Here is a 43819-nt window from a genome sequence, read left to right on the forward strand (position 1 = left end):
CCACGTTTTGCCTTCATTGGTACATTTATGTGGTTTTCCTCTTATATCATCTGGATGGTGAGTACCTCCGCGAAAGTTTGGGTACCGTTCTCAACATTCCTCTATGGTAGCGACATGACCCAGCACTGGCGTATTACCGGACTGGAGCCTACGCAGGTGGTTGGTCTGCTGGCAGTGGCATGGATGATTCTGGTCACCGTCGTTGCTTCAAAGGGGATTAATAAAATTGCCCGCATTACTGCGGTGGGCGGTATTGCAGTAATGTGTCTGAATTTAGTATTGCTGTTAGTAAGCATTACTATTTTGTTATTAAATGGTGGGCATTTCGCGCAGGATATTAATTTCCTTGCATCACCGAACCCAGGTTATCAGTCCGGTCTGGCAATGCTATCGTTTGTGGTATTTGCTATTTTTGCCTATGGCGGAATTGAAGCGGTTGGTGGTCTGGTCGATAAAACGGAAAATCCAGAAAAGAACTTTGCCAAAGGTATTGTTTTTGCCGCTATTGTTATTTCAATCGGTTATTCGCTGGCAATATTTTTATGGGGCGTCAGCACAAACTGGCAGCAGGTATTAAGTAATGGTTCCGTTAACCTCGGCAATATTACCTATGTGCTGATGAAGAGCCTCGGGGTGACGCTGGGTAACGCACTGCATTTGTCACCAGAAGCGTCATTGTCGCTGGGCGTATGGTTTGCGCGTATTACCGGACTTTCGATGTTCCTCGCTTATACCGGTGCGTTCTTTACGCTTTGCTATTCACCGCTGAAAGCCATCATCCAGGGGACGCCGAAAGCGTTGTGGCCGGAACCGATGACGCGCCTGAATGCGATGGGGATGCCGTCTATCGCCATGTGGATGCAGTGCGGGTTGGTTACTGTCTTCATCCTGCTGGTTTCGTTTGGTGGCGGTACCGCATCGGCGTTCTTTAACAAGCTGACGCTGATGGCGAACGTGTCTATGACGCTTCCTTACCTGTTCCTCGCGCTGGCTTTCCCATTCTTTAAAGCACGTCAGGATCTCGACAGACCATTTGTGATTTTCAAAACGCGTATGTCGGCAATGATTGCGACGGTGATTGTCGTTCTGGTGGTGACATTTGCGAACGTCTTCACCATCATTCAACCTGTGGTTGAAGCCGGAGACTGGGACAGCACATTGTGGATGATTGGCGGCCCTGTCTTCTTCTCGCTGTTAGCGATGGCGATTTACCAGAACTATTGCAGCAGAGTGGCAAAAAATCCGCAGTGGGTGGTGGAATAACCCGATGCCCTATCGTCTGTCTGACGATAGGGCGCAATGACAGGGAATTAGTGGGATTTCGTATGTGCTATAGCGAAATTAAACTACGGGTTATCTCATGAGTGCGCGCATGTTTGTCTTGTGCTGCATCTGGTTCATTGTGGCGTTCCTCTGGATAACCATTACCTCCGCGCTGGACAAAGAGTGGATGATTGATGGACGCGGGATTAACAACGTCTGTGATGTTTTGATGTATCTCGAAGATGACGATACTCGCGATGTCGGTGTGATAATGACGTTACCGCTCTTTTTCCCTTTTCTCTGGTTCGCTTTGTGGCGAAAAAAACGCGGCTGGTTTATGTACGCCACCGCGCTGGCTATTTTCGGCTACTGGCTGTGGCAGTTTTTTCTGCGCTATCAGTTTTGTTTGTGAGCCGGATGGGTTCATCCGGCACAAAACCTTACAAACTTCCCGCCTGACGACCTTTGCCCGCAGAAGTTAATGTTCTCCCCGTTTGTTTACCATTCAGGCTTTCCAGACGCATCTGGAAGGGCGGGAATGGCATATCGATACCGTGGGCGTGGAAGCCCGCCAGAATCAGTTGATGGATTTCATGGCGTAGCGGCATACGGTGACCCATCTCAGCGGCGTAAATACGCAGCTCGAAAATCTGAATTCCCTGTTGCAGATCCACCAGGAAGACTTCTGGTGCCGGATTGTCGATCACCAGCGAGCAGCGACGCGCTGCGGTGAGCAGGATTTCCGTCACTTCTTCACTGTTGGCATCGGCAGGGGCCGGAATCGTCAACACCACGCGTGTGACCGAGTCAGAGAGCGACCAGTTGATAAACTGCTCGGTAATAAACGCCTTGTTCGGCACGATTATCTCTTTACGGTCCCAGTCGCTGATGGTGGTTGCGCGGGTGTTAATTTTCGTCACGCTGCCGGTAAGATCGCGGATCGTTACCGTATCGCCAATGCGAATCGGTTTTTCGAACAGGATAATCAGGCCAGAGATAAAGTTGGCGAAAATTTCCTGCAAACCAAAACCGAGACCAACACCGAGCGCGGCAACCAGCCACTGCAATTTCGACCACTCAATACCAATCATTGAGAAGCCGACCAGCCCGCCAATCAGCATCAGCAGATATTTGGTGATGGTGGTGATGGCGTAGCCCGTACCCGGCGTTAAATCCAGGTGCTGCAAAATCGCCAGTTCCAGCAGCGCGGGCAGGTTGCGCACCAGCTGCGTGGTGATGATAAACACCAGAATGGCAATCAGCACCGCACCGAGGGTAATTGGCTCCAGGCTTTCTACGCCCTGTACCGTGGAAGTGACATCCCACAGCGAAATATTTTCGAGGAAGCCGAAAGCGGAATGGATTTCTGACCACAGCACAATGACCGAAAGCAGGGCGATCAACATCAAAATTGAGCGCACCAGCCGCAAGGACTGCGCACTGATGGCATCGAGATCGACTTCGCTTTCATCGACTTCAATTGCCCCTTCCGGGCTACTGTGATGATGCGCTTCCTCTTCGCCACGCGCACGTTGCGCTAACATCTCTGCCCGGCGATGCTTCGCCCGGTCAAACGCCAGCCTGCGGCGCTGGATCAGCATCCAGCGGCGGATAACGTGATAAACCACCAGTAGCAAAAACCAGATGGCAACCGAGGTTTCAAGCCTCGCTAACAGCGCCTGTGCCGTTGCCAGATAACCCACCGCCGACGCCAGAATGGCAACCAACGGTGCGCCAATCATCATGTTCCACAGCATATGGTTGGTAATGTTGTCACCGCTGCCCTCTTTGTTGAGATACAGCGGGATCCCGGCCTTTTTCAGACTGAGAGTGACCACCGCCAGCGCACCGCAAATGAGGATAAAGCAAAGCCGTCCCAGCGAACCGGAGAATTCACGGTCGTCGAGGTTATCGAACATCATCAGCGCCATAATCAGCGGCACAATAAGCCCGATGCTCATCAGGTAGTAGCGCATCCCACGGGAAACCCGTTCGCGCGGCCAGCCAAAATGAGCGATAAACAAGCCGTTCGGGCGAGCAAAGGTGGCGCAAATCATCACTACCCACAGCAGCGGCACGGTGGCTGTTACGCCATCACCAATCGCGACCGCCAGCGGATAAGGCCACGCCTCGCGCAAGCCGTAACCCAGCGTCATCCACAGCACCGGGAGCGGTGACGCGACGAGAATCGACCAGAAAAGAGTGCGTAACGTCAGCCAGAAGTGATCCTGAGTCACTTTGCCGACTTTCGCCGCCGAACGTTCAAGAAAACGGGTGAAATAGCGGCGCGAGTAAATACTGCAACCGACCAGAATCAACGCGCCAAACAGCGGCAAAATCGTCTCTTTACTGGTCAGCATCATCACACTGGCTTTGCCCAACTGACTGAAGGTGTCCAGCGAAATGAGACGACGCAGATCCTGGGCGATTTCCAGCGGCCAGGCGATGGTCATCGGGCGCACGTCAGAGGTCCAGAACAGATAGCGGTGCGTCGCTTCATTCACCTCTTTCAGCGCATCCTCCAGTTGCCCGTTGGAGACTTTCAGCTTGGTCAGCTCCAGCAGTAGCGTGTCGCCACCCTGCAACAATGAGTTCAGCAACTCACGCTGAGTGCGTAGCTGTGCTTCCAGAATACGGTTTTGCTCAGCGGTCAGCGGCTGACCGTCGGCCTGATGGATTTGCCGTAGCAGCGGCTGTTTATTAAGCAGATCCTCATAACGTAACCGTTGCACACGTAACTGCGCCATTTCGGTATCAAGCTGTTGTGGTTTTGGCATTTCCGGTAGCCGTGCCACCTGCGCCCGCAACGCTTCGCCGAGCAGGTTGGACGAGCCCAGCCATTGCGACTGTTCACGCAGCGTATTCAACGCCTGCCGGACCTGTAACGTCTGGCTGGCAGCCTGACGCTGTTGCGAGGCAACGAGATCCATCCGCTGCGCCTGTTGATTCAGCGCTGCCGATAGTTCGCGGTTAATTTTGAATTGCGCGACGATATCTTTCGGCAAATCGGCACTGTTTTCTGCCAGTAATTCGGTACTTTCCAGCGCCCGCTCCGCCTCAAGCTGACGTTGGCTGTTCAACTGATTACGTAAGGCCTGCAAATACGCATCCAGTTGCTGGCTCTCTTTTTCCGCCAGCTCTGAGCGTAAGCGCGCTAATTCCTGGCGGTTATTGGCGGACAGCTGCGCGAGTTCCAGTTCATCGACGAGCGCTTTCAGGCGTGCGGAGTCAGACTGCAACGCGAAATTTTGTGCCTGATTGAGCGGGGAATTGCCGGTAAGCGTCCCCAGGCGGCGCTCGATTTCATTTAACTGACGGCGGGCATCGGTTTGCTGTTGCGGCAGTTGATTCAGCGAATCGGCAATCTCGCGGGCGCGTTCCTGCTCTTGCTGGGCCTGACGGCTTTTATCCAGCAACTGGCTACTGACCTGGAGAATTTCCTGATTCAGCGCGTCGGTAGACATTCCCGGTGACACGCTGCGCGGCTCGTCACGCATGTTGTTTAATTGCGCGCGCAGAGTAGCGGAGAGTTTCGGATAATTATCAATGACTTCTTGATATTGCTTGATGCGCTCAAGGGAACCTTTCCGTTCCTCAAGCGCATTTAAGGCAGACTGGAGCGCCTCTACGACTTCCGGTTGCGCGGGTTTCGCCGCTTTTGCCTGCTCCAGTTCTTGTGAGATTTGTTTGCTATCGGGGGCCGTCGCGGCGTACGCCCCCCAACTGAGGCACCAGGCCATCAGAAAAGTGATAATCAGGCGCACGTCAGCGTTTCCTTTGATGGATTAGACCTGGTCTTTTTTATCGTCAACCAATGGGCTGGCGTCGTGTTCTGCTTCGATCTCTTCAGCAGGAAGCGGGGCGGGTTCAGCGTCTGGCGTAACAAAGGTTTCGGTAGATACTGCCAGCGGCTGGCCAATTTTCGTGACAGACAGGCTTTCCAGTTGCTCAACCAGATTCACTTTACCCGGTGCAAACAGGTTGATAACGGTGGAACCGAGTTTAAAGCGACCCATTTCCTGGCCTTTCAGCAGTGCCACAGAACCGTCGTTTTCCCCGGCAGGCCAGGTCCAGCGCTTGATGATGCCTTCGCGCGGCGGCGTAATGGTGCCCGCCCAGACCGTCTCAATGCTGCCTACAATCGTCGCCCCGACCAGAATCTGCGCCATTGGGCCAAATTCGGTATCGAACAGGCAGATCACGCGTTCGTTACGGGCAAACAGATTCGGCACGTTCTGAGCGGTGAGATGGTTAACGGAGAAGAGATCGCCTGGCACGTAGATCATCTCACGCAGAATACCGTTGCACGGCATGTGTACGCGGTGGTAGTCACGCGGGGAGAGGTAAGTGGTCACAAACGTACCGTTGCGGAACAGGTCCGCCATCAGATAGTTGCCTGCCAGCAGGGCTTCGAGGCTGTAGTTGTGGCCTTTGGCTTGCAGGATTTTATCTTCTTCGATTTTACCCAACTGGCTGATAACGCCATCGGCAGGCATAACCAGTACATTCGGATCGGTATCGATTGGGCGTACTTCGTCACGCAGCGGACGGACAAAGAATTCGTTAAAGGTGCGGTAGCTGGCGGTATCCGGCTTTTGCGCCTCTTTCATGTCGACCTTGTAGTATTTAACGAACAGATCGATAACCAGTTTTGTCAGCCATCCTGCCCGCTTGCTTGCGCCCCAACCCGCCAGGCGAGTAAGCCATAGTTTCGGCAGAATGTACTGTAGCGAAAGTTTAAATGAATTTAACAAGGTAGCCTCCAGGCCATTGTTTTGTCGTTCCTGATCCGGCCTACATGCCGGATCCTGAAAAAAAGGGGACGATTCTAACGACGGTTAGCTTAATTGTCAGTCATCCGTATCAGAAAAGTTTTTACGCGTTTTTACCTGCGCCATGCTTTCCAGAATACGGTGATAGTTTTCGAAACGGGTTTCCGCGATTTTCCCTTCCTCAACCGCTTCCCGGATAGCGCAGCCCGGATCGGTATCGTGTTTGCAATCGCGATATTTACACAGACCTAAGTAGTCATGGAATTCGACAAAGCCCTGAGTGATTTGTTCCGGCTCCAGGTGCCAGAGGCCGAACTCACGCACACCAGGGGAATCAATCACATCACCGCCGTGCGGGAAGTGATACAGTCGTGCGGCGGTCGTGGTGTGCTGACCAAGCCCCGAGTTGTCAGAGACATCGTTGGTCAGGATCTCTTTTTGCAGCCCCAGCAGCGCGTTCAGCAGGCTGGATTTGCCGACGCCAGACTGCCCGGCAAAAATGCTGATGCGCCCGGTCAACGCCTCTTCCAGCGGTTTCAGCCCATCCTGAGTATGGCTGGAAACCATCAATACGCGATAACCGATATTGCGGTAGATATCCATCTGCTCGTTGACGAACGCCATGCCTTCGTCGTCCAGCAGGTCTATCTTGTTGAGCACAATAATCGGCTCAATCTGCAAGGTTTCGCAGGCCACCAGGTAACGGTCGATAATATTGAGCGACAGCTCCGGCAAAATGGCGGAGACAATGACAATCTGGTCGATGTTGGCGGCAATCGGTTTCACGCCGTCGTAGAAGTCCGGGCGCGTTAACACTGAAGTGCGCTCATGCACCGCTTCCACGATCCCTTTGACATTTACGCCTTCCGCCGCCGGTTTACCCGGACGCCAGACTACGCGGTCGCCGGTCACCAGCGAACGGATGGTACGGCGAATATTGCAGCGGTGAACGTCGCCATCGGCGGATTCCACATCAGCGTGCATACCAAAGCGGCTGATGACGATACCTTCATCAGGCTCGCCAAACAGATTGTCGTCGTAGTCGGGCTTCTCCTTAGACGTTTTAAGACGACGCTGGTGATTGGCGTTCACGCGGCGCTGCTGGCCTTTGGAGAGTTTATTTTTACTCAATCGTACAGACTCCTGGTCGCCCCTGATGGGCAAAACATCTATGATACACGCAATTGTGGATCAATATAGTCACTGTGAATGGGTGGAAAATAGCATGAGTGCCAATGAAAACAACCTGATTTGGATCGATCTTGAGATGACCGGTCTGGATCCCGAGCGCGATCGCATTATTGAGATTGCCACGCTGGTGACCGATGCCAACCTGAATATTCTGGCAGAAGGGCCGACCATTGCAGTACACCAGTCTGATGAACAGCTGGCGCTGATGGATGACTGGAACGTGCGCACCCATACCGCCAGCGGGCTGGTGGAGCGCGTGAAAGCGAGCACGATGGGCGATCGTGAAGCTGAACTGGCAACGCTCGAATTTTTAAAACAGTGGGTGCCTGCGGGAAAATCGCCGATTTGCGGTAACAGCATCGGCCAGGATCGTCGCTTCCTGTTTAAATACATGCCGGAGCTGGAAGCCTACTTCCACTACCGTTATCTCGATGTCAGCACCCTGAAAGAGCTGGCGCGCCGCTGGAAGCCGGAAATTCTTGATGGTTTTACCAAGCAGGGGACGCATCAGGCGATGGATGATATCCGTGAGTCGGTGGCAGAACTGGCTTACTACCGCGAGCATTTTATCAAGCTGTAAATTTTTACCTGGTCACGTAAGCGCCGTAATCCACTTGCGGCGGCGTGATTTTGACGCTAAATTGAACGTCTTGCTGATAATTTCAGCATTTGAGATAAAAACTCAAAAAAAATTTTTTAGGGGGGTTGCAGAGGGAAAGATTTCTCGTATAATGCGCCTCCCGTAACGACGCAGAAATGCGAAAATTACGAAAGCAAAATTAAGTAGTACGCGGGAATAGCTCAGTTGGTAGAGCACGACCTTGCCAAGGTCGGGGTCGCGAGTTCGAGTCTCGTTTCCCGCTCCAAAATTTGAAAAGTGCTGCAAAGCACAGACCACCCAATCGCAGTATTTCGAATTGCGACAAGGCGGCAACTGAACGAATCCTTGGGAGCTTACAAAAGTAAGTGACTAAGGTGAGTGAAGGCAGCCAAGGCAGTAGCGGTTCGAAAGACGAAGATTAAGCGGGAATAGCTCAGTTGGTAGAGCACGACCTTGCCAAGGTCGGGGTCGCGAGTTCGAGTCTCGTTTCCCGCTCCAAAATTTGAAAGTGCTGTAAAGCACAGACCACCCAAGCGGGAATAGCTCAGTTGGTAGAGCACGACCTTGCCAAGGTCGGGGTCGCGAGTTCGAGTCTCGTTTCCCGCTCCAAATTCTTCTCTCAATAAAATATCCACAGCGACGCGATGCGTTATTGCTGGTTTTTGTTGTCTCTGACAAACTCTTGTAAACAGAGTTATCCACAGTCTCAGGCTGTAATCTTAATTTCAAAGAAACTTCGCACGGTGAATAGTATTTTTTTAACCTATTGATAGATAAGTTAAAAATTAAGATTTCGTTTTGTCGTATCGATCACTTGACGATTTTTTCCGGCTTGAATTGCAATGCGTTTTTATTTTTATTCACAAGCTGTGGATGAATCAGGCGTCACGCGGTAACCCTTTTTCAATCACCCGAACCAGACGCTGTTTTTTCGGTAATTGCACTTCGACCACGCACGCATTTCGCCTCTCGATTTGCTGCGCAATCGCCCACGCTATGTGCTCATCGAGAAGTGGGTGCTCACCTTTACGACTTTCCAGCGCTGTCAAAATCGTTTCATCCCAGGGGGCATTGCCTAATGCTACGGCGATATTACGCAGCCAACGCAGGTGACCTATACGGCGAATCGCCGAACCTTCCGTGACTTTTAAAAACTTCTCTTCACTCCAGGCGAATAACTCAATGAGTTCCGGTGCGTGTAGCGGCTTACGCGGGCTGAAATCGTCTTCTGTAGTGAGTTGCGAATAGCGATTCCACGGGCAGATAAGCTGGCAGTCATCGCAACCGTAAATACGGTTTCCCATTAACGGTCGCAACTCTTCCGGGATCGCCCCCTCCAGTTCGATGGTGAGATAAGAGATACAGCGGCGAGCATCGACGGTATATGGCTCGACGATGGCTCCGGTCGGGCAAATCGTCATACAGGCCACGCATTTACCGCATCCTTCCTCGACTGGTTGATCCACGGGCAGCGGAATATCGACCAGCAATTCGCCTAAAAAGAAGAATGAACCGGCCTCGCGATTGAGGATAAGTGAGTGCTTACCTGTCCAGCCGAGCCCAGCTTTTTCAGCTAACGGGCGCTCGAGAATAGGCGCAGAATCGACAAACGGTCTAAAATTCAGCGAAACACAATGTTGCTGAATCATCTCGCCCAGCTTTTTGAGTCGGTTGCGCAGAAGTTTGTGATAGTCACGGCCCAGCGCATAACGGCTCACATAGCCGAGCTTAGGGTTTTTCAGCGTGCTGGCAAATGCGGCGTTAGCAGGAAGGTAATTCATCCGCACGCTGATCACGCGCAGCGTACCGGGCAATAACTCATGGGGGCGAGCGCGCAGCATACCGTGACGCGCCATCCAGTCCATTTCGCCGTGGTATTGTTTGTCCAGCCATGCTTGCAGTTTGGGCTCGGACTCGCTGAGATCGGTATCGGTAATACCTACCTGCTGAAAGCCCAGTTCCAGCCCCCACTGTTTAATTTTTTGCGCTAACTGATTGAGATCGAGGGGCTCTGACATGACGGACCATACAATGAAGAAAAACCCCGTAAGTATACCACACACCGTCTGGCACGCCGACGATATCCGCCGCGGAGAACGCGAGGCGGCAGATGCACTGGGACTCACACTCTATGAGCTGATGCTTCGCGCTGGCGAAGCCGCATTCCAGGTGTGTCGCACGGCTTATCCTGACGCCCGCCACTGGCTGGTGCTGTGCGGTCATGGTAATAACGGCGGCGATGGCTACGTGGTCGCGCGATTGGCCAAAGCGGTCGGTATTGAGGTCACGCTGCTGGCCCAGGAAAGTGACAAACCGTTGCCGGAAGAGGCCGCGCTGGCACGCGAATCATGGTTAAACGCGGGAGGCGAGATCCATGCTTCGAATATTGTCTGGCCCGAATCGGTAGATCTGATTGTTGATGCGCTGCTCGGTACCGGCTTGCAGCAAGCACCCCGCGAATCCATTAGCCAGTTAATCGACCACGCTAATTCCCATCCTGCGCCGATTGTGGCGGTTGATATCCCTTCCGGCCTGCTGGCTGAAACTGGCGCTACGCCAGGCGCGGTGATCAACGCCGATCACACCATCACTTTTATTGCGCTGAAACCAGGCTTGCTCACTGGAAAAGCGCGGGATGTTACCGGACAACTGCATTTTGACTCACTGGGGCTGGATAGCTGGCTGGCAGGTCAGGAGACGAAAATTCAGCGGTTTTCGGCAGAACAACTTTCTCACTGGCTGAAACCGCGTCGCCCGACATCGCATAAAGGCGATCACGGGAGAGTGGTGATTATTGGCGGCGATCACGGCACGGCGGGAGCTATTCGTATGACGGGGGAAGCGGCACTGCGTGCTGGTGCTGGTTTAGTTCGAGTACTGACCCGCAGTGAAAACATTGCGCCGCTACTGACTGCACGACCGGAATTGATGGTGCATGAACTGACTATGGACTCTCTTACCGAAAGCCTGGAATGGGCCGATGTGCTGGTGATTGGTCCCGGACTGGGCCAGCAAGAGTGGGGGAAAAAAGCCCTGCAAAAAGTTGAGAATTTTCGCAAACCGATGTTGTGGGATGCCGATGCATTGAACCTACTGGCAATCAATCCCGATAAGCGTCACAATCGCGTGATCACGCCGCATCCTGGCGAGGCCGCACGGTTGTTAGGCTGTTCCGTCGCTGAAATTGAAAGTGACCGCTTACATTGCGCTAAACGTCTGGTACAACGTTATGGCGGCGTAGCGGTGCTGAAAGGTGCCGGAACCGTGGTCGCCGCCCATCCTGACGCTTTAGGCATTATTGATGCCGGTAATGCAGGCATGGCGAGCGGCGGCATGGGCGATGTGCTCTCTGGTATTATTGGCGCATTGCTTGGGCAAAAACTGTCGCCGTATGATGCAGCCTGTGCGGGCTGTGTCGCGCACGGTGCGGCAGCTGACGTACTGGCGGCGCGTTTTGGAACGCGCGGGATGCTGGCAACCGATCTCTTTTCCACGCTACAGCGTATTGTTAACCCGGAAGTGACTGATAAAAACCATGATGAATCGAGTAATTCCGCTCCCTGATGAGCAGGCAACATTAGACCTGGGCGAGCGGGTAGCGAAAGCCTGCGATGGCGCAACCGTAATCTATCTGTATGGCAATTTAGGCGCAGGTAAAACCACCTTTAGCCGGGGCTTTTTACAAGCTCTGGGTCATCAGGGTAATGTCAAAAGCCCCACTTATACGCTGGTCGAACCCTATACGCTCGACAATTTAATGGTTTATCACTTTGATTTGTACCGCCTTGCCGATCCCGAGGAGCTGGAGTTTATGGGGATCCGCGATTATTTTGCCAACGATGCCATCTGCCTGGTGGAGTGGCCACAACAAGGTACAGGTGTTCTTCCTGACCCGGATGTCGAAATACACATTGATTATCAGGCACAAGGCCGTGAGGCGCGCGTGAGTGCGGTTTCCTCTGCGGGTGAATTGTTGCTGGCGCGTTTAGCCGGTTAACCTTTGAAAGGTGGCGGGATGATGTATCGCATCAGAAATTGGTTGGTAGCGACGTTGCTGCTGCTTTGCGCGCAGGTGGGCGCCGCGACGCTCTCTGATATTCAGGTTTCTAACGGCAACCAACAGGCGCGGATAACGTTGAGTTTTATTGGCGATCCTGATTATGCGTTTAGCCATCAAAGCAAACGCACCGTGGCGCTCGATATCAAACAAACGGGGGTAATTCAGGGGCTGCCGTTGTTGTTTAGCGGCAATAATCTGGTGAAGGCGATTCGCTCCGGAACGCCTAAAGATGCACAAACGCTACGGCTGGTGGTCGATCTTACCGAAAACGGTAAAACCGAAGCGGTGAAGCGGCAGAATGGCAGCAATTACACTGTCGTCTTTACGATTAACGCCGATGTGCCGCCACCGCCTCCTCCGCCGCCTGTGGTTGCGAAACGCGTTGAAACGCCTGCGGTTGTCGCACCGCGCGTCAGCGAACCGGCGCGCAATCCGTTTAAAACGGAAAGTAACCGCACTACAGGTGTTATCAGCAGTAATACGGTAACGCGTCCGGCAGCGCGTGCGACGGCTAACACTGGCGATAAAATTATCATCGCTATTGATGCAGGACACGGCGGTCAGGACCCTGGCGCTATCGGCCCCGGCGGTACGCGGGAGAAAAATGTCACCATCGCCATCGCACGTAAATTGCGTACTTTGCTCAATGACGATCCGATGTTTAAAGGCGTTTTAACTCGTGACGGGGATTACTTTATCTCGGTGATGGGGCGCAGCGATGTGGCACGTAAGCAAAACGCCAATTTCCTCGTGTCGATTCACGCTGATGCCGCACCGAACCGCAGTGCGACTGGCGCTTCCGTATGGGTGCTCTCTAACCGTCGCGCCAACAGCGAAATGGCCAGCTGGCTGGAGCAGCACGAGAAACAGTCGGAGCTACTGGGCGGAGCGGGCGATGTGCTGGCGAACAGTCAGTCTGACCCCTATTTAAGCCAGGCGGTGCTGGATTTACAGTTCGGTCATTCCCAGCGGGTAGGGTATGATGTAGCGACCAGTATGATCAGTCAGTTGCAACGCATTGGCGAAATACATAAACGTCGGCCAGAACATGCCAGCCTTGGTGTTCTGCGTTCGCCGGATATCCCGTCAGTACTGGTCGAAACCGGTTTTATCAGCAACAACAGCGAAGAACGTTTGCTGGCGAGCGACGATTACCAACAACAGCTGGCAGAAGCCATTTACAAAGGCCTGCGCAATTATTTCCTTGCGCATCCGATGCAATCTGCGCCGCAGGGTGCAGCGGCACAAACGGCCAGTACGGTGACGACGCCAGATCGCACGCTGCCAAACTAAGGATTATTGATGCCAATTCAGGTCTTACCGCCACAACTGGCGAACCAGATTGCCGCAGGTGAGGTGGTCGAGCGACCTGCGTCGGTAGTCAAAGAACTGGTGGAAAACAGCCTCGATGCAGGTGCGACGCGTATCGATATTGATATCGAACGCGGTGGGGCGAAACTTATCCGCATTCGTGATAACGGCTGCGGTATCAAAAAAGATGAGCTGGCGCTGGCGCTGGCGCGTCATGCCACCAGTAAAATCGCCTCTCTGGACGATCTCGAAGCCATTATCAGCCTGGGCTTTCGCGGTGAGGCGCTGGCGAGTATCAGTTCGGTTTCCCGCCTGACGCTCACTTCACGTACCGCAGAACAGCAGGAAGCCTGGCAGGCCTATGCCGAAGGGCGCGATATGGACGTGACGGTAAAACCGGCGGCGCATCCGGTGGGAACGACGCTGGAGGTGCTGGATCTGTTCTACAACACCCCGGCGCGGCGCAAATTCCTGCGCACCGAGAAAACCGAATTTAACCATATCGATGAAATTATTCGCCGCATTGCGCTGGCGCGTTTCGACGTCACGATCAACCTGTCGCATAACGGTAAAATTGTGCGTCAGTACCGCGCAGTGCCGGAAGGCGGGCAAAAAGAACGGCGCTTAGGCGCGATTTGCGGCACCGCTTTTCTCGAACAAGCGCTGGCGATTGAATGGCAACACGGCGATCTTACGCTGCGCGGCTGGGTGGCAGATCCGAATCACACCACGCCCGCACTGGCGGAAATTCAGTATTGCTATGTGAATGGTCGCATGATGCGCGATCGCCTGATCAATCACGCGATCCGCCAGGCCTGTGAAGACAAACTGGGGGCCGATCAGCAACCGGCATTTGTGCTGTATCTGGAGATCGACCCACATCAGGTGGACGTCAACGTGCACCCTGCCAAACACGAAGTGCGTTTCCATCAGTCGCGTCTGGTGCATGATTTTATCTATCAGGGCGTGCTGAGCGTGCTACAACAGCAACTGGAAACGCCGCTACCGCTGGACGATGAACCACAACCTGCACCGCGCGCCATCCCGGAAAACCGCGTGGCGGCGGGGCGCAATCATTTTGCTGAACCGGCAGTTCGTGAGCCAGTAGCTCCGCGTTACACTCCTGCGCCCGCCTCAGGCAGTCGTCCGGCTGCCCCTTGGCCGAATGCGCAGCCAGGTTACCAGAAACAGCAAGGTGAAGTGTATCGCCAGCTTTTGCAAACGCCCGCGCCGATGCAAAAACCAAAAGCGCCAGAACCGCAGGAACCTGCACTTGCGGCGAACAGTCAGAGTTTTGGTCGGGTACTGACTATCGTCCATTCCGACTGTGCGTTGCTGGAGCGCGACGGCAACATTTCACTTTTAGCCTTGCCAGTGGCAGAACGTTGGCTGCGTCAGGCGCAACTGACGCCGGGTGAAGCGCCAGTTTGCGCCCAGCCGTTGCTGATTCCGCTGCGGCTAAAAGTTTCTGGTGAAGAAAAATCGGCATTAGAAAAAGCGCAGTCTGCCCTGGCGGAATTGGGTATTGATTTCCAGTCCGATGCGCAGCATGTGACCATCAGGGCCGTGCCTTTACCCTTACGCCAACAAAATTTACAAATCTTGATTCCTGAACTGATAGGCTACCTGGCGAAGCAGTCCGTATTCGAACCTGGCAATATTGCGCAGTGGATTGCACGAAATCTGATGAGCGAACATGCGCAGTGGTCAATGGCGCAGGCCATAACCCTGCTGGCGGACGTGGAACGGTTATGTCCGCAACTTGTGAAAACGCCGCCGGGTGGTCTGTTACAATCTGTTGATTTACATCCGGCGATAAAAGCCCTGAAAGATGAGTGATATCAGTAAGGCGAGCCTGCCTAAGGCGATTTTTTTGATGGGGCCGACGGCCTCCGGTAAAACGGCGTTAGCCATTGAGCTGCGTAAAATTTTACCAGTAGAGTTGATAAGCGTTGATTCTGCCCTTATTTACAAAGGGATGGATATCGGGACGGCGAAGCCGAACGCTGAAGAGTTACTCGCCGCGCCGCACCGATTGCTGGATATTCGCGATCCGTCGCAGGCTTACTCGGCTGCTGATTTTCGCCGCGATGCGCTGGCGGAAATGGCCGATATCACCGCGGCGGGGCGGATCCCACTGTTAGTGGGCGGTACGATGTTGTATTTCAAGGCATTGCTGGAAGGGTTGTCGCCGCTACCGTCGGCGGACCCGGAAGTGCGGGCCAGAATTGAGCAACAGGCGGCAGAGCAAGGTTGGGAGTCATTGCATCGTCAACTTCAGGAGATCGATCCGGTTGCGGCAGCAAGGATTCATCCAAATGATCCACAAAGGCTTTCCCGGGCACTGGAAGTTTTTTTCATTTCGGGTAAAACTTTAACGGAACTGACGCAAACGTCAGGAGACGCTCTACCGTATCAGGTGCATCAGTTCGCCATCGCCCCGGCGAGCCGTGAACTGCTCCATCAACGAATTGAGCAGCGTTTTCATCAGATGTTGGCTTCAGGTTTTGAAGCAGAAGTCCGGGCGCTTTTTGCCCGAGGAGATTTGCATACGGACTTGCCTTCCATTCGTTGCGTGGGTTATCGCCAGATGTGGTCTTACCTTGAAGGCGAAATCTCATACGATGAAATGGTTTATCGAGGTGTTTGCGCCACGAGACAGTTGGCGAAGCGGCAGATAACCTGGCTGCGTGGTTGGGAAGGGGTTCACTGGCTTGACAGTGAAAAACCAGAACAAGCGCGTGACGAAGTATTACAGGTTGTTGGTGCTATCGCAGGCTGAATGTGTACAATTGAGACGTATCGTGCGCAATTTTTTCAGAATCGAAAGGTTCAAAGTACAAATAAGCATATAAGGAAAAGAGAGAATGGCTAAGGGGCAATCTTTACAAGATCCGTTCCTGAACGCACTGCGTCGGGAACGTGTTCCAGTTTCTATTTATTTGGTGAATGGTATTAAGCTGCAAGGGCAAATCGAGTCTTTTGATCAGTTCGTGATCCTGTTGAAAAACACGGTCAGCCAGATGGTTTACAAGCACGCGATTTCTACTGTTGTCCCGTCTCGCCCGGTTTCTCATCACAGTAACAACGCCGGTGGCGGTACCAGCAGTAACTACCATCATGGTAGCAGCGCGCAGAATACTTCCGCGCAACAGGACAGCGAAGAAACCGAATAAGGTTTCGGGCTGTTTTTTTACACGGGGAGCCAGCGATCCTGCGTTCCCCGCTGATCTATTTAGAGGGTTATACGCTTGTTTGACCGTTATGATGCTGGTGAGCAGGCGGTACTGGTACACATCTATTTTACGCAAGACAAAGATATGGAAGATCTCCAGGAGTTTGAATCTCTGGTCTCTTCCGCCGGTGTCGAAGCATTGCAGGTGATTACCGGTAGCCGTAAAGCGCCGCACCCAAAGTATTTTGTAGGTGAAGGTAAAGCAGTTGAAATTGCGGAAGCTGTCAAAGCGACGGGTGCTTCGGTCGTTCTTTTTGACCATGCCCTGAGCCCGGCGCAAGAGCGTAACCTGGAGCGTTTGTGCGAGTGTCGTGTCATCGACCGCACCGGCCTTATTTTAGATATTTTCGCCCAACGTGCGCGTACCCATGAGGGTAAGTTGCAGGTTGAGCTGGCGCAGCTGCGCCATCTGGCTACGCGCCTGGTGCGTGGCTGGACCCACCTTGAAAGACAGAAAGGCGGGATTGGTTTGCGTGGTCCGGGTGAAACCCAGCTCGAAACCGACCGTCGTTTGTTGCGTAATCGCATCGTGCAGATACAGTCGCGCCTGGAAAGAGTTGAAAAGCAGCGTGAGCAGGGGCGGCAATCGCGTATCAAAGCCGACGTTCCTACTGTTTCGCTGGTGGGATATACCAACGCCGGTAAATCTACCCTTTTCAATCGCATCACCGAAGCGCGGGTCTACGCGGCAGACCAGTTGTTTGCCACCCTCGACCCGACGTTGCGGCGTATTGACGTCGCGGATGTCGGTGAAACCGTGTTGGCAGATACCGTAGGGTTTATTCGCCACCTGCCGCACGATCTGGTGGCGGCATTTAAAGCCACGTTACAAGAGACGCGGCAAGCCACATTGCTGCTGCACGTCATTGATGCGGCGGATGTACGTGTACAAGAAAACATCGAAGCGGTGAATACGGTTCTTGAAGAGATCGACGCTCACGAGATCCCAACCCTGCTGGTGATGAACAAGATCGATATGCTGGAAGATTTCGAACCGCGTATTGATCGGGATGAAGAGAACAAACCGATCCGTGTCTGGCTTTCCGCACAGACCGGAGCGGGGATACCACAGCTTTTTCAGGCTTTGACGGAGCGGCTTTCCGGCGAGGTGGCGCAGCATACATTGCGTCTGCCACCGCAGGAAGGGCGTCTGAGAAGTCGTTTTTATCAGCTTCAGGCAATAGAAAAAGAGTGGATGGAGGAGGACGGCAGCGTAAGTCTGCAAGTTCGTATGCCGATCGTTGACTGGCGTCGCCTCTGTAAACAAGAACCGGCGTTGATCGATTACCTGATCTAACGGCGTAGCGTCTGAAGCGTGGAGTCATATCCTCTGGCGTCGAAAGACAACAGGGATCACCGCATAACAAATATGGAGCACAAACATGGCGTGGAATCAGCCCGGTAATAACGGACAAGACCGCGACCCGTGGGGAAGCAGCAAACCTGGCGGCAACTCTGAGGGAAATGGAAACAAAGGCGGTCGCGATCAAGGGCCACCTGATTTAGATGATATCTTCCGCAAGCTGAGCAAAAAGCTTGGTGGTCTGGGCGGCGGTAAAGGCACTGGATCTGGCGGTGGCAGTTCATCGCAAGGCCCGCGCCCGCAGCTTGGCGGTCGTGTCGTTACCATCGCAGCGGCAGCGATTGTCATTATCTGGGCGGCCAGTGGTTTCTATACCATTAAAGAAGCCGAACGTGGCGTGGTAACACGCTTTGGTAAATTCAGCCATCTGGTTGAGCCGGGTCTGAACTGGAAACCGACGTTTATCGACGAAGTCAAACCGGTGAACGTGGAAGCCGTGCGTGAACTGGCCGCTTCTGGTGTGATGCTGACGTCGGACGAGAACGTAGTGCGCGTTGAGATGAACGTGCAGTACCGCGTCACCAATCCGGAAAAATATCTGTATAGCGTGACCAGCCCGGATGACAGCCTGCGTCAGGCTACCGACAGTGCCCTGCGTGGGGTTATCGGTAAATACACCATGGACCGCATTCTGACGGAAGGTCGTACCGTGATTCGTAGCGATACTCAGCGCGAACTGGAAGAGACGATTCGTCCGTATGACATGGGTATCACTCTGCTGGACGTCAACTTCCAGGCAGCTCGTCCGCCGGAAGAAGTAAAAGCGGCGTTTGACGATGCGATTGCCGCGCGTGAAAACGAACAGCAATACATTCGTGAAGCAGAAGCGTATACCAACGAAGTTCAGCCGCGTGCGAACGGTCAGGCGCAACGTATCCTCGAAGAGGCGCGTGCGTACAAGGCCCAGACCATCCTGGAAGCTCAGGGTGAAGTGGCGCGCTTTGCTAAACTTCTGCCGGAATATAAAGCCGCGCCGGAAATTACTCGCGAGCGTCTGTATATCGAGACGATGGAAAAAGTGTTGGGTAACACCCGCAAAGTGCTGGTTAACGATAAAGGTGGCAACCTGATGGTTCTGCCGTTAGACCAGATGCTGAAAGGTGGTAACGCCCCTGCGGCGAAGAGCGATAACGGTGCCAGCAATCTGCTGCGTCTGCCGCCAGCCTCTTCCTCCACAACCAGTGGAGCAAGCAACACGTCGTCCACCAGTCAGGGCGATATTATGGACCAACGCCGCGCCAACGCGCAGCGTAACGACTACCAGCGTCAGGGGGAATAACGATGCGTAAGTCAGTTATCGCGATTATCATCATCGTGCTGGTAGTGCTTTACATGTCTGTCTTTGTCGTCAAAGAAGGTGAGCGCGGTATTACGCTGCGTTTTGGTAAGGTACTGCGTGACGATGACAACAAACCTCTGGTTTATGAGCCGGGTCTGCATTTCAAGATACCGTTCATTGAAACGGTGAAAATGCTCGACGCACGTATTCAGACCATGGACAACCAGGCCGACCGCTTTGTGACCAAAGAGAAGAAAGACCTGATCGTCGACTCTTACATCAAATGGCGCATCAGCGATTTCAGCCGTTACTACCTGGCAACGGGTGGTGGCGACATTTCGCAAGCGGAAGTGCTGTTGAAACGTAAGTTCTCTGACCGTCTGCGTTCTGAAATTGGTCGCCTGGACGTGAAAGATATCGTCACTGATTCCCGTGGTCGTCTGACCCTCGAAGTACGTGACGCGCTGAACTCCGGTTCTGCGGGTACAGAAGATGAAGTTACTACCCCGGCGGCAGATAACGCCATTGCCGAAGCGGCAGAGCGCGTAACGGCTGAGACGAAGGGCAAAGTTCCGGTCATCAACCCGAACAGTATGGCGGCGCTGGGTATTGAAGTTGTCGATGTGCGTATCAAGCAGATCAACCTGCCGACCGAAGTGTCTGAAGCGATCTACAACCGTATGCGCGCCGAGCGTGAAGCGGTAGCGCGTCGTCACCGTTCACAAGGTCAGGAAGAAGCTGAAAAACTGCGCGCGACTGCCGACTATGAAGTGACCAGAACGCTGGCAGAAGCTGAGCGTCAGGGCCGCATCATGCGTGGTGAAGGCGATGCCGAAGCAGCCAAACTGTTTGCTGATGCATTCAGTAAAGATCCGGACTTCTACGCATTCATCCGTAGCCTGCGTGCTTATGAGAACAGCTTCTCTGGCAATCAGGACGTGATGGTCATGAGCCCGGACAGCGATTTCTTCCGCTACATGAAGACGCCGACTTCCGCAACGCGTTAATATAACGACTGCGGTACAGGTCAATAAAGCCACCGCATCCTCAGGGATGTCGGTGGTTTTCTTTTTCTATAAGGATAATGAATGAATTCGACAATCTGGCTGGCGCTTGCCCTGGTTTTGGTACTGGAAGGTTTAGGGCCGATGCTTTACCCGAAGGCATGGAAGAAGATGATCTCTGCGATGACCAATTTGCCCGATAATATTTTACGTCGTTTTGGCGGTGGACTTGTGGTTGCGGGCGTTGTGGTCTACTACATGTTGAGGAAAACGATTGGCTGAACAAAAAACAGACTGATCGAGGTCATTTTTGAGTGCAAAAAGTGCTGTAACTCTGAAAAAGCGATGGTAGAATCCATTTTTAAGCAAACGGTGATTTTGAAAAATGGGTAACAACGTCGTCGTACTGGGCACCCAATGGGGTGACGAAGGTAAAGGTAAGATCGTCGATCTTCTGACTGAACGGGCTAAATATGTTGTACGCTACCAGGGCGGTCACAACGCAGGCCATACTCTCGTAATCAACGGTGAAAAAACCGTTCTCCATCTTATTCCATCAGGTATTCTCCGCGAGAATGTAACCAGCATCATCGGTAACGGTGTTGTGCTGTCTCCAGCCGCGCTGATGAAAGAGATGAAAGAACTGGAAGACCGTGGCATCCCCGTTCGTGAGCGTCTGCTGCTGTCTGAAGCATGTCCGCTGATCCTTGATTATCACGTTGCGCTGGATAACGCGCGTGAGAAAGCGCGTGGCGCGAAAGCGATCGGCACCACCGGTCGTGGTATCGGGCCTGCTTATGAAGATAAAGTGGCACGTCGCGGTCTGCGTGTTGGCGACCTTTTCGACAAAGAAACCTTCGCTGAAAAACTGAAAGAAGTGATGGAATATCACAACTTCCAGTTGGTTAACTACTACAAAGCTGAAGCGGTTGATTACCAGAAAGTTCTGGATGATACGATGGCTGTTGCCGACATCCTGACTTCTATGGTGGTTGACGTTTCTGACCTGCTCGACCAGGCGCGTCAGCGTGGCGATTTCGTCATGTTCGAAGGTGCTCAGGGTACGCTGCTGGATATCGACCACGGTACTTATCCGTACGTAACATCTTCCAACACCACTGCTGGTGGCGTGGCGACCGGTTCCGGCCTGGGCCCGCGTTATGTTGATTACGTTCTGGGTATCCTCAAAGCTTACTCCACTCGTGTGGGTGCAGGTCCGTTCCCGACTGAACTGTTTGATGAAACTGGCGAGTTCCTCTGCAAGCAGGGTAACGAATTCGGCGCAACTACGGGTCGTCGTCGTCGTACCGGCTGGCTGGACACCGTTGCCGTTCGTCGTGCGGTACAGCTGAACTCCCTGTCTGGCTTCTGCCTGACCAAGCTGGACGTTCTGGATGGCCTGAAAGAGGTGAAACTCTGCGTGGCTTACCGTATGCCGGATGGTCGTGAAGTGACTACCACTCCGCTGGCAGCTGACGACTGGAAAGGTGTAGAGCCGATTTACGAAACCATGCCGGGCTGGTCTGAATCCACCTTCGGCGTGAAAGATCGTAGCGGCCTGCCGCAGGCGGCGCTGAACTACATCAAGCGTATTGAAGAGCTGACCGGTGTGCCGATCGATATCATCTCTACCGGTCCGGATCGTACTGAAACCATGATTCTGCGCGACCCGTTCGACGCGTAATTCTGGTACGCCTGGCAGATATTTTGCCTGCCGGGCTAACAGTGTGATACATTGCTGTGTCGGGTAAGCCATTACGCTATCCGACACAGTGTTAAATCCTCGCTTTTTTCCTTCCCCGAACTGAAATAAATTAGCGACACAGCTTGTGGCTGGTTTATCATCAATATAAATGTATTTTTTCCCGATTTCCCTTTTGAGGTTGATGTGCAGTTAACGAGTTTCACTGATTACGGATTACGTGCGCTGATCTACATGGCGTCATTGCCAGAAGGGCGGATGACCAGTATTTCTGAAGTGACTGACGTCTACGGCGTCTCCCGTAATCATATGGTCAAAATAATCAATCAACTTAGTCGTGCCGGCTACGTGACTGCTGTTCGTGGAAAAAATGGCGGCATTCGTCTGGGTAAACCGGCGAGTGCGATACGTATTGGTGATGTGGTGCGCGAGCTGGAGCCCTTATCGCTGGTGAATTGCAGCAGTGAGTTTTGCCACATTACACCTGCCTGTCGGTTGAAACAGGCGCTTTCTAAGGCCGTGCAAAGTTTTCTTACGGAACTGGATAACTACACGCTTGCCGATTTGGTTGAAGAGAATCAACCGCTTTATAAATTATTGCTGGTGGAGTGACGAAAATCTTCATCAGAGATGACAACGGAGGAACCGAGATGTCACAAGATCCATTCCAGGAACGCGAAGCTGAAAAATACGCGAATCCCATCCCTAGTCGGGAATTTATCCTCGAACATTTAACCAAACGTGAAAAACCGGCCAGCCGTGATGAGCTGGCGGTAGAACTGCACATTGAAGGCGAAGAGCAGCTTGAAGGCCTGCGTCGCCGCCTGCGCGCGATGGAGCGCGATGGTCAACTGGTCTTCACTCGTCGTCAGTGCTATGCGCTGCCGGAACGCCTCGACCTGGTGAAAGGTACCGTTATTGGCCACCGTGATGGCTACGGCTTTCTGCGGGTTGAAGGGCGTAAAGATGATTTGTATCTCTCCAGCGAGCAGATGAAAACCTGCATTCATGGCGATCAGGTGCTGGCGCAGCCGCTGGGCGCTGACCGTAAAGGTCGTCGTGAAGCGCGTATCGTCCGCGTACTGGTACCAAAAACCAGCCAGATTGTTGGTCGCTACTTTACCGAAGCGGGCGTCGGCTTTGTGGTTCCTGACGACAGTCGTTTGAGCTTCGATATCTTAATCCCGCCCGATCAGATCATGGGCGCGCGGATGGGCTTTGTGGTGGTGGTTGAACTGACCCAACGCCCGACTCGCCGTACCAAAGCGGTGGGTAAAATCGTCGAAGTACTTGGCGACAATATGGGCACCGGCATGGCGGTTGATATTGCTCTGCGTACCCATGAAATTCCGTACATCTGGCCGCAGGCTGTTGAGCAACAGGTTGCCGGGCTGAAAGAAGAAGTGCCGGAAGAAGCAAAAGCGGGCCGTGTTGATCTGCGCGATTTACCGCTGGTCACCATTGATGGCGAAGACGCCCGTGACTTTGACGATGCGGTTTACTGCGAGAAAAAACGCGGCGGCGGCTGGCGTTTATGGGTCGCGATTGCCGACGTCAGCTACTATGTGCGCCCTCCAACGCCGCTGGACAGAGAAGCGCGTAACCGTGGTACGTCGGTGTACTTCCCTTCGCAGGTTATCCCGATGCTGCCGGAAGTGCTCTCTAACGGTCTGTGTTCGCTTAACCCGCAGGTAGACCGCCTGTGTATGGTGTGCGAGATGACGGTTTCGTCGAAAGGCCGCCTGACTGGCTACAAATTCTATGAAGCGGTAATGAGCTCTCACGCACGTCTGACCTACACCAAAGTCTGGCATATTCTGCAGGGCGATCAGGATCTGCGCGAGCAGTACGCCCCGCTGGTTAAGCATCTCGAAGAGTTGCATAACCTCTATAAAGTGCTGGATAAAGCCCGTGAAGAACGTGGTGGGATCTCATTTGAGAGCGAAGAAGCGAAGTTCATTTTCAACGCTGAACGCCGTATTGAACGTATCGAACAGACCCAGCGTAACGACGCACACAAATTAATTGAAGAGTGTATGATTCTGGCGAATATCTCGGCGGCGCGTTTCGTTGAGAAAGCCAAGGAACCAGCACTGTTCCGTATTCACGACAAGCCGAGCACCGAAGCAATTACCTCTTTCCGTTCAGTGCTGGCGGAGCTGGGGCTGGAATTGCCGGGCGGTAACAAGCCGGAACCGCGTGATTACGCGGAGCTACTGGAGTCGGTTGCCGATCGTCCTGATGCAGAAATGCTGCAAACCATGCTGCTGCGCTCGATGAAACAGGCGATTTACGATCCGGAAAACCGTGGTCACTTCGGTCTGGCGTTGCAGTCCTATGCGCACTTTACTTCGCCGATTCGTCGTTATCCTGACCTGACGCTGCACCGCGCCATTAAATATCTGCTGGCGAAAGAGCAGGGGCATCAGGGCAATACCACTGAAACCGGTGGTTACCATTATTCGATGGAAGAGATGCTGCAACTGGGTCAGCACTGTTCGATGGCGGAACGTCGTGCCGACGAAGCAACACGCGATGTAGCTGACTGGCTGAAGTGTGACTTCATGCTCGACCAGGTAGGTAACGTCTTTAAAGGCGTAATTTCCAGCGTCACTGGCTTTGGCTTCTTCGTCCGTCTGGACGACTTGTTCATTGATGGTCTGGTCCATGTCTCTTCGCTGGACAATGACTACTATCGCTTTGACCAGGTAGGGCAACGCCTGATGGGTGAATCCAGCGGCCAGACTTATCGCCTGGGCGATCGCGTGGAAGTTCGCGTCGAAGCGGTTAATATGGACGAGCGTAAAATCGACTTTAGCCTGATCTCCAGCGAACGCGCACCGCGCAACGTCGGTAAAACGGCGCGCGAGAAAGCGAAAAAAGGCGATGCAGGTAAAAAAGGCGGCAAGCGTCGTCAGGTCGGTAAAAAGGTAAACTTTGAGCCAGACAGCGCCTTCCGCGGTGAGAAAAAAACGAAGCCGAAAGCGGCGAAGAAAGACGCGAGAAAAGCGAAAAAGCCATCGGCGAAAACGCAGAAAATAGCTGCAGCGACCAAAGCAAAGCGTGCGGCGAAGAAAAAAGTGGCAGAGTGATCATTACCCTCTTCAAACAGAAGAGGGTGAATTATCCGTAGGCCGGGCAAGCGTGGCGCTCCCGGCAAAACGTAAACAACGAGTACATTAATGAGCGAAATGATTTACGGCATCCACGCAGTGCAGGCCCTGCTGGAGCGCGCCCCTGAACGTTTTCAGGAAGTCTTTATTTTAAAAGGCCGTGAAGATAAACGTCTGTTACCGCTGATTCACGCCCTTGAGTCCCAGGGCGTGGTTATCCAGTTGGCGAACCGTCAGTATCTCGACGAGAAAAGCGACGGTGCCGTGCATCAGGGCATTATCGCCCGTGTGAAGCCAGGACGGCAGTATCAGGAAAACGATCTGCCGGATCTGATCGCTTCGCTCGATCAACCGTTCCTGCTGATCCTCGACGGCGTAACCGATCCGCACAACCTCGGCGCGTGCCTGCGTAGCGCGGACGCCGCTGGTGTTCATGCGGTGATTGTGCCGAAAGATCGCTCCGCACAGCTCAACGCCACGGCGAAAAAAGTAGCCTGCGGCGCGGCAGAAAGTGTTCCGCTGATTCGGGTGACTAACCTTGCGCGCACCATGCGTATGTTGCAGGAAGAGAATATCTGGATCGTCGGTACGGCAGGTGAGGCGGATCATACACTTTATCAGAGCAAAATGACCGGACGGCTGGCACTGGTGATGGGCGCGGAAGGTGAAGGTATGCGTCGCCTGACTCGTGAACATTGCGACGAGTTGATCAGCATCCCAATGGCAGGAAGCGTTTCTTCCCTGAACGTTTCTGTGGCGACAGGGATTTGCTTATTTGAAGCGGTGCGACAGCGCAGCTAGTTCCTCTGAATTTTGAAAAGCCATCCAGATTTGGATGGTTTTTTTTTGTCTATAGCTGGTAAGATAATTACGTACTGCAAATATTCATTTTATTAATATTTAAACTTAATTTATATGGAATAATATATGACATGGAATCCGTTGGCGCTGGCGACGGCGCTGCAAACTGTACCTGAACAAAATATTGATGTAACAAATGGCGAGAACGCATTAATTATTAAAATGAATGATTATGGCGATTTGCAAATCAATATTCTATTTACTTCCCGCCAAATGATTATCGAAACCTTTATTTGTCCGGTAAGTAGTATCAGCAATCCAGATGAATTTAATACCTTCTTATTAAGAAATCAGAAGATGATGCCGTTGTCATCGGTAGGGATCTCCAGCGTACAACAGGAAGAGTATTACATTGTTTTCGGGGCGTTATCGCTTAAATCTTCTCTTGAAGATATCCTGCTTGAGATAACCTCGCTGGTAGATAACGCATTGGATCTGGCTGAAATTACAGAAGAATATTCACTCTAATTACAAGGACGGGTATTTATGGGAATTTTAAAAAGTTTATTTACGCTGGGGAAATCGTTTATCTCCCAGGCGGAAGAATCCATTGAAGAAACCCAGGGCGTGCGCATGCTGGAACAGCATATCCGTGACGCTAAAGCTGAACTCGATAAAGCCGGAAAATCTCGCGTTGATCTGCTGGCGCGGGTGAAATTAAGTCACGATAAGCTGAAAGATTTACGTGAGCGCAAAGCCAGTCTGGAAGCCCGTGCGCTGGAAGCGTTAAGCAAGAACGTTAATCCGTCGTTGATTAACGAAGTTGCTGAAGAAATCGCGCGCCTTGAGAATCTCATTACCGCTGAAGAGCAAGTGTTGTCGAATCTGGAAGTCTCCCGTGATGGCGTGGAAAAAGCAGTTACAGCGACAGCGCAGCGTATCGCTCAGTTTGAGCAGCAAATGGAAGTCGTTAAAGCCACTGAAGCCATGCAGCGTGCACAACAGGCTGTAACGACCTCTACCGTTGGCGCATCTTCCAGCGTTTCGACAGCGGCAGAATCCTTAAAACGCCTGCAAACGCGTCAGGCCGAACGTCAGGCTCGCCTGGATGCTGCCGCACAGTTGGAAAAAGTCGCAGACGGTCGCGATCTTGATGAAAAGCTGGCGGAAGCCGGAATAGGCGGTAGCAATAAAAGTAGCGCCCAGGATGTATTAGCAAGACTGCAACGCCAACAGGGCGAGTAATTTTTTTGCCAGCCTCACTGCAAGGCTGGCAACTATTTTAAGGATAAAATATGTCTGGTTTTTTCCAGCGTCTGTTTGGCAAGGATAATAAGCCTGCTATCGCTCGCGGTCCGCTGGGTCTGCATCTCAATAGTGGTTTTACGCTCGACACGTTAGCGTTTCGTTTGCTGGAAGATGAATTGCTGATTGCGCTGCCGGGTGAGGAATTTACGGTAGCCGCCGTCAGCCGCATCGATCTGGGCGGCGGTAGCCAGATTTTCCGCTACTACACTTCGGGCGATGAATTTCTGCAAATCAATACCACCGGCGGTGAAGATATTGATGACATTGATGATATTAAGCTCTTTGTCTATGAAGAGAGCTACGGTATCAGTAAAGAGAGTCACTGGCGCGAGGCGATCAACGCCAAAGCGATGGGGGCTATGACCTTAAACTGGCAGGAAAAACGCTGGCAGCGATTTTTTAACAGTGAAGAACCGGGAAATATCGAACCCGTCTACATGCTGGAAAAAGTAGAAAATCAAAACCATGCCAAATGGGAGGTCCATAATTTTACCATGGGCTACCAACGGCAAGTAACCGAAGATACTTACGAATATTTGCTGCTAAATGGTGAGGAATCTTTTAACGATCTCGGCGAGCCAGAGTGGTTATTTTCGCGCGCGTTGGGTGTCGATATCCCGCTGACATCACTTCATATTATTGGTTAATTACAAGGACGTTTACAATGCATATACTGGATTCTCTTCTTGCCTTTAGTGCCTATTTTTTTATTGGCGTGGCTATGGTGATTATTTTTCTGTTTATCTATTCTAAAATTACACCGCACAACGAATGGCAGTTAATCAAAAACAATAATACCGCGGCGTCACTGGCGTTCAGCGGTACATTGTTGGGTTACGTGATCCCGTTATCCAGTGCGGCAATCAATGCGGTGAGTATTCCAGACTATTTCGCCTGGGGCGGGATCGCACTGGTGATTCAGTTACTCGTTTTTGCTGGCGTCAGACTTTATATGCCCGCATTAAGCGAAAAAATTATTAATCACAATACCGCAGCAGGAATGTTTATGGGAACCGCCGCACTGGCTGGCGGTATTTTTAACGCAGCTTGTATGACATGGTAATGGACGATCATGGCCAGAAAACGCAAATCAAGAAATAACAGTAAAATTGGTCACGGAGCGATCAGTCGCATTGGTAGACCGAATAATCCTTTTGAACCGCGTCGCAATCGTTACGCACAAAAATACTTAACGTTGGCGCTAATGGGCGGTGCCGCTTTTTTCGTATTGAAAGGTTGTGGCGATAGTGGCGATGTCGATAACGACGGCGACGGAACGTTTTACTCGACTGTGCAGGATTGTATTGATGACGGTAATAATTCAGATATCTGTGCTCATGGCTGGAACAACGCCAAAGCGGCGTTTTATGCCGATGTTCCGAAGAATATGACTCAGCAGAATTGCCAGTCTAAGTATGAAAATTGTTACTACGACAACGTTGAACAGAGTTGGATCCCGGTCGTTTCTGGATTTTTGTTAAGCCGGGTTATTCGTAAAGATCGCGATGAGCAGTTTGTTTATAACAGCGGCGGTTCCTCTTTTGCTTCGCGCCCCGTCTGGCGCAACACTTCCGGTGATTACTCCTGGCGCTCCGGTTCTGGCAAAAAAGAGTCTTACTCTTCGGGCGGCTTTACCACCAAAAAAGCGTCAACCGTTTCTCGCGGCGGCTATGGTCGTTCTTCCAGCGCCCGTGGGCATTGGGGAGGCTAATCATGCTGAGACACAACGTTCCTGTGCGGCGGGATCTGGACCAGATCGCCGCTGACAACGGTTTCGACTTTCATATCATCGACAATGAAATCTATTGGGACGAGAGTCGGGCTTACCGTTTTACTCTGCGCCAGATTGAAGAGCAGATCGAAAAACCGACTGCGGAACTGCATCAGATGTGCCTTGAGGTGGTGGATCGCGCGGTTAAAGACGAAGAGATCCTGACGCAACTGGCGATCCCTCCGTTGTACTGGGATGTGATCGCTGAAAGCTGGCGCGCACGCGATCCTTCGCTGTATGGCCGGATGGATTTTGCCTGGTGTGGCAATGCGCCGGTGAAGCTGCTGGAGTACAACGCCGATACGCCAACCTCGTTGTATGAATCGGCTTATTTCCAGTGGCTGTGGCTGGAAGATGCCCGGCGCAGCGGCATTATTCCGCGTGATGCCGATCAGTACAATGCCATTCAGGAACGCCTGATTTCGCGCTTTAGCGAGCTTTACAGTCGGGAACCGTTTTATTTTTGCTGCTGTCAGGACACCGATGAAGACAGGAGTACCGTGCTGTACTTGCAGGACTGCGCCCAGCAGGCAGGGCAGGAGTCGCGGTTTATCTACATTGAAGATCTCGGTTTGGGCGTCGGCGGCGTACTGACCGATCTTGATGATAATGTCATCCAGCGTGCATTTAAGCTGTATCCGCTGGAGTGGATGATGCGTGACGATAACGGTCCGCTGCTGCGCAAGCGCCGCGAGCAATGGGTGGAGCCGTTATGGAAAAGTATCTTGAGCAACAAAGGGTTAATGCCGCTGCTTTGGCGCTTCTTTCCTAGTCATCCTAACCTTCTTGCATCCTGGTTTGAGGGCGAAAAACCGCAGATTGCCGCTGGCGAAAGCTATGTGCGTAAACCGATCTACTCACGCGAAGGCGGAAACGTCACCATTTTCGACGGTCAGAATAACGTCGTTGACCACGCTGATGGTGATTACGCCGATGAACCGATGATCTACCAGGCGTTTCAACCTCTGCCGCGATTTGGCGATAGCTACACACTCATCGGTAGATGGATTGTCGATGATGAAGCGTGCGGAATGGGGATCCGTGAAGATAACACGCTGATCACCAAAGACACCTCACGTTTCGTTCCGCATTACATTGCTGGATAAGAATGTTTTAGCAATCTCTTTCTGTCATGAATCCATGGCAGTGACCATACTAATGGTGACTGCCATTGATGGAGGGAGACACAGTGCACTGGCAAACTCACACCGTTTTTAATCAACCTATGCCATTAAATAACAGCAACTTATACCTGTCTGATGGCGCGCTCTGCGAAGCGGTAACGCGTGAAGGTGCTGGCTGGGATAGCGATTTTCTAGCCAGTATTGGTCAGCAGTTAGGGACGGCTGAATCCCTTGAACTGGGGCGGCTGGCGAATGTGAATCCGCCTGAATTATTGCGCTACGATGCCCAGGGGCGGCGTCTGGACGATGTGCGTTTTCACCCCGCCTGGCACCTGCTGATGCAGGCGCTATGTACCAATCGGGTGCACAATCTTGCCTGGGAAGAAGACGCTCGCTCCGGCGCATTTGTGGCGCGCGCGGCGCGTTTTATGTTGCACGCACAGGTTGAGGCAGGGTCGTTATGTCCGATAACGATGACCTTTGCCGCCACGCCATTGTTGTTACAGATGTTACCCACGCCGTTTCAGGACTGGACCACGCCGCTGTTGAGCGATCGCTACGATTCTCACTTATTGCCAGGTGGGCAAAAACGCGGTTTGTTGATTGGCATGGGAATGACGGAAAAGCAGGGTGGTTCCGATGTCATGAGCAACACCACCCGCGCAGAGCGCCTGGAAGATGGCTCTTATCGGCTGGTGGGGCATAAATGGTTTTTCTCGGTGCCGCAAAGCGATGCGCATCTGGTGCTGGCGCAGACTACGGGCGGTTTGTCCTGCTTTTTTGTGCCGCGCTTTTTGCCTGACGGGCAACGCAACGCGATTCGCCTCGAGCGGCTGAAAGATAAGCTGGGTAATCGCTCTAACGCCAGCTGCGAAGTGGAGTTTCAGGATGCCATTGGCTGGTTGTTGGGGCAGGAAGGGGAAGGAATTCGTCTGATCCTGAAAATGGGGGGGATGACGCGTTTTGATTGCGCCCTGGGTAGCCATGCCATGATGCGCCGTGCATTTTCGCTGGCGATTTATCATGCACATCAACGCCATGTTTTTGGTAATCCATTGATCCAACAGCCCCTTATGCGTCATGTCTTAAGTCGCATGGCACTTCAGCTTGAAGGGCAAACGGCGTTGCTGTTTCGTCTTGCGCGAGCGTGGGACCGGCGTGCCGATGCCAAAGAAGCCCTGTGGGCGCGTTTATTTACGCCTGCGGCGAAATTTGTGATCTGCAAACGAGGTATGCCGTTTGTGGCCGAAGCGATGGAGGTGCTGGGCGGCATTGGTTATTGCGAGGAGAGCGAGCTGCCGCGGCTTTACCGGGAGATGCCGGTAAACAGTATTTGGGAAGGTTCCGGTAATATTATGTGCCTGGATGTGCTGCGCGTTCTCAATAAGCAAGCGGGTGTATACGACTTATTGTCGGAAGCATTTGTGGAAGTGAAAGGGCAGGATCGCTATTTTGATCGCGCGGTTCGTCGTTTACAGCAGCAGCTGCGTAAGCCTGCTGAAGAACTGGGGCGAGAGATTACTCATCAGCTATTCCTGCTGGGCTGCGGTGCGCAAATGTTGAAATATGCCTCTCCGCCAATGGCGCAGGCGTGGTGTCAGGTGATGTTAGATACGCGCGGCGGCGTACGGTTGTCAGAGCAGATCCAGAATGATTTATTGCTGCGGGCGACGGGGGGAGTGTGTGTGTAAGCGTATACGACTGATGCAACGCTGGTTTCGATTAACTCAATGAAATATGTGAAAATTATAGGCCGGACAAGGCGCTCGCGCCGCATCCGGCATTGTTCATTTGCTGTAGATGACACTCACGCATACAGTATCGCCTGCACGCGCCAGTTATCAGGCTGCTGGTCTTCGTACATGGTAATAATGCGGTACCATGACGCACCTTGTTCATCGGCCTTTAACGCCACGATACGTTCCACGTCCTGCGGATCCCCTGAAATATTGCTAACTGATATCTGACCTATTTCATTCAGGCCCGTCACGCAGTCAGCACTGGCGAATTCTGCAGACTGTGCCGTGGCGCTCGCAGGATAAGTCACTAATTGCAGCGAGGGTGAGGCAAGTAATTGTTTCATCGTCAGCTCCATTTTTCGTTTCCCCGCATGTTGCAGGGCATTCCATCGCGGTAATAAACGCCCAGGCTTCCAGCCGGTAATTTATTGTGCACAGGTAAACGCATAGGGACGCAAAGCAATGTAAAGCTGACTATGTAAGTTGTCTGATTTATTTACGGTACAAAATGGCTTGTGATACCACTGTCCTGTCACGATGGTTTCGTCCACCATGACGACAACGTAATAATCAGCTTTTGCAGCGACAGCTTTCGCTCTGATTTCTGCTAATGCGTCATCCGGAGAACCCCGAACCATCGTACTTACGCTACCTATTCGCTGTAACCCTTGCGTCTGGTCGCGGCGAATCTCTTGCGGATGGTCGGTTACTGGCGGTGCTGGCTGTGGCGTACCTTGCAGTGCGCTACAGGCACTTAACATCAACACCAATAATAAACTGGCAAACCGGTAAATAACGCTATTACGTTTCCTGCTAACCATAGTGTAGTGCCTTATTAATTTAACTTTGGGGGAATGTTCCCGAATTGTTACCTGGTACGCGATTTTCGAATGAAAACGTGACGAAAGCGTAACCCACATCTCAACATTATGAACTAATACCGCCAGCAGAAACTTGTGCTAAGGATTTCTTCATGTCATACCAGACAAAAAGGAGAGACAGATGATTGAAATAGAATCACGCGAGCTGGCAGATATTCCCGTTCTTCATGCTTATCCTGTCGGGCAAAAAGATACCCCGTTACCGTGTGTGATTTTTTATCACGGCTTTACTTCGTCCAGTCTGGTGTATAGCTATTTTGCCGTTGCGCTGGCGCAGGCTGGTTTGCGGGTGATCATGCCGGATGCGCCCGATCACGGTAGCCGTTTTAGTGGCGACGCAGCGCGGCGGTTAAATCAATTCTGGCAAATCTTGCTACAAAGTATGCAGGAATTCACTACCTTACGTGCGGCAATAGCCGAAGAAAACTGGCTGCGTGATGACCGTCTGGCAGTCGGTGGCGCGTCGATGGGCGCGATGACGGCACTGGGAATTACCGCTCGCCACCCCACGGTGAAATGTACCGCCAGCATGATGGGATCGGGCTATTTTACATTGCTCGCCCGTTCACTGTTTCCACCGCTGATACCTGAAACGGCAGCACAGCAGAATGAATCCAATAACATTGTCGCGCAGCTGGCAGAGTGGGAAGCGACAAACCACCTGGAACAACTTGGTGACAGACCTCTACTGCTGTGGCATGGCCTTGACGATGACGTCGTGCCTGCCGACGAATCACTACGTTTGCAGCAGGCCTTAAGCGAGACGGGACGGGATAAACTGCTAACCTGTTCATGGCAGCCAGGCGTGCGTCACCGCATTACGCCTGAGGCGTTAGATGCTGCCGTGACATTTTTCCGCCAGCATCTTTAAACACGCAGAATGCTGACCCCTTGCGCTTCCAGTTGTTGCAGGATTTCCGGGTTAGCATTTTTGCCGGTGATCAGCATATCGATTTGATCGGCACGGCTAAAAAGCATTCCCGCGCGTTCGCCAATCTTACTGCTATCAACCAGTACCACCAGTTTCCCTACCACGCTCAGCATCTTCTGCTCTGCCATTGCCGTCAACATATCGGTTTTATACAACCCTTCTGCTGTCAGCCCTTTGCCGCTGGTAAACATCCAGTGCCCGGCATAGAGACTGTTTTCGCTACCTTGCGGGCTTAAAGTGATGGACTGACTTTTGTTGTACTGTCCGCCCATAATGATCACGCTGTCATGCTCCTGATCGATCAGGTAATTTGCCAGCGGTAGATAATTAGTGATGATTTGCACAGGCTTGCCACACATTTCCCGCCCAAGCAGAAACGCGGTGGAGCCGCAGTTGATGACTACGCTTTCGCCCGGATTAACCAGCTGCGAGGCCGCTTTAGCAATACGTACTTTTTCATCGTGATTCTGCGCCTGATGCAGATTCATCGGCGTCCAGCGCGGGCGCTGTTGGGTAATAGCTTCTGCGCCATTGCGCACTTTTTTCAGTTTGCCGCTTTCGTCAAGTTTATTGATATCGCGTCGCGCAGTGGCAGGCGAAATTCCCAGACGCTCAACGACTTTCTCAACGGTCACAAAGCCCAATTGTGCGAGCATTTCCAGGAGGATTTGATGTCTTTGTGCTTCAGTCATGAGCTATTCCGATAAAATTTGATTTTTTTAGATGATATTTGAAATAGCCAGGAAATACTACGCCGGATAGCGCGAACTACTCCACGCTATCCGGTATAAACGACAGATTACAGGAATGACTTGAACGGCAGATCCGGTTCAATAGTGAAGCAATCATCGAAACCACGCGGATAGTGGTACTCGAAGTTGTCTTTATCCAACGGCCAGGTAAATTTGCCGCCCACCTGCCAGATAAACGGCTTGAAGCCATACTTCAGACGATCTTTTTTCATCTCCCACAGCACGCGGATTTCTTGCGGATCGGCCTGGAAGTTTGACCAGATGTCGTGGTGGAACGGGATAACCACTTTCGCATTCAGGGCTTCACCCATACGCAGCATATCGGCGCTGGTCATTTTGTCGGTAATACCGCGCGGGTTCTCACCATACGATCCTAACGCCACATCGATCTGATGTTCGTTACCGTGCTTCGCATAATAGTTAGAGTAGTGGGAATCGCCACTGTGATACAGGGAACCGCCAGGGGTTTTGAACAGGTAGTTTACTGCGCGATCGTCCATGCCATCTGGCAGTACGCCAGCCGCTTTTTGATCGGCAGGCAGGGTGATCAGTGCAGTACGGTCGAAAGCGTCAAGCGCATGAATTTCAATGTCTTTCACTTTTACAACATCGCCCGGTTTGACCACGATGCAACGCTCTTTCGGTACGCCCCAGCCAATCCACAAATCAACGCAGGTTTTCGGTCCAATGAATGGTACGTCATCAGCACAGTTCTGCATCACGGCAGCAGCGACGTTAACGTCGATATGATCGTTGTGATCGTGAGTCGCCAGTACCGCGTCGATCTGGCGAATCGCAAACGGATCAAGAACAAACGGGGTGGTGCGCAGGTTTGGCTGCAGTTTTTTCACGCCAGCCATGCGCTGCATCTGGTGACCCTGTTTCATTAACGGGTTACCGTGACTTTGTTTGCCAGTGCCGCACCAGAAATCAACGCAAACGTTGGTGCCACCTTCTGATTTCAGCCAGATCCCGGTGCAGCCTAGCCACCACATCGCAAATGTGCCAGGGGCGACCTGCTCTTGTTCAATTTCTTCATTCAGCCAGCTACCCCACTCCGGGAAAGTGCTCAGGATCCAGGATTCTCGGGTGATACTTTTCACTTTACTCATCGCCATTTACCTTCATGATAGTTCAATTCGAATCAACATGTGATTGGTTTTGATTAATCATGACACTATTTTTTCAGGAAGGCAATGACCATTTTTTGACTTTTTGCCAGGGAAGTTGTTGTTGATTTTGAGTATGGAAAGATTTAATGGAATGTGTAATTCAATTAACTAAATGAATTTAAATGAATAATTGTATCGTTGTGTGAATCCCACTCTATCCATGTGGAATTATTTGCGGGTCGCGTCACATTTAATCATAAATAATCTTGTTGTGATTACTTTTGAAAATTAGAGTGAGTGCACAACATTCTGGGTGTGTGGAATACCCGGTTACCTCTTCTTCAGGAGATCGTTATGGAGATCCTCTACAACATCTTTACCGTGTTTTTTAACCAGGTCATGACCAATGCCCCGTTACTGCTGGGTATTGTGACCTGTCTGGGCTACATCCTGCTGCGCAAAAGTGTCAGCGTTATTATCAAAGGTACGATAAAAACCATAATTGGTTTCATGTTGTTGCAGGCAGGGTCCGGCATCCTGACCAGTACCTTCAAACCGGTGGTGGCGAAAATGTCGGAAGTCTACGGCATCAACGGTGCAATTTCAGATACTTACGCGTCGATGATGGCAACCATTGAACGCATGGGTGATGCCTATAGCTGGGTAGGTTACGCGGTGTTGTTAGCGCTGGCGCTGAACATCTGTTACGTGCTGCTGCGTCGCATTACCGGTATTCGTACCATCATGCTGACTGGTCATATCATGTTCCAGCAGGCGGGGCTGATTGCCGTTACGTTGTTTATTTTCGGCTACTCCATGTGGACGACCATTATCTGCACGGCGATTCTGGTTTCGCTCTACTGGGGCATTACCTCCAACATGATGTACAAGCCGACTCAGGAAGTGACGGACGGCTGCGGTTTCTCCATCGGTCACCAGCAACAGTTTGCATCATGGATTGCCTATAAAGTTGCGCCGTTCCTCGGCAAAAAAGAGGAAAGCGTTGAAGACCTCAAACTGCCAGGCTGGCTGAATATTTTCCACGACAACATCGTCTCCACGGCGATTGTCATGACCATCTTCTTTGGTGCCATTCTGCTCTCCTTCGGTATCGACACCGTGCAGGCGATGGCAGGCAAAGTGCACTGGACGGTCTATATCCTGCAAACCGGTTTCTCCTTCGCGGTGGCGATCTTCATCATCACTCAGGGTGTGCGCATGTTTGTGGCGGAACTCTCTGAAGCGTTTAACGGTATCTCCCAGCGCCTGATCCCTGGTGCGGTTCTGGCGATTGACTGTGCGGCTATTTATAGCTTCGCGCCGAACGCCGTGGTCTGGGGCTTTATGTGGGGCACCATCGGTCAGCTGATTGCGGTTGGCATCCTGGTCGCCTGCGGTTCCTCGATCCTGATTATCCCAGGCTTTATTCCGATGTTCTTCTCTAACGCCACCATCGGCGTGTTCGCTAACCACTTCGGCGGCTGGCGTGCGGCGCTGAAGATTTGTCTGGTGATGGGGATGATCGAAATCTTTGGCTGCGTCTGGGCGGTGAAACTCACCGGTATGAGTGCCTGGATGGGTATGGCGGACTGGTCGATTCTGGCACCACCGATGATGCAGGGCTTCTTCTCCGTCGGTATCGCCTTTATGGCCGTCATCATTGTAATTGCACTGGCTTATATGTTCTTCGCTGGCCGCGCGCTGCGCGCAGAAGAAGATGCAGAAAAACAACTGGCAGAACAGTCTGCTTAATAAGGAGTTTTGATTATGACCGTACGTATTCTGGCTGTGTGTGGCAACGGACAAGGCAGTTCCATGATCATGAAGATGAAAGTGGACCAGTTTTTAACCCAATCAAACATTGACCACACGGTAAACAGCTGCGCGGATATCATCATCGCTTCTACGCACATTGCGGGCGAAATCACCGTGACCGGCAACAAATATGTGGTTGGCGTGCGCAACATGCTCTCTCCTGCTGACTTTGGCCCGAAACTGCTGGAAGTGATCAAAGAGCATTTCCCGCAGGATGTGAAGTAAGGACGCGCCATGAAATTACGTGATTCGCTGGCTGAAAATAAATCTATCCGCCTGCAGGCCGAAGCAAATACCTGGCAGGAAGCGGTGAAAATCGGTGTTGACCTGCTGGTAGCGGCAGATGTGGTAGAGCCGCGTTACTACCAGGCGATTCTGGATGGCGTTGAACAGTTTGGTCCTTATTTCGTTATCGCACCGGGGCTGGCGATGCCGCACGGGCGTCCGGAAGAGGGCGTGAAGAAAACCGGTTTCTCTCTGGTAACGCTGAAAAAGCCGCTGGAGTTCAACCACGAAGATAACGACCCGGTGGATATCCTCATCACCATGGCGGCGGTCGATGCCAACACTCACCAGGAAGTGGGCATCATGCAGATCGTTAACCTGTTTGAAGATGAAGAGAATTTCGACCGTTTACGCGCCTGCCGTACCGAGCAGGAAGTACTGGATTTAATTGACCGCACCAACGCGGCAGCTTAAGAAGGAATTGAAGATGTCATTACCAATGTTGCAAGTCGCGCTGGACAACCAGACTATGGATAGCGCCTACGAAACCACTCGCCTGATTGCCGAAGAAGTCGACATTATCGAAGTGGGCACCATTCTGTGCGTGGGCGAAGGCGTGCGTGCGGTTCGCGATCTGAAAGCGCTTTACCCGCACAAAATCGTACTGGCAGACGCCAAAATTGCCGATGCGGGCAAAATCCTTTCTCGTATGTGCTTTGAAGCCAACGCTGACTGGGTGACCGTGATTTGCTGTGCGGATATCAACACCGCCAAAGGTGCGCTGGACGTGGCAAAAGAGTTTAACGGCGACGTGCAGATCGAGCTGACCGGCTACTGGACCTGGGAACAGGCGCAACAGTGGCGCGACGCAGGCATTCAACAGGTGGTTTATCACCGCAGCCGTGACGCACAGGCCGCAGGCGTGGCGTGGGGCGAAGCGGACATTACCGCGATCAAACGTCTTTCCGATATGGGCTTCAAAGTGACCGTCACCGGTGGCCTGGCGCTGGAAGATCTGCCGCTGTTCAAAGGCATTCCGATTCACGTGTTTATCGCTGGTCGCAGTATCCGTGATGCCGCTTCTCCGGTTGAAGCCGCGCGTCAGTTCAAACGTTCCATCGCCGAACTGTGGGGCTAAGGAGCGGATATGTTGTCCAAACAAATCCCGCTTGGCATCTATGAAAAAGCGCTCCCCGCCGGGGAGTGCTGGTTGGAACGGCTGCAACTGGCAAAAACGTTAGGCTTCGATTTTGTCGAGATGTCGGTAGATGAAACTGACGATCGCCTGTCGCGCCTCGACTGGAGCCGCGAGCAGCGTCTGGCGCTGGTGAATGCGATTGTTGAAACTGGCGTGCGCGTGCCGTCCATGTGCCTTTCTGCTCATCGTCGTTTCCCGCTGGGCAGCGAAGATGACGCGGTACGGGCGCAGGGGCTGGAGATTATGCGCAAAGCTATCCAGTTCGCCCAGGACGTCGGTATTCGCGTGATCCAGCTGGCGGGCTATGACGTTTACTATCAGGAAGCCAATAACGAAACGCGTCGTCGTTTCCGTGACGGGCTGAAAGAGAGCGTTGAGATGGCAAGCCGCGCGCAGGTGACGCTGGCGATGGAGATCATGGATTACCCGTTGATGAACTCCATCAGTAAGGCGTTGGGTTACACGCACTATCTCAACAACCCGTGGTTCCAGCTCTACCCGGATATCGGCAACCTGTCGGCGTGGGATAACGACGTGCAGATGGAGTTGCAGGCCGGAATCGGGCATATCGTCGCGGTGCATGTGAAAGACACCAAACCGGGCGTCTTCAAAAACGTGCCGTTTGGTGAGGGTGTAGTGGATTTCGAACGTTGCTTCGAAACGCTCAAACAGAGTGGCTATTGCGGGCCGTACCTGATTGAGATGTGGAGCGAAACGGCGGAAGACCCGGCGGCAGAAGTGGCGAAAGCGCGTGATTGGGTGAAAGCGCGCATGGCCAAAGCAGGCATGGTGGAGGCGGCATAATGCAAAAGCTAAAACAGCAGGTGTTTGAAGCCAACATGGATCTGCCGCGCTATGGGTTGGTGACCTTTACCTGGGGCAACGTCAGCACCATTGACCGCGAACGCGGGCTGGTGGTGATCAAGCCCAGCGGTGTCGCCTACGAAACCATGAAAGCAGACGATATGGTGGTGGTCGATATGAGCGGTAAGGTGGTGGAAGGGGAGTATCGTCCGTCTTCCGACACTGCGACGCATCTCGAACTCTACCGTCGTTATCCGTCGCTTGGCGGCATTGTCCATACCCACTCCACTCATGCTACCGCATGGGCGCAGGCGGGGCTGGCGATCCCGGCGTTAGGCACCACGCACGCCGACTACTTCTTTGGCGATATCCCGTGTACGCGCGGGTTAAGCGAAGAAGAGGTGCAGGGCGAGTATGAACTGAACACCGGCAAAGTGATTATCGAAACGCTGGGCAACGCCGAGCCTCTGCATACACCGGGGATTGTGGTGTACCAGCACGGGCCGTTCGCCTGGGGGAAAGATGCCCACGATGCGGTGCATAATGCGGTGGTGATGGAAGAAGTGGCAAAAATGGCGTGGATTGCCCGCGGCATTAACCCACAACTGAATCACATCGACAGCTACCTGATGAATAAACACTTCATGCGTAAGCATGGTCCCAACGCTTATTACGGGCAGAAGTAAAACACGCGCTGCGGAAATTTCCTTCTTCGGGAGATAACTGGTCTAATTCCGCAGCCGTTTTTCAAAAAAAAGCCCCCTGCGAAGGGGGCAAAGCAAACTATGGCAATGTTTCGTTGGTTATACCTGGTGCTAGCGATAAATATCCGCGCTGGCGTGCATATTGCCGTTACTTCCCGGTTCCCGTATCAGGATCGGATAGTAGTACGTTGCGCCCTGCGCATCTGTCTTTTCATTTAATGCCTGACGTGCTTCACTTTCAGTGGCGAAGTTATGGTTGATATAAATCACGCCTAAGCTTTGCACATCGTCCATATTTCTGGCCTGGTGGTTATTAATTTCAATGGCTGCCCATGTATTTGCACTTAGCAAAAGCACAGCCAGAAGGGCTAAAACACGACTGAACATAGATACCTCCTCAACGGCTGACTTTGTGTGCTCTCCTCTGTGATGATCTTCTGATTTAATTTTAATCAATGATAAAGAAGTTGATGGTGACCATTTCTGATGCAGTTGTTCAAAAAAACACCATGATGAAGTGTGATGAACTTCAAATCAGCGTGTTAGTACGATTTGGTGAAAGATGAGATTTATTTGTCGGCTGGCCTTGAGTTTAGCGGGGCATACAAGTACTATAACGCGTCATTTTTCAGCCGACCTTTAACACGTTCCTTGCCTCCCCGGGATTCGGCTGACCCAGACAGGAGGCTGAATAATCCGTAAGGAGCAATTCGATGCGTCATTACGAAATCGTTTTTATGGTCCATCCTGACCAGAGCGAACAGGTTCCGGGCATGATCGAGCGCTACACTGCTGCCATCACTGGTGCAGAAGGCAAGATCCACCGTCTGGAAGACTGGGGCCGCCGTCAGCTGGCTTACCCGATCAACAAACTGCACAAAGCACACTACGTTCTGATGAACGTTGAAGCTCCGCAGGAAGTGATCGATGAGCTGGAAACTACCTTCCGCTTCAACGATGCCGTTATCCGCAGCATGGTTATGCGTACCAAGCACGCTGTTACCGAAGCATCTCCGATGGTTAAAGCGAAAGACGAGCGCCGTGAGCGTCGCGATGATTTCGCAAACGAAACCGCTGATGATGCTGAAGCTGGGGATTCTGAAGAGTAATTTCTGATGACCAACCGTCTGGTGTTGTCCGGCACCGTGTGCAGGACTCCCCTTCGAAAGGTCAGTCCATCAGGAATTCCTCACTGCCAGTTCGTGCTTGAGCATCGTTCTGTGCAGGAGGAAGCCGGTTTTCACCGGCAGGCGTGGTGCCAAATGCCCGTTATTGTTAGCGGACACGAAAACCAGGCCATTACTCACAGTATAACGGTCGGCAGTCGCATAACCGTTCAGGGGTTCATTTCATGCCACAAGGCAAAGAACGGACTGAGCAAAATGGTTTTGCATGCCGAGCAGATTGAATTGATAGATTCTGGAGACTAGCCATATGGCACGTTATTTCCGTCGTCGCAAGTTCTGCCGTTTCACCGCGGAAGGCGTTCAAGAGATCGACTATAAAGATATCGCTACGCTGAAAAACTACATCACCGAAAGCGGTAAGATTGTCCCAAGCCGTATCACCGGTACCCGTGCAAAATACCAGCGTCAGCTGGCTCGCGCTATCAAACGCGCTCGCTACCTGTCCCTGCTGCCGTACACTGATCGCCATCAGTAATCGGTCACGGTCCATTAATACGACTTTGAGAGGATAAGGTAATGCAAGTTATTCTGCTTGATAAAGTAGCAAACCTGGGTAGCCTGGGTGATCAGGTAAACGTTAAAGCGGGCTATGCTCGTAACTTCCTGGTACCGCAGGGTAAAGCTGTTCCAGCTACCAAGAAAAACATTGAATTCTTCGAAGCACGTCGCGCTGAACTGGAAGCTAAACTGGCTGAAGTTCTGGCAGCTGCTAATGCTCGCGCTGAGAAAATCAATGCACTGGAAACTGTTACCATCGCGTCTAAAGCTGGCGACGAAGGTAAACTGTTCGGTTCCATCGGTACTCGCGACATCGCTGACGCTGTAACTGCAGCTGGCGTTGAAGTGGCTAAGAGCGAAGTTCGTCTGCCGAACGGCGTTCTGCGTACCACTGGCGAACACGAAGTGAGCTTCCAGGTTCACAGCGAAGTATTCGCGAAAGTGATCGTAAACGTAGTAGCTGAATAATTCGTTATTCAACGAGACGTAAAAACGCCGACCATTGGTCGGCGTTTTGCTTTCTATTTTTCGTCAGGCATTAGTTTCGCAAGTAGATCCATTCACCATTCTCTTGTGTCCATAATTCAGGATGGTTTGCTGGCGTTAGATGCATACGATCACTCCTTATGTCTCGGTCCTGTGGCACTCGCTCGAAACCCAAACCCGAGTAGATTGCTGCTGAACTTGATAAGGAACGCAGACCAATTTTCAAATCATGGGGTAAATCAGAATACGCGTTTAGCAATGCAGCAATGATGAATCCGAGGGCATTAGAAACGCCTGTAACAGTGCGAAGTTGGTCGATATAAAGATCGATTGTTGGTAGTTCAGATGACCAGCAATTAGGCATTTGGGCAGGAAGGGTTACAACGTATCCTATCGTTTGGCCGGTATAGTCTGGAGTACCATAACCTGGACCCAAAACAACCTCGTGTATTGTGTATTTACTGTTGGGTTCGAAGGATTCGACATCTTGCAATAAATATTTCAGTTCTGCGGTTAACCTCGCACCCGCGTAAGCTTTATTGTATTTCTGGGCGTGAATATTATCTAATGTAGCTTCATGGTTCCATCCAAAAGAATTATCACCATTCATTGTTATTCCATCGTAAGCATTACACCTCGTCGCTAACTTATTGAATGCTTGCCAGCCTGAGAGATCTAGTTTGTGGATCTCAACAGTATGTCTGCCATCGCAATTATGGTCTCTTCCACGATTTGAAAGTAATGTAGCGCGTGCGTATTGATGAAATTTTAATTTTACTGGTTTGTCGGTGGACGAAAAACGGGGTGAATATGCAGGAAATGAATAAATAGTGGTTGGTAATGTCATTGTATCGTTGCCTGTTTAATTTTTTTATAAATATCGCAGCTGAATGTTTACAGAATAAAAAATCGATATTAATAAAAATAAGTTTGTTTTCTGAAGTAGTGAAAATAGCGGATGGTGAAAGATATTAATATCAAAAATCGCTCATCACAGATATAACGATGCATCCAGGGAGGGAGATGACTGACAACGCCTTACACCATACATTCTTGTTGTGCGGTATGTAATTATTCTACGCTGTCGGTATCGGTGCGTTCGTTAATCAGCAGGTTAACCAGCCACAAAAATCCATTGAAAAAATCATCGATTTTACCTGGGGTTATTATATTGCTAATCCCAGGTTTTTAAAAATTGTGCATAGTGAAAACCAAAGTAAAGGTGTGCATTATGCAAAATCACAGCGTCTCTTAGAAATTAACCATGCGCACTTGCAGTTAATGGAATCCTTATTGGATGAAGGGAAGAAACACATTATTTTTAAGCCAGATATCGACCCATTGCAGGTGAATATTAATATTGCTGCGCTTGGGGGATATTATTTGATCAACCAGCATACGCTTGGCCTGGTTTATCCGGTGCGCCGTAAAACCCCGTCCTTCAGGGCGGGGATATAAGGCGCGGTTTTCCACCTGATCAGGTGTTTGCTGTTGTTCAATGTATTGGCGGATGACGGATATTGGCGCACCTCCGCAGCTACTGGCAAAATAGCCAGGACTCCACAAAACGCCTTTGTAGTAATACCTGA

Annotated in this window: 46 protein-coding genes, 3 tRNA genes and 2 pseudogenes (1 of these 51 running past the window's edge); 40 read left to right on the forward strand and 11 right to left on the reverse strand. The window is 52.0% G+C overall.

Annotated features, from left to right (window positions below):
- Positions 1 to 1263, forward strand: partial view of a glutamate/gamma-aminobutyrate family transporter YjeM gene (yjeM, locus tag ACJHYR_RS19530; RefSeq protein WP_059327965.1) — the 3' portion only. The gene continues 240 nt to the left of window position 1, outside the view; the window shows 1263 of its 1503 coding nt (coding positions 241-1503); the start codon falls outside the window, past its left edge; the stop codon is at positions 1261 to 1263.
- Positions 1264 to 1360: 97 nt separating this feature from the next.
- Positions 1361 to 1675 carry a YjeO family protein gene (locus ACJHYR_RS19535; RefSeq protein WP_001276175.1) on the forward strand — a complete coding sequence of 105 codons (315 nt, stop codon included), beginning with the start codon at positions 1361 to 1363 and terminating at the stop codon, positions 1673 to 1675.
- 28 nt (positions 1676 to 1703) lie between these two features.
- Here the strand turns inward: ACJHYR_RS19535 and mscM are convergent, their stop codons facing one another.
- The 3 genes from mscM to rsgA all read right to left on the reverse strand — a co-directional run bounded on the left by mscM (position 1704) and on the right by rsgA (position 7166).
- Positions 1704 to 5027: a miniconductance mechanosensitive channel MscM gene (gene mscM / locus ACJHYR_RS19540; RefSeq protein ID WP_001236793.1), complete on the reverse strand. Its 3324-nt coding sequence runs from the start codon at positions 5025 to 5027 to the stop codon at positions 1704 to 1706.
- Between the two features lie 21 nt (positions 5028 to 5048).
- The gene (asd, locus tag ACJHYR_RS19545) at positions 5049 to 6017 is read right to left on the reverse strand and encodes an archaetidylserine decarboxylase (RefSeq protein WP_000934920.1); all 969 of its coding nucleotides are present in this window, start codon (positions 6015 to 6017) and stop codon (positions 5049 to 5051) included.
- Positions 6018 to 6113: 96 nt separating this feature from the next.
- Positions 6114 to 7166 (reverse strand): small ribosomal subunit biogenesis GTPase RsgA, encoded by a 1053-nt coding sequence (gene rsgA / locus ACJHYR_RS19550; protein WP_000041970.1) that lies wholly within the window; start codon positions 7164 to 7166, stop codon positions 6114 to 6116.
- A gap of 94 nt (positions 7167 to 7260) precedes the next feature.
- Between rsgA and orn the strand changes: the two genes are divergently transcribed.
- From orn to ACJHYR_RS19575, 5 genes are all read left to right on the forward strand, one after another.
- Positions 7261 to 7806, forward strand: a complete 546-nt coding sequence (gene orn / locus ACJHYR_RS19555; RefSeq protein ID WP_001295188.1) for an oligoribonuclease — start codon at positions 7261 to 7263, stop codon at positions 7804 to 7806.
- Positions 7807 to 8016: 210 nt separating this feature from the next.
- Positions 8017 to 8092, forward strand: a tRNA-Gly gene (locus ACJHYR_RS19560).
- A 157-nt stretch (positions 8093 to 8249) separates the two neighbouring features.
- Positions 8250 to 8325, forward strand: a tRNA-Gly gene (locus ACJHYR_RS19565).
- Between the two features lie 35 nt (positions 8326 to 8360).
- A tRNA-Gly gene (locus tag ACJHYR_RS19570) sits at positions 8361 to 8436 on the forward strand.
- A 233-nt stretch (positions 8437 to 8669) separates the two neighbouring features.
- Positions 8670 to 8723 carry a hypothetical protein gene (locus tag ACJHYR_RS19575; RefSeq protein ID WP_010723271.1) on the forward strand — a complete coding sequence of 18 codons (54 nt, stop codon included), beginning with the start codon at positions 8670 to 8672 and terminating at the stop codon, positions 8721 to 8723.
- Here ACJHYR_RS19575 and queG read toward each other — a convergent pair.
- Positions 8706 to 9845, reverse strand: a complete 1140-nt coding sequence (queG, locus tag ACJHYR_RS19580) for a tRNA epoxyqueuosine(34) reductase QueG (protein ID WP_001294215.1) — start codon at positions 9843 to 9845, stop codon at positions 8706 to 8708. The two genes, ACJHYR_RS19575 and queG, sit on opposite strands and share 18 nt — an antisense overlap.
- Between queG and nnr the strand changes: the two genes are divergently transcribed.
- The 21 genes from nnr (at position 9844) to ACJHYR_RS19685 (ending at position 31589) form a co-directional block, all read left to right on the forward strand.
- Positions 9844 to 11391, forward strand: a complete 1548-nt coding sequence (gene nnr / locus ACJHYR_RS19585; protein ID WP_001316031.1) for a bifunctional ADP-dependent NAD(P)H-hydrate dehydratase/NAD(P)H-hydrate epimerase — start codon at positions 9844 to 9846, stop codon at positions 11389 to 11391. The two genes, queG and nnr, sit on opposite strands and share 2 nt — an antisense overlap.
- Complete coding sequence (gene tsaE, locus ACJHYR_RS19590; protein ID WP_001586582.1) at positions 11363 to 11824, forward strand: tRNA (adenosine(37)-N6)-threonylcarbamoyltransferase complex ATPase subunit type 1 TsaE; 462 nt, start codon at positions 11363 to 11365, stop codon at positions 11822 to 11824. Before nnr ends, tsaE begins: the two co-directional genes overlap by 29 nt.
- An 18-nt stretch (positions 11825 to 11842) precedes the next feature.
- The gene (amiB, locus tag ACJHYR_RS19595; protein WP_001577575.1) at positions 11843 to 13180 is read left to right on the forward strand and encodes an N-acetylmuramoyl-L-alanine amidase AmiB; all 1338 of its coding nucleotides are present in this window, start codon (positions 11843 to 11845) and stop codon (positions 13178 to 13180) included.
- A 9-nt stretch (positions 13181 to 13189) separates the two neighbouring features.
- Positions 13190 to 15037, forward strand: coding sequence for a DNA mismatch repair endonuclease MutL (gene mutL, locus ACJHYR_RS19600; RefSeq protein ID WP_001122471.1), 1848 nt, complete (start codon positions 13190 to 13192; stop codon positions 15035 to 15037).
- Entirely contained in the window at positions 15030 to 15980 is a 951-nt protein-coding gene (miaA, locus tag ACJHYR_RS19605) for a tRNA (adenosine(37)-N6)-dimethylallyltransferase MiaA (RefSeq protein WP_001280339.1), read from the forward strand. Before mutL ends, miaA begins: the two co-directional genes overlap by 8 nt.
- Positions 15981 to 16065: 85 nt before the next feature.
- A complete protein-coding gene (hfq, locus tag ACJHYR_RS19610; RefSeq protein WP_001051883.1) occupies positions 16066 to 16374 on the forward strand; it encodes an RNA chaperone Hfq in 309 nt (102 codons plus the stop codon).
- A gap of 75 nt (positions 16375 to 16449) precedes the next feature.
- Positions 16450 to 17730, forward strand: coding sequence for a ribosome rescue GTPase HflX (hflX, locus tag ACJHYR_RS19615; protein WP_000460360.1), 1281 nt, complete (start codon positions 16450 to 16452; stop codon positions 17728 to 17730).
- Between the two features lie 85 nt (positions 17731 to 17815).
- On the forward strand, positions 17816 to 19075 hold the full coding sequence (gene hflK, locus ACJHYR_RS19620; protein ID WP_000312488.1) for an FtsH protease activity modulator HflK: 1260 nt from the start codon (positions 17816 to 17818) through the stop codon (positions 19073 to 19075).
- Between the two features lie 2 nt (positions 19076 to 19077).
- Complete coding sequence (gene hflC / locus ACJHYR_RS19625; protein ID WP_001232412.1) at positions 19078 to 20082, forward strand: protease modulator HflC; 1005 nt, start codon at positions 19078 to 19080, stop codon at positions 20080 to 20082.
- Positions 20083 to 20163: 81 nt separating this feature from the next.
- On the forward strand, positions 20164 to 20361 hold the full coding sequence (locus tag ACJHYR_RS19630; protein WP_001089295.1) for a DUF2065 domain-containing protein: 198 nt from the start codon (positions 20164 to 20166) through the stop codon (positions 20359 to 20361).
- 103 nt (positions 20362 to 20464) lie between these two features.
- Positions 20465 to 21763: an adenylosuccinate synthase gene (gene purA / locus ACJHYR_RS19635; RefSeq protein ID WP_000527955.1), complete on the forward strand. Its 1299-nt coding sequence runs from the start codon at positions 20465 to 20467 to the stop codon at positions 21761 to 21763.
- A gap of 204 nt (positions 21764 to 21967) precedes the next feature.
- On the forward strand, positions 21968 to 22393 hold the full coding sequence (gene nsrR / locus ACJHYR_RS19640) for a nitric oxide-sensing transcriptional repressor NsrR (protein WP_001177639.1): 426 nt from the start codon (positions 21968 to 21970) through the stop codon (positions 22391 to 22393).
- Positions 22394 to 22431: 38 nt separating this feature from the next.
- Positions 22432 to 24873: a ribonuclease R gene (gene rnr, locus ACJHYR_RS19645; RefSeq protein WP_000076316.1), complete on the forward strand. Its 2442-nt coding sequence runs from the start codon at positions 22432 to 22434 to the stop codon at positions 24871 to 24873.
- Between the two features lie 90 nt (positions 24874 to 24963).
- Entirely contained in the window at positions 24964 to 25695 is a 732-nt protein-coding gene (gene rlmB / locus ACJHYR_RS19650) for a 23S rRNA (guanosine(2251)-2'-O)-methyltransferase RlmB (protein ID WP_001293282.1), read from the forward strand.
- 126 nt (positions 25696 to 25821) lie between these two features.
- Positions 25822 to 26223: a YjfI family protein gene (locus ACJHYR_RS19655; protein WP_000220123.1), complete on the forward strand. Its 402-nt coding sequence runs from the start codon at positions 25822 to 25824 to the stop codon at positions 26221 to 26223.
- A gap of 18 nt (positions 26224 to 26241) precedes the next feature.
- Positions 26242 to 26940: a PspA/IM30 family protein gene (locus ACJHYR_RS19660; RefSeq protein WP_000511955.1), complete on the forward strand. Its 699-nt coding sequence runs from the start codon at positions 26242 to 26244 to the stop codon at positions 26938 to 26940.
- 50 nt (positions 26941 to 26990) lie between these two features.
- Positions 26991 to 27650 (forward strand): YjfK family protein, encoded by a 660-nt coding sequence (locus ACJHYR_RS19665; protein ID WP_000012565.1) that lies wholly within the window; start codon positions 26991 to 26993, stop codon positions 27648 to 27650.
- A 17-nt stretch (positions 27651 to 27667) separates the two neighbouring features.
- Complete coding sequence (locus ACJHYR_RS19670; RefSeq protein WP_000547760.1) at positions 27668 to 28066, forward strand: DUF350 domain-containing protein; 399 nt, start codon at positions 27668 to 27670, stop codon at positions 28064 to 28066.
- A 9-nt stretch (positions 28067 to 28075) separates the two neighbouring features.
- Entirely contained in the window at positions 28076 to 28714 is a 639-nt protein-coding gene (locus tag ACJHYR_RS19675) for a DUF1190 domain-containing protein (RefSeq protein WP_000101676.1), read from the forward strand.
- Positions 28715 to 28716: 2 nt separating this feature from the next.
- On the forward strand, positions 28717 to 29880 hold the full coding sequence (locus ACJHYR_RS19680) for a glutathionylspermidine synthase family protein (RefSeq protein ID WP_059327966.1): 1164 nt from the start codon (positions 28717 to 28719) through the stop codon (positions 29878 to 29880).
- A gap of 83 nt (positions 29881 to 29963) precedes the next feature.
- Entirely contained in the window at positions 29964 to 31589 is a 1626-nt protein-coding gene (locus ACJHYR_RS19685; RefSeq protein ID WP_001305666.1) for an isovaleryl-CoA dehydrogenase, read from the forward strand.
- 116 nt (positions 31590 to 31705) lie between these two features.
- Here the strand turns inward: ACJHYR_RS19685 and yjfN are convergent, their stop codons facing one another.
- Positions 31706 to 31981, reverse strand: coding sequence for a DUF1471 family protease activator YjfN (gene yjfN / locus ACJHYR_RS19690; RefSeq protein ID WP_000811566.1), 276 nt, complete (start codon positions 31979 to 31981; stop codon positions 31706 to 31708).
- 148 nt (positions 31982 to 32129) lie between these two features.
- Positions 32130 to 32458, reverse strand: a pseudogene (gene bsmA / locus ACJHYR_RS19695) (biofilm peroxide resistance protein BsmA).
- 181 nt (positions 32459 to 32639) lie between these two features.
- On the opposite strand from bsmA, the gene yjfP reads away from it, so the two are divergent.
- Positions 32640 to 33389 carry an esterase gene (yjfP, locus tag ACJHYR_RS19700; protein ID WP_000569713.1) on the forward strand — a complete coding sequence of 250 codons (750 nt, stop codon included), beginning with the start codon at positions 32640 to 32642 and terminating at the stop codon, positions 33387 to 33389.
- Here yjfP and ulaR read toward each other — a convergent pair.
- Positions 33386 to 34141, reverse strand: coding sequence for an HTH-type transcriptional regulator UlaR (gene ulaR, locus ACJHYR_RS19705; protein WP_000133631.1), 756 nt, complete (start codon positions 34139 to 34141; stop codon positions 33386 to 33388). The genes yjfP and ulaR overlap by 4 nt on opposite strands.
- A 107-nt stretch (positions 34142 to 34248) precedes the next feature.
- Positions 34249 to 35313 (reverse strand): L-ascorbate 6-phosphate lactonase, encoded by a 1065-nt coding sequence (gene ulaG / locus ACJHYR_RS19710; RefSeq protein ID WP_001295191.1) that lies wholly within the window; start codon positions 35311 to 35313, stop codon positions 34249 to 34251.
- A gap of 354 nt (positions 35314 to 35667) precedes the next feature.
- Between ulaG and ulaA the strand changes: the two genes are divergently transcribed.
- The 6 genes from ulaA to ulaF are packed head-to-tail and all read left to right on the forward strand — an operon-like array spanning position 35668 to position 40041.
- Complete coding sequence (ulaA, locus tag ACJHYR_RS19715) at positions 35668 to 37065, forward strand: PTS ascorbate transporter subunit IIC (RefSeq protein ID WP_001305665.1); 1398 nt, start codon at positions 35668 to 35670, stop codon at positions 37063 to 37065.
- A 15-nt stretch (positions 37066 to 37080) separates the two neighbouring features.
- A complete protein-coding gene (gene ulaB, locus ACJHYR_RS19720; protein WP_072837428.1) occupies positions 37081 to 37353 on the forward strand; it encodes a PTS ascorbate transporter subunit IIB in 273 nt (90 codons plus the stop codon).
- Between the two features lie 9 nt (positions 37354 to 37362).
- Entirely contained in the window at positions 37363 to 37827 is a 465-nt protein-coding gene (ulaC, locus tag ACJHYR_RS19725) for a PTS ascorbate transporter subunit IIA (RefSeq protein WP_000776521.1), read from the forward strand.
- Between the two features lie 13 nt (positions 37828 to 37840).
- Positions 37841 to 38491, forward strand: a complete 651-nt coding sequence (gene ulaD / locus ACJHYR_RS19730) for a 3-keto-L-gulonate-6-phosphate decarboxylase UlaD (protein ID WP_000056760.1) — start codon at positions 37841 to 37843, stop codon at positions 38489 to 38491.
- Between the two features lie 9 nt (positions 38492 to 38500).
- Positions 38501 to 39355, forward strand: a complete 855-nt coding sequence (gene ulaE, locus ACJHYR_RS19735; RefSeq protein ID WP_000949501.1) for an L-ribulose-5-phosphate 3-epimerase UlaE — start codon at positions 38501 to 38503, stop codon at positions 39353 to 39355.
- A complete protein-coding gene (ulaF, locus tag ACJHYR_RS19740) occupies positions 39355 to 40041 on the forward strand; it encodes an L-ribulose-5-phosphate 4-epimerase UlaF (RefSeq protein WP_001170835.1) in 687 nt (228 codons plus the stop codon). Before ulaE ends, ulaF begins: the two co-directional genes overlap by 1 nt.
- 129 nt (positions 40042 to 40170) lie before the next feature.
- On the opposite strand, the gene yjfY is transcribed toward ulaF, so the two are convergent.
- The gene (gene yjfY / locus ACJHYR_RS19745) at positions 40171 to 40446 is read right to left on the reverse strand and encodes a DUF1471 family protein YjfY (RefSeq protein ID WP_000492918.1); all 276 of its coding nucleotides are present in this window, start codon (positions 40444 to 40446) and stop codon (positions 40171 to 40173) included.
- 326 nt (positions 40447 to 40772) lie between these two features.
- Between yjfY and rpsF the strand changes: the two genes are divergently transcribed.
- Genes rpsF through rplI form a run of 4 tightly spaced genes read left to right on the forward strand, consistent with a single transcriptional unit; the run spans position 40773 to position 42212 of the window.
- On the forward strand, positions 40773 to 41168 hold the full coding sequence (gene rpsF, locus ACJHYR_RS19750) for a 30S ribosomal protein S6 (RefSeq protein ID WP_001216676.1): 396 nt from the start codon (positions 40773 to 40775) through the stop codon (positions 41166 to 41168).
- 6 nt (positions 41169 to 41174) lie between these two features.
- Positions 41175 to 41489 carry a primosomal replication protein N gene (gene priB, locus ACJHYR_RS19755; protein ID WP_001296681.1) on the forward strand — a complete coding sequence of 105 codons (315 nt, stop codon included), beginning with the start codon at positions 41175 to 41177 and terminating at the stop codon, positions 41487 to 41489.
- A 4-nt stretch (positions 41490 to 41493) separates the two neighbouring features.
- Positions 41494 to 41721 carry a 30S ribosomal protein S18 gene (gene rpsR, locus ACJHYR_RS19760; protein WP_000135199.1) on the forward strand — a complete coding sequence of 76 codons (228 nt, stop codon included), beginning with the start codon at positions 41494 to 41496 and terminating at the stop codon, positions 41719 to 41721.
- Positions 41722 to 41762: 41 nt separating this feature from the next.
- Complete coding sequence (rplI, locus tag ACJHYR_RS19765; RefSeq protein ID WP_001196062.1) at positions 41763 to 42212, forward strand: 50S ribosomal protein L9; 450 nt, start codon at positions 41763 to 41765, stop codon at positions 42210 to 42212.
- Positions 42213 to 42282: 70 nt separating this feature from the next.
- Here rplI and ACJHYR_RS19770 read toward each other — a convergent pair whose 3' ends face one another.
- The gene (locus ACJHYR_RS19770) at positions 42283 to 43077 is read right to left on the reverse strand and encodes a DUF2686 family protein (RefSeq protein WP_059327967.1); all 795 of its coding nucleotides are present in this window, start codon (positions 43075 to 43077) and stop codon (positions 42283 to 42285) included.
- Between the two features lie 323 nt (positions 43078 to 43400).
- On the opposite strand from ACJHYR_RS19770, the gene ACJHYR_RS19775 reads away from it, so the two are divergent.
- Positions 43401 to 43688, forward strand: coding sequence for a hypothetical protein (locus ACJHYR_RS19775; RefSeq protein ID WP_244574838.1), 288 nt, complete (start codon positions 43401 to 43403; stop codon positions 43686 to 43688).
- Positions 43689 to 43709: 21 nt separating this feature from the next.
- Here ACJHYR_RS19775 and ACJHYR_RS19780 read toward each other — a convergent pair.
- Positions 43710 to 43819, reverse strand: a pseudogene (locus tag ACJHYR_RS19780) (transposase); the annotation flags it as partial.

This window comes from Escherichia sp. WS1450, from assembly GCF_046487395.1.
GTDB classification, from domain to species: domain Bacteria; phylum Pseudomonadota; class Gammaproteobacteria; order Enterobacterales; family Enterobacteriaceae; genus Escherichia; species Escherichia coli.

Coding starts and splice junctions, on each gene's coding strand:
- ACJHYR_RS19675 (WP_000101676.1), top strand. CDS start 28,076: ATGGCCAGAAAACGCAAATCAAGAAATAACAGTAAAATTGGTCACGGA.
- yjfN (WP_000811566.1), bottom strand. CDS start 31,981: ATGAAACAATTACTTGCCTCACCCTCGCTGCAATTAGTGACTTATCCT.
- amiB (WP_001577575.1), top strand. CDS start 11,843: ATGATGTATCGCATCAGAAATTGGTTGGTAGCGACGTTGCTGCTGCTT.
- ACJHYR_RS19670 (WP_000547760.1), top strand. CDS start 27,668: ATGCATATACTGGATTCTCTTCTTGCCTTTAGTGCCTATTTTTTTATT.
- hflK (WP_000312488.1), top strand. CDS start 17,816: ATGGCGTGGAATCAGCCCGGTAATAACGGACAAGACCGCGACCCGTGG.
- ACJHYR_RS19535 (WP_001276175.1), top strand. CDS start 1,361: ATGAGTGCGCGCATGTTTGTCTTGTGCTGCATCTGGTTCATTGTGGCG.
- ACJHYR_RS19655 (WP_000220123.1), top strand. CDS start 25,822: ATGACATGGAATCCGTTGGCGCTGGCGACGGCGCTGCAAACTGTACCT.
- yjfP (WP_000569713.1), top strand. CDS start 32,640: ATGATTGAAATAGAATCACGCGAGCTGGCAGATATTCCCGTTCTTCAT.
- mutL (WP_001122471.1), top strand. CDS start 13,190: ATGCCAATTCAGGTCTTACCGCCACAACTGGCGAACCAGATTGCCGCA.
- rlmB (WP_001293282.1), top strand. CDS start 24,964: ATGAGCGAAATGATTTACGGCATCCACGCAGTGCAGGCCCTGCTGGAG.
- ulaG (WP_001295191.1), bottom strand. CDS start 35,313: ATGAGTAAAGTGAAAAGTATCACCCGAGAATCCTGGATCCTGAGCACT.
- ACJHYR_RS19630 (WP_001089295.1), top strand. CDS start 20,164: ATGAATTCGACAATCTGGCTGGCGCTTGCCCTGGTTTTGGTACTGGAA.
- rnr (WP_000076316.1), top strand. CDS start 22,432: ATGTCACAAGATCCATTCCAGGAACGCGAAGCTGAAAAATACGCGAAT.
- ACJHYR_RS19665 (WP_000012565.1), top strand. CDS start 26,991: ATGTCTGGTTTTTTCCAGCGTCTGTTTGGCAAGGATAATAAGCCTGCT.
- ulaD (WP_000056760.1), top strand. CDS start 37,841: ATGTCATTACCAATGTTGCAAGTCGCGCTGGACAACCAGACTATGGAT.
- miaA (WP_001280339.1), top strand. CDS start 15,030: ATGAGTGATATCAGTAAGGCGAGCCTGCCTAAGGCGATTTTTTTGATG.
- rpsF (WP_001216676.1), top strand. CDS start 40,773: ATGCGTCATTACGAAATCGTTTTTATGGTCCATCCTGACCAGAGCGAA.
- ulaC (WP_000776521.1), top strand. CDS start 37,363: ATGAAATTACGTGATTCGCTGGCTGAAAATAAATCTATCCGCCTGCAG.
- priB (WP_001296681.1), top strand. CDS start 41,175: ATGACCAACCGTCTGGTGTTGTCCGGCACCGTGTGCAGGACTCCCCTT.
- ulaB (WP_072837428.1), top strand. CDS start 37,081: ATGACCGTACGTATTCTGGCTGTGTGTGGCAACGGACAAGGCAGTTCC.
- ulaF (WP_001170835.1), top strand. CDS start 39,355: ATGCAAAAGCTAAAACAGCAGGTGTTTGAAGCCAACATGGATCTGCCG.
- nnr (WP_001316031.1), top strand. CDS start 9,844: ATGACGGACCATACAATGAAGAAAAACCCCGTAAGTATACCACACACC.
- purA (WP_000527955.1), top strand. CDS start 20,465: ATGGGTAACAACGTCGTCGTACTGGGCACCCAATGGGGTGACGAAGGT.
- ACJHYR_RS19660 (WP_000511955.1), top strand. CDS start 26,242: ATGGGAATTTTAAAAAGTTTATTTACGCTGGGGAAATCGTTTATCTCC.
- hflC (WP_001232412.1), top strand. CDS start 19,078: ATGCGTAAGTCAGTTATCGCGATTATCATCATCGTGCTGGTAGTGCTT.
- hfq (WP_001051883.1), top strand. CDS start 16,066: ATGGCTAAGGGGCAATCTTTACAAGATCCGTTCCTGAACGCACTGCGT.
- rplI (WP_001196062.1), top strand. CDS start 41,763: ATGCAAGTTATTCTGCTTGATAAAGTAGCAAACCTGGGTAGCCTGGGT.
- rpsR (WP_000135199.1), top strand. CDS start 41,494: ATGGCACGTTATTTCCGTCGTCGCAAGTTCTGCCGTTTCACCGCGGAA.
- ulaE (WP_000949501.1), top strand. CDS start 38,501: ATGTTGTCCAAACAAATCCCGCTTGGCATCTATGAAAAAGCGCTCCCC.
- ACJHYR_RS19770 (WP_059327967.1), bottom strand. CDS start 43,077: ATGACATTACCAACCACTATTTATTCATTTCCTGCATATTCACCCCGT.
- ulaR (WP_000133631.1), bottom strand. CDS start 34,141: ATGACTGAAGCACAAAGACATCAAATCCTCCTGGAAATGCTCGCACAA.
- ulaA (WP_001305665.1), top strand. CDS start 35,668: ATGGAGATCCTCTACAACATCTTTACCGTGTTTTTTAACCAGGTCATG.
- orn (WP_001295188.1), top strand. CDS start 7,261: ATGAGTGCCAATGAAAACAACCTGATTTGGATCGATCTTGAGATGACC.
- ACJHYR_RS19680 (WP_059327966.1), top strand. CDS start 28,717: ATGCTGAGACACAACGTTCCTGTGCGGCGGGATCTGGACCAGATCGCC.
- tsaE (WP_001586582.1), top strand. CDS start 11,363: ATGATGAATCGAGTAATTCCGCTCCCTGATGAGCAGGCAACATTAGAC.
- queG (WP_001294215.1), bottom strand. CDS start 9,845: ATGTCAGAGCCCCTCGATCTCAATCAGTTAGCGCAAAAAATTAAACAG.
- yjfY (WP_000492918.1), bottom strand. CDS start 40,446: ATGTTCAGTCGTGTTTTAGCCCTTCTGGCTGTGCTTTTGCTAAGTGCA.